The sequence below is a fragment of the Mesorhizobium sp. M0408 genome (genome assembly GCF_040321495.1).
Lineage (GTDB): Bacteria > Pseudomonadota > Alphaproteobacteria > Rhizobiales > Rhizobiaceae > Mesorhizobium.
In genome coordinates this window covers 1-57671 of the sequence record NZ_JAMYRO010000020.1, presented here as the reverse complement: position 1 = coordinate 57671, position 57671 = coordinate 1, and the positions used below count along the sequence as shown (strand labels likewise).

Annotated in this window: 47 protein-coding genes and 6 pseudogenes; 28 read left to right on the top strand and 25 right to left on the bottom strand. The window is 59.8% G+C overall.

Going from position 1 to position 57671, the window contains the following annotated elements; translation table 11 throughout:
• Positions 1-116 precede the first annotated feature (116 nt).
• Both NKI67_RS22960 and NKI67_RS33895 read left to right on the top strand, forming a co-directional pair.
• Complete coding sequence (locus NKI67_RS22960; RefSeq protein WP_023678260.1) at positions 117-1148, top strand: LacI family DNA-binding transcriptional regulator; 1032 nt, start codon at positions 117-119, stop codon at positions 1146-1148.
• 440 nt (positions 1149-1588) lie between these two features.
• Positions 1589-1829: pseudogene (locus NKI67_RS33895) on the top strand (IS1634 family transposase); the annotation flags it as partial.
• A gap of 117 nt (positions 1830-1946) precedes the next feature.
• Here NKI67_RS33895 and NKI67_RS22955 read toward each other — a convergent pair.
• Positions 1947-2876: a LysR family transcriptional regulator gene (locus NKI67_RS22955; protein WP_352457033.1), complete on the bottom strand. Its 930-nt coding sequence runs from the start codon at positions 2874-2876 to the stop codon at positions 1947-1949.
• 268 nt (positions 2877-3144) lie between these two features.
• On the opposite strand from NKI67_RS22955, the gene NKI67_RS22950 reads away from it, so the two are divergent.
• The 9 genes and pseudogenes from NKI67_RS22950 to NKI67_RS22910 all read left to right on the top strand — a co-directional run.
• Positions 3145-3738 carry a NodA family N-acyltransferase gene (locus NKI67_RS22950; protein ID WP_352646912.1) on the top strand — a complete coding sequence of 198 codons (594 nt, stop codon included), beginning with the start codon at positions 3145-3147 and terminating at the stop codon, positions 3736-3738.
• A complete protein-coding gene (gene nodB / locus NKI67_RS22945; protein WP_352646418.1) occupies positions 3735-4394 on the top strand; it encodes a chitooligosaccharide deacetylase NodB in 660 nt (219 codons plus the stop codon). Before NKI67_RS22950 ends, nodB begins: the two co-directional genes overlap by 4 nt.
• Before the next feature lie 14 nt (positions 4395-4408).
• The gene (gene nodC / locus NKI67_RS22940; RefSeq protein WP_352646419.1) at positions 4409-5734 is read left to right on the top strand and encodes a chitooligosaccharide synthase NodC; all 1326 of its coding nucleotides are present in this window, start codon (positions 4409-4411) and stop codon (positions 5732-5734) included.
• 80 nt (positions 5735-5814) lie between these two features.
• Complete coding sequence (gene nodS / locus NKI67_RS22935) at positions 5815-6411, top strand: nodulation methyltransferase NodS (protein ID WP_352450799.1); 597 nt, start codon at positions 5815-5817, stop codon at positions 6409-6411.
• A gap of 35 nt (positions 6412-6446) precedes the next feature.
• Positions 6447-6692 (top strand): annotated as a pseudogene (locus NKI67_RS22930) (carbamoyltransferase N-terminal domain-containing protein); the annotation flags it as partial.
• Between the two features lie 43 nt (positions 6693-6735).
• Positions 6736-7647 (top strand): nodulation factor ABC transporter ATP-binding protein NodI, encoded by a 912-nt coding sequence (nodI, locus tag NKI67_RS22925; protein ID WP_023719311.1) that lies wholly within the window; start codon positions 6736-6738, stop codon positions 7645-7647.
• A 3-nt stretch (positions 7648-7650) separates the two neighbouring features.
• Entirely contained in the window at positions 7651-8439 is a 789-nt protein-coding gene (locus NKI67_RS22920) for an ABC transporter permease (RefSeq protein ID WP_352450738.1), read from the top strand.
• 67 nt (positions 8440-8506) lie between these two features.
• Positions 8507-9457, top strand: a complete 951-nt coding sequence (locus NKI67_RS22915; protein ID WP_352457039.1) for a LysR family transcriptional regulator — start codon at positions 8507-8509, stop codon at positions 9455-9457.
• 34 nt (positions 9458-9491) lie between these two features.
• Positions 9492-9755, top strand: a pseudogene (locus NKI67_RS22910) (IS21 family transposase); the annotation flags it as partial.
• 77 nt (positions 9756-9832) lie between these two features.
• Here the strand turns inward: NKI67_RS22910 and NKI67_RS22905 are convergent.
• Positions 9833-10213: pseudogene (locus NKI67_RS22905) on the bottom strand (transposase domain-containing protein); the annotation flags it as partial.
• A 434-nt stretch (positions 10214-10647) separates the two neighbouring features.
• On the opposite strand from NKI67_RS22905, the gene NKI67_RS22900 reads away from it, so the two are divergent.
• Positions 10648-11448 (top strand): calcium-binding protein, encoded by an 801-nt coding sequence (locus NKI67_RS22900; protein WP_352646909.1) that lies wholly within the window; start codon positions 10648-10650, stop codon positions 11446-11448.
• Here the strand turns inward: NKI67_RS22900 and NKI67_RS22895 are convergent.
• A complete protein-coding gene (locus tag NKI67_RS22895) occupies positions 11413-11706 on the bottom strand; it encodes a hypothetical protein (RefSeq protein WP_352646907.1) in 294 nt (97 codons plus the stop codon). The genes NKI67_RS22900 and NKI67_RS22895 overlap by 36 nt on opposite strands.
• Before the next feature lie 137 nt (positions 11707-11843).
• Here NKI67_RS22895 and NKI67_RS22890 point away from each other — a divergent pair, with 137 nt between their 5' ends.
• The 3 genes from NKI67_RS22890 (at position 11844) to NKI67_RS22880 (ending at position 16789) form a co-directional block, all read left to right on the top strand.
• Complete coding sequence (locus NKI67_RS22890; RefSeq protein ID WP_352646984.1) at positions 11844-13613, top strand: type I secretion system permease/ATPase; 1770 nt, start codon at positions 11844-11846, stop codon at positions 13611-13613.
• The gene (locus NKI67_RS22885; RefSeq protein WP_352646905.1) at positions 13588-14901 is read left to right on the top strand and encodes an HlyD family type I secretion periplasmic adaptor subunit; all 1314 of its coding nucleotides are present in this window, start codon (positions 13588-13590) and stop codon (positions 14899-14901) included. The genes NKI67_RS22890 and NKI67_RS22885 overlap by 26 nt, the downstream gene beginning before the upstream one ends.
• Positions 14902-15571: 670 nt before the next feature.
• Positions 15572-16789 carry a tyrosine-type recombinase/integrase gene (locus tag NKI67_RS22880; RefSeq protein ID WP_352646903.1) on the top strand — a complete coding sequence of 406 codons (1218 nt, stop codon included), beginning with the start codon at positions 15572-15574 and terminating at the stop codon, positions 16787-16789.
• A gap of 612 nt (positions 16790-17401) precedes the next feature.
• On the opposite strand, the gene NKI67_RS22875 is transcribed toward NKI67_RS22880, so the two are convergent.
• From NKI67_RS22875 to NKI67_RS22860, 4 genes are all read right to left on the bottom strand, one after another.
• On the bottom strand, positions 17402-19603 hold the full coding sequence (locus tag NKI67_RS22875) for a xanthine dehydrogenase family protein molybdopterin-binding subunit (RefSeq protein WP_352646900.1): 2202 nt from the start codon (positions 19601-19603) through the stop codon (positions 17402-17404).
• Positions 19604-19606: 3 nt separating this feature from the next.
• The gene (locus NKI67_RS22870; RefSeq protein ID WP_352467057.1) at positions 19607-20065 is read right to left on the bottom strand and encodes a (2Fe-2S)-binding protein; all 459 of its coding nucleotides are present in this window, start codon (positions 20063-20065) and stop codon (positions 19607-19609) included.
• Positions 20066-20302: 237 nt separating this feature from the next.
• Positions 20303-20668 carry a DUF4917 family protein gene (locus NKI67_RS22865; protein ID WP_352646898.1) on the bottom strand — a complete coding sequence of 122 codons (366 nt, stop codon included), beginning with the start codon at positions 20666-20668 and terminating at the stop codon, positions 20303-20305.
• Between the two features lie 602 nt (positions 20669-21270).
• Positions 21271-22686 carry a mannose-1-phosphate guanylyltransferase/mannose-6-phosphate isomerase gene (locus NKI67_RS22860; RefSeq protein WP_352646896.1) on the bottom strand — a complete coding sequence of 472 codons (1416 nt, stop codon included), beginning with the start codon at positions 22684-22686 and terminating at the stop codon, positions 21271-21273.
• A 136-nt stretch (positions 22687-22822) separates the two neighbouring features.
• Between NKI67_RS22860 and NKI67_RS22855 the strand changes: the two genes are divergently transcribed.
• Positions 22823-23050, top strand: coding sequence for a hypothetical protein (locus NKI67_RS22855; RefSeq protein WP_352646894.1), 228 nt, complete (start codon positions 22823-22825; stop codon positions 23048-23050).
• 5 nt (positions 23051-23055) lie between these two features.
• Here the strand turns inward: NKI67_RS22855 and NKI67_RS22850 are convergent, their stop codons facing one another.
• Together NKI67_RS22850 and NKI67_RS22845 are read right to left on the bottom strand one after the other, a co-directional pair.
• Positions 23056-24045: a nodulation protein NodZ gene (locus NKI67_RS22850; protein ID WP_352646892.1), complete on the bottom strand. Its 990-nt coding sequence runs from the start codon at positions 24043-24045 to the stop codon at positions 23056-23058.
• Between the two features lie 394 nt (positions 24046-24439).
• Entirely contained in the window at positions 24440-24595 is a 156-nt protein-coding gene (locus NKI67_RS22845) for a hypothetical protein (RefSeq protein WP_352646890.1), read from the bottom strand.
• A gap of 234 nt (positions 24596-24829) precedes the next feature.
• Between NKI67_RS22845 and NKI67_RS22840 the strand changes: the two genes are divergently transcribed.
• The 3 genes and pseudogenes from NKI67_RS22840 to gmd all read left to right on the top strand — a co-directional run bounded on the left by NKI67_RS22840 (position 24830) and on the right by gmd (position 27191).
• The gene (locus NKI67_RS22840) at positions 24830-25027 is read left to right on the top strand and encodes a hypothetical protein (protein WP_352646888.1); all 198 of its coding nucleotides are present in this window, start codon (positions 24830-24832) and stop codon (positions 25025-25027) included.
• 645 nt (positions 25028-25672) lie between these two features.
• Positions 25673-25989: pseudogene (locus tag NKI67_RS22835) on the top strand (nodulation factor ABC transporter ATP-binding protein NodI); the annotation flags it as partial.
• 131 nt (positions 25990-26120) lie between these two features.
• Positions 26121-27191, top strand: a complete 1071-nt coding sequence (gene gmd / locus NKI67_RS22830; protein WP_023718702.1) for a GDP-mannose 4,6-dehydratase — start codon at positions 26121-26123, stop codon at positions 27189-27191.
• Between the two features lie 122 nt (positions 27192-27313).
• Here gmd and NKI67_RS22825 read toward each other — a convergent pair.
• Positions 27314-27592, bottom strand: a pseudogene (locus tag NKI67_RS22825) (integrase core domain-containing protein); the annotation flags it as partial.
• Between the two features lie 919 nt (positions 27593-28511).
• Between NKI67_RS22825 and NKI67_RS22820 the strand changes: the two are divergent.
• The 8 genes from NKI67_RS22820 (at position 28512) to NKI67_RS22785 (ending at position 41300) form a co-directional block, all read left to right on the top strand.
• Positions 28512-28784, top strand: a complete 273-nt coding sequence (locus NKI67_RS22820; RefSeq protein WP_023680062.1) for a hypothetical protein — start codon at positions 28512-28514, stop codon at positions 28782-28784.
• Between the two features lie 96 nt (positions 28785-28880).
• Entirely contained in the window at positions 28881-29606 is a 726-nt protein-coding gene (locus NKI67_RS22815) for a thermonuclease family protein (RefSeq protein ID WP_352646886.1), read from the top strand.
• 254 nt (positions 29607-29860) lie between these two features.
• Positions 29861-31447: a hypothetical protein gene (locus NKI67_RS22810; RefSeq protein ID WP_352646884.1), complete on the top strand. Its 1587-nt coding sequence runs from the start codon at positions 29861-29863 to the stop codon at positions 31445-31447.
• Positions 31431-32633 carry a PAN domain-containing protein gene (locus NKI67_RS22805; RefSeq protein WP_352646882.1) on the top strand — a complete coding sequence of 401 codons (1203 nt, stop codon included), beginning with the start codon at positions 31431-31433 and terminating at the stop codon, positions 32631-32633. Before NKI67_RS22810 ends, NKI67_RS22805 begins: the two co-directional genes overlap by 17 nt.
• A gap of 774 nt (positions 32634-33407) precedes the next feature.
• On the top strand, positions 33408-35231 hold the full coding sequence (locus NKI67_RS22800) for a retron Ec67 family RNA-directed DNA polymerase/endonuclease (RefSeq protein ID WP_352646880.1): 1824 nt from the start codon (positions 33408-33410) through the stop codon (positions 35229-35231).
• A gap of 136 nt (positions 35232-35367) precedes the next feature.
• The gene (locus tag NKI67_RS22795) at positions 35368-37188 is read left to right on the top strand and encodes an SIR2 family protein (RefSeq protein ID WP_352646878.1); all 1821 of its coding nucleotides are present in this window, start codon (positions 35368-35370) and stop codon (positions 37186-37188) included.
• Positions 37185-38636 carry an argonaute/piwi family protein gene (locus NKI67_RS22790; protein WP_352646876.1) on the top strand — a complete coding sequence of 484 codons (1452 nt, stop codon included), beginning with the start codon at positions 37185-37187 and terminating at the stop codon, positions 38634-38636. Before NKI67_RS22795 ends, NKI67_RS22790 begins: the two co-directional genes overlap by 4 nt.
• A 435-nt stretch (positions 38637-39071) precedes the next feature.
• Positions 39072-41300: an adenylate/guanylate cyclase domain-containing protein gene (locus tag NKI67_RS22785; RefSeq protein WP_352646874.1), complete on the top strand. Its 2229-nt coding sequence runs from the start codon at positions 39072-39074 to the stop codon at positions 41298-41300.
• Between the two features lie 461 nt (positions 41301-41761).
• On the opposite strand, the gene NKI67_RS22780 is transcribed toward NKI67_RS22785, so the two are convergent.
• The 15 genes from NKI67_RS22780 to NKI67_RS22705 all read right to left on the bottom strand — a co-directional run bounded on the left by NKI67_RS22780 (position 41762) and on the right by NKI67_RS22705 (position 57233).
• On the bottom strand, positions 41762-42955 hold the full coding sequence (locus NKI67_RS22780) for an IS91 family transposase (protein ID WP_502909356.1): 1194 nt from the start codon (positions 42953-42955) through the stop codon (positions 41762-41764).
• 4 nt (positions 42956-42959) lie between these two features.
• Positions 42960-43865 (bottom strand): tyrosine-type recombinase/integrase, encoded by a 906-nt coding sequence (locus NKI67_RS22775; protein ID WP_352646872.1) that lies wholly within the window; start codon positions 43863-43865, stop codon positions 42960-42962.
• A 257-nt stretch (positions 43866-44122) separates the two neighbouring features.
• The gene (locus NKI67_RS22770) at positions 44123-44395 is read right to left on the bottom strand and encodes a DUF2274 domain-containing protein (RefSeq protein WP_352646870.1); all 273 of its coding nucleotides are present in this window, start codon (positions 44393-44395) and stop codon (positions 44123-44125) included.
• Positions 44396-44406: 11 nt separating this feature from the next.
• Positions 44407-45621: a TraB/TrbI/VirB10 family type IV secretion system protein gene (locus NKI67_RS22765; protein ID WP_352646868.1), complete on the bottom strand. Its 1215-nt coding sequence runs from the start codon at positions 45619-45621 to the stop codon at positions 44407-44409.
• Positions 45622-45631: 10 nt separating this feature from the next.
• Positions 45632-46660, bottom strand: coding sequence for a P-type conjugative transfer protein TrbG (gene trbG, locus NKI67_RS22760; protein ID WP_352646866.1), 1029 nt, complete (start codon positions 46658-46660; stop codon positions 45632-45634).
• On the bottom strand, positions 46650-47381 hold the full coding sequence (trbF, locus tag NKI67_RS22755) for a conjugal transfer protein TrbF (protein WP_352589295.1): 732 nt from the start codon (positions 47379-47381) through the stop codon (positions 46650-46652). The genes trbG and trbF overlap by 11 nt, the downstream gene beginning before the upstream one ends.
• Positions 47382-48704: a P-type conjugative transfer protein TrbL gene (gene trbL / locus NKI67_RS22750; protein WP_352646864.1), complete on the bottom strand. Its 1323-nt coding sequence runs from the start codon at positions 48702-48704 to the stop codon at positions 47382-47384.
• Between the two features lie 36 nt (positions 48705-48740).
• Entirely contained in the window at positions 48741-49466 is a 726-nt protein-coding gene (trbJ, locus tag NKI67_RS22745; protein WP_352646862.1) for a P-type conjugative transfer protein TrbJ, read from the bottom strand.
• Positions 49463-51913, bottom strand: a complete 2451-nt coding sequence (gene trbE, locus NKI67_RS22740; protein ID WP_352646860.1) for a conjugal transfer protein TrbE — start codon at positions 51911-51913, stop codon at positions 49463-49465. Before trbE ends, trbJ begins: the two co-directional genes overlap by 4 nt.
• A complete protein-coding gene (locus NKI67_RS22735) occupies positions 51907-52179 on the bottom strand; it encodes a VirB3 family type IV secretion system protein (protein WP_352571685.1) in 273 nt (90 codons plus the stop codon). The genes trbE and NKI67_RS22735 overlap by 7 nt, the downstream gene beginning before the upstream one ends.
• Positions 52179-52487 carry a TrbC/VirB2 family type IV secretion system protein gene (locus tag NKI67_RS22730; protein ID WP_352547795.1) on the bottom strand — a complete coding sequence of 103 codons (309 nt, stop codon included), beginning with the start codon at positions 52485-52487 and terminating at the stop codon, positions 52179-52181. The genes NKI67_RS22735 and NKI67_RS22730 overlap by 1 nt, the downstream gene beginning before the upstream one ends.
• Before the next feature lie 11 nt (positions 52488-52498).
• Positions 52499-53467: a P-type conjugative transfer ATPase TrbB gene (gene trbB, locus NKI67_RS22725; protein ID WP_352646858.1), complete on the bottom strand. Its 969-nt coding sequence runs from the start codon at positions 53465-53467 to the stop codon at positions 52499-52501.
• Complete coding sequence (locus tag NKI67_RS22720) at positions 53464-53877, bottom strand: CopG family transcriptional regulator (protein ID WP_352646856.1); 414 nt, start codon at positions 53875-53877, stop codon at positions 53464-53466. The genes trbB and NKI67_RS22720 overlap by 4 nt, the downstream gene beginning before the upstream one ends.
• Before the next feature lie 119 nt (positions 53878-53996).
• Positions 53997-56024: a conjugal transfer protein TraG gene (locus NKI67_RS22715; RefSeq protein WP_352646854.1), complete on the bottom strand. Its 2028-nt coding sequence runs from the start codon at positions 56022-56024 to the stop codon at positions 53997-53999.
• A gap of 975 nt (positions 56025-56999) precedes the next feature.
• A complete protein-coding gene (locus NKI67_RS22705) occupies positions 57000-57233 on the bottom strand; it encodes a hypothetical protein (protein ID WP_352467844.1) in 234 nt (77 codons plus the stop codon).
• A 107-nt stretch (positions 57234-57340) separates the two neighbouring features.
• Between NKI67_RS22705 and NKI67_RS22700 the strand changes: the two genes are divergently transcribed.
• A partial coding sequence (locus NKI67_RS22700) for a KTSC domain-containing protein (protein ID WP_352646978.1) occupies positions 57341-57671 on the top strand: 331 nt, incomplete at its 3' end.

The following is a 57671-nucleotide window of genomic DNA, read 5'->3' as shown; positions in this document are numbered from 1 at the left end:
ACGCTGTCGATCATTCAGTATGCGGGCGTCTTCACTTTGCCCACCCGAAACCATTGTCGAATCGCGCTAGGTGACAGAGAGCCAGCCTGCGTCAAAAACCAATCAGAATAGGACCCATGACCAAGCGCCCCACAATTGCCGATCTCGCCCGCGAAGCCCGAGTCAGCGTAGCAACGGTCGATCGGGTTCTGAACGCCCGCCATCCGGTGCGCGAGGAGACCGCGCGGCGGGTCCACGACGCCGCCCACGCGATCGGCTATCATGCTGCCGGGCTCATCAAGCAGCGCTTGCGGCGAGACCTACCGTGCTACCGTCTGGGCTTCATCTTGAGAAAACCGGCCCAGCATTTTTACCAAGACTTTGCGCGCGAGGTCGAAGCGTCGGTCAATTTGGCCCAGTCCTTCCACGGCATTCCGCTCATCCAATTCGCCCCGTCACATATGCCGAGCGACCTAATCGCACCGCTCAAGGATTTGGGCGCACGCTGCCATGCGATCGCGATGGTGGCACCGGACCACCCAAAAATTACAGCAGCGGTTGAGGACCTCAAGGCCAAAGGCATTCCGGTTTTCTCGCTGCTTTCCGACTTCGCCGCCGGCGTGCGACAGGGCTATATCGGCCTCAACAACCGCAAGGTGGGGCGCACGGCCGCTTGGATGGTGTCCAAGGTCGCAAAACGGCCCGGCAAGGTGGCGGTGTTTGTCGGTAGCCATCGTTTCCAGGGGCACGAGCTCCGTGACGTCGGCTTTCGCTCCTATTGCCGTGAGAACGCGCCGACGTTCGAGGTGCTCGATCCGCTTGTGAACCTGGAGAAACGGCAGGTCACCTACGAGGCAACGCTTGATCTCATGCAGCGGGAACCCGAGCTCGTCGGCTTCTATGTCGCCGGGGGCGGCATGGAGGGCGCCATCTCCGCGGTCCGGGAAGAGGGTAAAAGTCGCGATCTCGTCGCGATCGTGAATGAAATCACGCCGGAATCTCGGGCGGCACTCGCTGATAACATCATCACGATGGCGGTCGCCACGCCAATGCGCCGGCTTTCCCAGGAGCTGATAACGCTGATGACGCGGGCTATCGAGACCGGCACTGCTGAAACACCAGGACAGACATTTCTGCCGTTCGACATCCATCTGCCGGAAAATATATGAAACTGATGGCTTCTATCGTAAGCGGGGAGTTTCCTTTCATGAATGAGAGAAAGTTGATTGATTATCCCATCCACGCGGGGTAGCCGCACCCCACAGGCCTCAGCCGCGGCCCAGGATGAAGCGCCGATTGGGTAACGGATCGGCCGCGCGTTCAGCCCAAGCGCGAGGTAAATTGCCTACATCCGCAGCGTCGACCTCGACCGGCTTCATTGCCAACATCTCGACGTTGTCGGTGCAGGGCGGTGTCGTCAAGGATGCCTCACGCCAGTAGCCGAGCGAGGCCGGCACAGTCCATTGGTATCGACCTCGTCGACCGCCATCTCCTCGCCTGGCCGCGTGAAAAGCCGCGGCAAGGCCGGCGAAGTTGGCATTTGAGTGGGGCTAGACATCTTCTGGGACTTCGCACGCGAAATCGGAGGCGGCAGTCAACTCAGCACCAACCCGGGCATGTGTTCTGCTCGTTCCTGGCCCTCGTACTCAGCAAGGAACTGCGCCGCTCTGCCGAGCCAAAGGCCTGACGCCCGAATGGCAACCGCTCCTACGCGATCGCGACCGCCTCCAGGAAGCCACCATCGAAAAGGATGCTCGCGCCGTCACCACCACGTCACGGCCAAAGTGGGCAACGTCTTGAAGGCAGCTGGCATCGCTCTGCCACACAACCTCGACGAACAACTCGCCTGAGATCACCCTCAAAACGTAGTGGTAACACGCGCCGGACCGCGCCTAACATGCTGATTAATGACATATTCTTGCGGGCGGTGTTTAACCTGCAAGGTCGGATGGTCGTGCCCGAGACGCTCAATAGCTTTCAAGCAAAGGCGCCAAGCGAGATGCCTCCTGCAACATCATTTCCCGCATCCACAGGCTTGCCGGATCAGTATTGTGAAGCGCAGGCCATTGGACGGCCTCCGTGAATGCGGGATGAGGAAGTGGCGGCGGAAGTCCGACAATCCGCAGGGGTGTTGTTTTTGCGAAATGCTGCGCCAGCCGTAAGGGCATGGTCCCGATGCGGTTGGTGCCTGATAGGACGGGCGCGATCAGGCTAAAGCCCTGTACGACGACCTCGATACGTCTCTCGAAACCGTGCTCGAGCAAATACCATTCCTCCATGGTGGGCTGCCGGGTGTGCCTGAATTTGAGCACGACATGCCCCATCGACAAGTATCGCTCGAATGTAAGTGGCTCTGACAGCTGCTTGTTCGTGCCGCAGCCTACGCATACGAGCATATCTTCGAACAGGGCTGCGCGAGGATGTTTCGACATGAACACTTCCGGCATAATCAGAAAATCAACGTCGCCGCGCCGGAGAAGCTCCTCGGGGTCGTCGCAAATAGGCAGACATTCGAAGCGGACGGCGGGAGCTTCCCGCGCAGTACGCTCTACGATCCTCTTAAAAAGCACGAGCGTGAGGTAATCGGAAAGCATGATTCGGAAGAGACGATCCGATTGGGCTGGGTTAAAGGCGTCGGAGGAAATAATCGATAGCTGGATGTGCAGCAATGCGTCCCGGACTGCTGGGGCAAGCCCCTCCGCGCGCGGTGTCAAAATGAGCTCGCGGCCGTTCATCGTAAATAGCTCATTGCTGAAGTAGGCGCGTAACCGAGCGACGGCGGCGCTCATGGCCGGCTGGCTCAGGTTAATACTGTTGGCCGCGGCAGTGACTTTACGCTCCCTGATCAGAGCGTCCAGCACAACGAGGAGATTCAGATCCAGCCCCTTAAACCGCATATCCTGATCTATCCAGCGTGTGGATGGGCATCATCTAAACAATCAATTTTACGAATTTACGAACCATGCATTAGAGGAACGTAAATGACCGACGTCAAGCTCAAATCGACGGCGCCGCGACACGGGCGGGAACATCGAGAGAGCTCATTGGCGAGCCCCACCGGTTGGCTCACCGTCGCTAACGACAACGGTTGAGTGCAGCCAACAACGCCGCCGCTTTGGCCGGGTAATGCGGCCCGCAAGAAACTATTTTGAAGAGAGGTCCTGAATGCGCCCTCAGGTGCAGTGGAAATTGTGCTGGGAAAACGAGTTGCAGCTCTCGGAACACGTCGAGCTCGCCCAGTTCTTTCGTAATACCTACGGGCCGACTGGGGCGTCCAACGCAGAACCGTTCGAAGGTAGTCGAAGCTGGGCCGGAGCCAGGCCTGAACTCCGCGTAATCGCCTATGATTCGAGCGGTGTAGCGGCTCACATGGGCATACTGCGCCGTTTCATCAAGGTTGACGCGGTCGATCTGTTGGTGGCTGAGCTGGGCCTGTACGGGGTACGTCCGGATCTTGAGGGTCTCGGAATCGCCCATTCAATCCATGTCATGCTTCCAATACTGCAGGAGCTTGGCGTTCCATTCGCTTTCGGAACCGTCCGAGACGCGCTGCGGAATCATGTTGAGAGGTTCGGGCGGCGATACAGCCCTTTGGCCGTTTTGTCGGGAATTCGCGTGCGCTCCACCCGACCAGAGGCGCGCCTCGACCTGCCGCCCACACGCATCGATGACGCACTCACCATTGTTCTGCCAGTTGGACGGCCGATCAGCGAGTGGCCCACGGGCACGATGATCGATCGGAACGGACCAGAGCTATGAGCCGTCCCGATTGCTTGTACGAAGTGGGCCGTGAGTGCTCTGACGGCACCGGCCGTCGCAGCGTTTATCTGACGTTTGACGACGGTCCCAATCCACTTTTCACACCGGAGATTCTCGATGTGCTGGCAGAGCAGCGGGTGCCGGCGACTTTCTTCGTCATCGGCGCCTACGCCTTAGAGCACCCGGATCTAATCCAACGAATGTTTGCAGAAGGGCACGAGCTAGGCAACCACACGATGACTCATCCGGATCTGTACAAATGCGGCTTCGGCGAAGTGCAACGTGAGATCTTTGAAGCGAACGGCGCCATCATGAGGGCGTGCCCTCAGGCCTCGGTGCGCTATATTCGCGCGCCCTACGGCGCCTGGAGCGAAGAAGTCTTCACAGCGTCACAGATCGCCGGGCTGACGGCCCTCCATTGGTCCGTCGACCCTCGAGATTGGTCTCGCCCTGGGGTCGACGCGATTATCGATACCGTGCTCGCCTCTGTCCGGCCGGGCGCAATCGTACTCTTGCACGACGGATGCCCTCCCGGCGAGTTGAGCCAGGGCGCTCACGCCGGTCTGCGCGACCAGACGGTCACGGCGCTGTCCCGTCTGATTCCAGCACTTCATGAGCGCGGATTTGTAATCCGCTCACTTCCTCAACATCACTGAACAAACGAGATCCCATGACTCTTCTTGGTACAACCAGCACTGTGGCCATTTCGCTTTATGCACTGCTCTCGACTGCTTATAAGAGCATGCAGGGGATTTATGCTCTGCCGACAAACGACTCATCGGCGTTGAAGGATCTCGTCGGCTCCGATCAACTGCCCAGCGTGGATGTCATCGTCCCCTGCTTCAACGAGGATCCGCGCACGCTTTCAGAGTGCCTGGCTTCCATTGCAGACCAAGAATACGCCGGAAGACTTCGGGTCTATGTGGTTGATGACGGTTCTGGAAATCGCGAAGCCGTAGGAACTGTCCACGAAACCTACGCGCGCGACCCTAGGTTCGACATCATTTTGCTTCCCGAGAATGTTGGAAAGCGCAAGGCGCAGATCGCCGCGATACGCCGCTCATCCGGGGATTTGGTGCTTAACGTTGATTCAGACACGATACTCGCGTCCGACGTCATCACCAAGCTTGTACCGAAGATGCGAGATCCAGCGGTCGGCGCAGTCATGGGTCAGTTGATTGCCAGTAACCGGAGCGAGAGCTGGCTGACAAGGCTGATAGACATGGAGTACTGGCTGGCTTGCAACGAGGAGCGCGCGGCACAGGCTCGCTTCGGTGCCGTTATGTGCTGTTGCGGCCCATGTGCCATGTACCGCCGGTCTGCGCTCCTTTTGTTACTGGACCAGTACGAGTCGCAATTTTTTCGGGGCAAGCCAAGCGACTTCGGGGAGGATCGCCATCTCACTATCCTCATGCTGAAAGCAGGCTTTCGAACCGAGTACGTTCCGGGCGCCATCGCGGCCACAGTCGTTCCGAACAGACTCGGACCGTATCTGCGCCAACAACTCCGTTGGGCACGAAGCACATTCCGGGACACGCTGCTTGGGCTGCGCTTGCTGCCCGGCCTCAATAGCTATCTCACGTTGGACGTGGTCGGACAGAATCTCGGGCCGCTACTCCTCGCCCTATCGGTACTAACGGGCCTCGCACATTTCGCACTGACAGGCACTGTGCCTTGGTGGACAGGACTGATGATTTTGTCCATGACCATGCTCCGATGCAGCGTGGTAGCATTTCGTGCTCGACAGTTTCGATTTCTGGGCTTTTCCCTGCACACGTTCATCAACATCTTTCTCTTACTTCCCTTGAAGGCCTACGCGCTGTGTACATTGAGCAATAGCGATTGGCTGTCGCGAAGCTCTGCTGTCGCTACATCGAACACTGGGGGAAAACAGGCCCCCACCCAAACTCCGATCACTGGATCAAGCAGGGCAGAATTCTCACCGCATGCGGCTCCGCTTCGCAGGCTCAATCTTGCGCGGATTCTTCGGGATTAGCGCTGTCGAGCAACATCTGCGGCGACGAGTGATCGCTAATTACCTAGGTGGACGAGAGGTGGACGAGTTTGACCCAGAACATGAATCATCAGTTGCTCGATCGGGAATTGGCCGCAGACGATCCGTGGCGCCTCGACGGCAATCCGTTCGAGCGGGAGCGCCACACGCAAATGCTCCAGCTGGCGCTTGCCCAAGGCTCCATTACAAATGCCCTCGAAGTCGGGTGCGCTGCCGGCGCATTCACGGAAAAACTAGCTCCCTACTGCCAAGGGCTCACCGTCATCGATGTCGTGGCGCAAGCGATTGCTCGAGCACGTCAACGGATAAAGGAGCCGTCGCGCATCAACTGGATAGTCTCCGATGTTCAACAGTTTTCGACCGACGAGTTGTTTGACCTGATCGTTGTGGCGGAGGTCCTATACTACCTCGAAGACATAGCCGAGATGCGCGCGGCCGTCAAAAACCTGGTGCGGGTGCTTGCGCCAGGCGGGCATCTGATCTTCGGATCGGCAAGGGATGCTAATTGCCGTCGCTGGGGTCACGCCGCTGGTGCTGAGCCGGTCATCGCCATGCTGAACGAAACGTTGATCGAGGTAGAGCGTCTTGAGTGTCGGGGCGAGTCGGTCAACGAAGACTGCTTGCTCGTCCGTTTCCGAAACCCGCTTTCCGCTTCCTGATGAATCGAATCTATCGCCGTTAACGTGGAGACACTATGCGCATCTGTGGTACCAAGCTGACCCATGATGGGGCGATCGCCCTTGTCGAGGATGGACGGCTCGTCTTCTGCGTTGAGCAGGAAAAGCGGCACAACAATCCGCGTTATCAAACCATCGATAATCTCGACGCAATTGTCGCCGCTTTGGCGGAACACGGGCTAAATCCTTGTGATGTCGATCAGTTCGTTATCGACGGCTGGGATGGCGAAGACGAGTCACAGTTTCAGGTCCGGCAGGCAACCAAGCAACCGCCAGTCTTGGCGTCCCTCTCGGTAAAATGAACCCATGTCCATGGTAGCGATCGATCTTACTGACGTAAGCAAAACTTATGACAAGCTCGTTGTCGACAGACTGTCGTTCCGCGTTGCGGCGGGGGAATGCTTCGGGCTCTTGGGACCGAACGGTGCGGGCAAAAGCACGATTGCGCGTATGGTCCTCGGCATGACATCGCCTGATGCGGGGAAGATTACTGTGCTCGGCGCTCCAGTGCCGGCGCGCGCGCGTTTGGCACGTATGCGCATCGGCGTGGTCCCGCAGTTCGACAATCTTGATACCGCGTTCACTGTACGCGAGAACCTGTTGGTGTTCGGGCGCTACTTCCGGATGAGCAGACGCCAGATCGAAGCGGTCATACCGTCGCTGCTTGAGTTCGCCCGCCTCGAGAACAAAGCGGATGCGCGCGTCGCCGAACTGTCCGGCGGCATGAAGCGGCGCCTGACGCTCGCGCGTGCGCTGATCAATGACCCGCACTTGCTGGTGATGGACGAGCCGACCACCGGCCTCGATCCGCAGGCCCGCCACCTGATCTGGGAACGGCTGCGATCGCTGCTGGCGCGGGGCAAGACTATTCTTTTGACTACCCATTTCATGGAAGAGGCCGAGCGGCTGTGCGATCGGCTGTGCGTTATGGAGGAGGGGCGCAAGATCGCCGAAGGCCGCCCGTCCGCACTCATTGACGAGCAGATCGGCTGTGACGTGGTCGAGGTCTACGGCGGCAATCCGCATGAACTGGGTGCGCTGATCCGGCCGTACGCACAGCGCATCGAGGTGAGCGGTGAGACGCTTTTTTGCTATGCACCCGATCCGGAGCAGGTGCTGGTGCAGCTACGCGGGCGCGCGGGTCTGCGCCTTCTGCAGCGTCCCCCCAATCTCGAGGATGTGTTCTTGCGGCTAACCGGGCGCGAGATGGAGGACTGAACAATGGGCGAACGTTATGCGGCGGCCATGCCCGCCAATGCGTGGAATTGGGTCGCGGTTTGGCGCCGCAACTATCTTGGATGGAAGAAAATCGGGCTTGCATCGGTTCTCGGCAACCTCGCCGATCCGATGATCTATCTGTTCGGTCTCGGCTTTGGCATCGGAACAATGATAGGTCCTGTTGAGGGCACTTCGTACATTGCGTTTCTCGCGGCTGGCATGGTTGCCACAAGCGCGATGGCATCGGCGACTGCTGAAACGGTTTACGGGAGTTTCGGCCGCATGGACAACCAGCGCACCTGGGAAGGAATGCTATGCACTCAGCTGACGCTCGGCGATATCTTACTCGGCGAATTGGCGTGGGCAGCCACCAAGGCCCTGATGGCGGGCACAGCAATCACTATTGTTGCCACCACGCTCGGCTACACATCGTGGCCATCCATCCTCTGCTTGCTGCCAGTCATCGCTCTCAGTGGCCTCGCCTTCGCGAGTCTAGCGATGGTCGTCACGGCGCTTGCGCCCAGTTATGAATATTTCATATTTTATAATACGCTTGTTATAACACCCATGCTGTTCCTTTGCGGCGCGATGTTTCCGGTCAACCAATTGCCCGGCGCTTTTCAGGACGTCGCCTCCTTGTTGCCGCTCGCACATGCAATTGACCTCATTCGTCCGGCGATGCTTGGCCGTCCGGCCGGCAGCATGGGCCTGCATATCGGCGCGCTTTGCATATACACGGTTTTGCCGTTCTTCCTATCGGTTGCTCTATTTCGTCGTCGGCTGATGCGTTGACGCTACTCACCATTCGTAAAATTGATTCTTTGGGCGATACCCATCCACGCGTCGGATAGGTCAATTCATGCGTTTTAAGGGACTCGATCTAAATCTCCTGGTTGTGCTGGACGCTTTGATCAGGGAGCGTAAAGTCACCGCCGCGGCCCGCAGTATTAACCTGAGTCAGCCGGCCATGAGCGCCGCCGTCGGTCGGTTACGCGCCTATTTCAGCGATGAGCTATTTACGATGAACGGCCGCGAACTCATTTTGACACCACGCGCGGAGGGGCTCGCCACAGCAGTCCGGGAGGCATTGCTGCACATCCAGCTGTCGATTATTTCCTGGGACGCCTTTAACCCGGCCCGATCGGATCGTCGCTTCCGCATCATCCTTTCCGATTACCTCACGCTCGTATTTTTTAAGAAGATCGTAAAGCGTGCTGCGCGGGAAGCTCCCGCCGTCCGCTTCGAATGTCTGCTTATTTCCGACGACCCCGAGGAGCTTCTCCGGCGCGGCGACGTTGATTTTCTGATTATGCCGGAAGTGTTCATGTCGAAACATCCTCGCGCAGCCCTGTTCGAAGATATGCTCGTATGCGTAGGCTGCGGCACGAACAAGCAGCTGTCAGAGCCACTTACATTCGACCGATACTTGTCGATGGGGCAGGTTGTGCTTAAATTCGGGGACACCCGGCAGCCCTCCATCGAGGAATGGTATTTGCTCGAGAACGGTTTCGAGAGACGTATCGAGGTCGTCGTACAGGGCTTTAGCATGATCCCGCCCCTTCTATCAGGCACCAACCGCATCGGGACAATGCCCTTACGGCTGGCGCAGCATTTCGCAAAATTAACACCCCTGCGGATTGTCGAACTTCCGCCGCCACTTCCTGCCGCATTCACGGAGGCCGTCCAATGGCCTGCGCTTCACAATAATGATCCGGCAAGCCTGTGGATGCGGGAAATGATGTTGCAGGAGGCATCTCGTATGATTACCCCGCCTAAGAGCACCGGACGTCTCAGTTGTCGGCCGAATTGAGAAACTGACCCCTCGGTTATGAGAGGAGGCATGGATGGCGATTGGGGATTGGGCGATTCCTGCATTGTCGAGAACGATGCAGGGAGAGCAGATCCTTCAGCATGAAGAGGTGGCAGCGATGCTGCGGCTGCATGAGCTTGGCTGGGGAATGAACCGACGGGCGAAAGAATTCGGGTGCGCGCGCAACACGGTGCCTCGGTATCTAAGCGAGGGCGGGACTGTTCCGTTTCGCAAGCCTGTGCGGCCGACCGCGTTTGACGGACTGGACGATTGGCTGCGGGAGCGCTTCTTCCCCCATGGCTCGGGCTGGATGACGATCTCGACCCGCTCCAGATGCGCCGGGAACGCCTTGCGCGGTCGCGCAGCACGTCGCGGCTCGCCTGTCGGTCTTGCGGCCTCGAGCTCGGACTCAATCGCGCCGAGCCCGGTCTGGATTTCGTCGAAGGCGAAGGCCTGCTGGTCACGTTCGAGCTTCTCGGAGCTGCGACCGAAGCGGCGCGCTCCAGCTGCTTGACGATCCCATGAAGGTCGGCGATCCGCTCCTGGGCAGGCTCGTTGAGTGTCGCCATCCGGACGATCTCGGCCTTGAGTGTTTCGCTCCGGAGTTGTTGGAGTTCGGCCTTCTCCGCCGCCATGGCGACGAACATCGCCTTGAGCATATCGATTTCGTGGGGACGGGCCGAAGCGCTTCTCGTCATGACGCCGACAGAAGCTTATTGTGCACGGCCTGAAGCCCGCCTTTTGCGCCTGAGTCACTTCGCCACCGCCTTCCGGCCGGACGCCGTCGCCGTTCGGCTCGAACGCGTGTCCAGTCCATGCCTTCGACGAGCGCCATCAGTTTCGGCGCGGCAAGCCGATCACGCCGTTCTCCGCCAGCGGAACTTGTCCTCGTCCAGCGCTCACGGTGCGGGTATGCCGGCGTCGAGCAAACAGAGAGAAGTTTGGGGCCCAACCAGGACGGCCCCGTTACGAAGTTCGTCCTAGTCCCGGTTTGAGTGTCGAATCTTCATCGATTGCATCGGCGACCAGCGTCTCCGCCGCCTGCGAGCCCGCAACTGCTCAGCAGAAGGAAGTGAACGTGAGTGCATCCATTTCGTAAATGTGTGTCTATCCAAGCAATCGATTTCTCTAATTATCCGATGAGCAATATGAACGCGTCAGGCAGGGTGCATCATTAGGAGTATTTTTCGATGGCAAACATTATCGAGGGTGGCCCGGGTGCCGAAACACTCATCGGCACCGAGCGTGAAGATTGGATGGAGGGTTTCCAGGGCGGTGACTGGATTGACGGTCGTGCCGGCAACGACGAGATCTCGGCTGGCCAGGGCAGTGACCGAGCCCTTGGCGGCGAGGGTAACGACCGCATCTTCGGCGGAGATGGCTGGGACGATCTCTCCGGCGACAACGGCCGCTTCAACGCGCGCATCTCCGGTGACGACAATGACAGGCTCAGCGGCGGTCCCGGCCAGGATGTCCTCTACGTGGGTGACGGCCAGGATACGTTGACCGGGGGCACCGACAATGACACGTTCGTGTTCCAGTTCCACAATCCGGTGCCTGGGGTCGTCCCGAGTGTCGGGTCGAAGCCGGACATTACCACTATCACCGATTTCAACCCGGCGGAGGACAAGTTCGCCTTCGATGCGGTGGGCCTCTACAACGACGGTTTTGGCGCGAACTTCGTCAACAACGCCAGCATACAGTCCGGCTACCCGGTGAGCAGCTTCTACAGTGGTGCGGCCTCGGGTGCGAACGGCGAACACGTCGTGGTAATCACTGGCGAATCTTTCAACTCTGCTTCTGAAGCCGCGAGTGCGATCTCCGGCGAGCACGCCGGCGACATCATTGTCTACCAAAGCAGCTACACCGACAGAGTCGCAACTCTGGCCTATGTCACCGCCGACAACAGCGCGCATGAGTTCGCCCACCTGGGCGGTGTGGTCACCGTGGCCGACCTAGGCCTGACCGCGTCGGACTTCACCTTCGTTTGATCCAGAAAACCCATACGGAACAGCGCCCCGCCCCCCCGGGGCGGGCGCTTTCCGTTTCCGCCACTTGCGATGGGCCGGGGCGCCCGGGAGCAGTCGCAGCGTGTACAGCTTGACGAAGCCCTGCACGTCGCGCTGGTCGTACACCGAAATCTCCCTGAAGGCGTGGGCGGTAAGCGTGTTCGGGCCCTTGCGGCCGGCCACGATGACGTTGCCCTTCCAAACCTTCAGCCGGACGGTGTTGTTGTTGACCCGCTCCATTAGATGCCAAACCAAACATATTCGGCGGGAGCACTGATCCTGAATCAGCGAGCGGATGCAGTCGGTCGCCGCTCGGGGAGCAATATAGGGAGCTGGGTCGCCAGATCCTCACGGAGACCTACGTGAGTAACCATTCCTTGAAGGATTCAGCTTTGAGACCTTTCCCTCTGACTTCCGCTATTTGGGGAATTCTGTTGATCAGCGGCGTGGTGAACGTGCTTGCGCTGATCTCGCCGCTGTTCATGCTTCAGGTCTACGACCGCGTTCTGGCAAGTGGCAGCGTATCGACGCTAGTGGGGCTCGTCGTGCTTGCTACAGGGCTTTATGCGTTCCAGTGCCTGCTCGACATTTTGCGCGCGCGCGTGCTGCTGCGGATTGGCGAGCGTTTCGATGAACAGTTTTCCGGACGCGTTCACGATGCGATCGTTCGCCTTCCGCTTTTAACGCGCATGCCGGGCGACGGCTTGCAGCCGCTTCGCGATCTCGACAATATTCGCGGATTCTTAGGTGGAAACGGTCCGACAGCGTTCTTCGATCTGCCATGGATGCTGCTTTATCTTGGCATTTGCTTCCTCTTTCATTTCTGGATCGGCATGACGGCACTTATCGGGGCGATCGGTCTCACATCTCTGACACTCCTTACCAACACTCTCTCGCAAGGGCCGATACGCGATACCATTGACCACAACATGGTACGCAATGGTCTACTGGAAGCAGCGCGCCGCAATGCCGAGGTCGTGCAAGCTCTCGGTCTCGGAAAGCGGATCGCTGCCCGATGGCACAAGGCCAATGCCAAGTATCTGGCCGCCAACCGGAAAGTCGGGGACGTGGCAGGTGGGCTGGGTGGCATTTCAAAGTCGCTGCGCGTGCTGCTGCAATCGGCCATTCTTGCCGTCGGCGCGTACCTTGTCATCAGGCAGGAGACTACGGCCGGGGTCATGATTGCCAGTTCGATCACGATGGGGCGTGCGCTGGCTCCGGTCGATCTGGCCATTTCAAGCTGGAAACCCTTCCTCATGGCGCGCCAGGGTTGGGCGCGGCTGGAGGACCTCCTGGGAAAGGTTCCTGAAACCGCTCCTGTTATGCCAATGCCTGCACCTGAACGCGAACTCCGCCTCGAAGGCGTGACAATCGTTCCGCCCGGCGAAAGGAAGCCGACCGTGACCGGCCTTGCGTTTGCCGTTCAGGCGGGAAGCGCACTCGGGATCATCGGTGCATCGGGTTCGGGCAAGTCGACACTCTCGCGCGCCATCGTCGGCGCATGGGCGCCGGTCGCCGGAAAGGTTCGCATCGACAGCGCAAGCCTCGATCAATGGGACCGGGAAGCGCTAGGCCGTCATATCGGCTATTTGCCGCAAGGTGTTGAACTGTTCGACGGCACCATTGCCGAAAACATCGCTCGTTTTGAAGACGATCCTGACCCTGAGGCTATTGTCGCCGCGGCGAAGGCAGCGGGCACGCACGAACTGATCCTCCGATTTGAGCACGGCTACGAAACTCCGATTGGTGAGGCCGGATCGGCACTTTCCGCCGGGCAGCGCCAGCGTATCGGTCTTGCCCGTGCTCTTTATCGAGACCCTTTCCTTGTTGTGCTGGATGAACCCAATGCCAATCTCGATGCGGAAGGCGAGGCTGCGGTCGTTAAGGCGATCGCCTCCGTGCGCGAGCGCAAGGGCATTGCGGTTGTCGTTGCCCATCGGCCGAGCGCCATCCGCGCCGTGGATTTGGTGTTGGTGATGGAAGGTGGACGGCAGCGAGCATTCGGTGCGCGTGATGAAGCGCTTTCCAAAGTCCTTAAGGGGGCAGCGATGGCATCAGGCGCTGGGGTCAAGGCCATCGAGTCTACACAGGATAACGAGCGCGCTGACATGGAGGATCCCGGTGTCCGGCATTCATCAGAACAATGACGTTTCCAGGTCCATTCGCCGGCACCTGGTGGCGGGCCTGCTGGCGAGCGTGATCTTTGTGGGAGGAGCCGGAGCCTGGGCGGCCTTCACGAATCTCTCCGGCGCGGTTGTCGCGTCCGGACACTTTGTCGTCGATTCCTATGTGAAGACGGTGCAGCACCCGACCGGCGGGGTGGTGGGAGAAATCCTGGTGAGCGAAGGTGATAAAGTAAAAGCCGGCGACATCCTCATGCGGCTCGACGCCACCCAGACGCGCGCCACTCTCGCTGTAGTCACCAAGCGGCTCGATGAGCTGGCCGCCAACCTGGCACGACTCGAAGCTGAGCGTGACGATCTGGCGGAGATCGCCTTCCCGGACTGGCTGCTCGCCCGCAGAGATGTTCCGGACGTAGCTTCGGCAGTACATGGCGAGACGCGGCTGTTCGAATTCCGCAGACAATCCCGCGACGGAAGGCAGGCGCAGCTAGCGGAACGCATCACTCAATATGAGCACGAGATCGAGGGGCTCAAGGCGCAGGAAATCGCTTGTGAGAAAAGCACCGAGATTCTCCAAAAGGAAATTGCTGCCTTGAGTGGGCTGCGCGACCAAGGCATTGTCTCGGACCAACGCTTGAACAGCCTGAAGACGCAGGTTGCCACTTTCGGCGGCGAACGCGGTGAGAAGATTGCACATCAGGCACAGACGGCAGCCCGCATAGCCGAAACGCGCCTGCAGATCCTGCAGATCGATCCGGATTTCAAGACGGAAGTCGGCCAGGAGCTCAGAGAGGTTCAGGCGCAGGTTGGGGAGTATGTTGAGCGCAAGGTGGCGGCTGAACAGGAACTGCGACGGATCGATATTGTCGCGCCGCAGTCAGGCGCCATTCAACAACTCGCAGTTCATACGGTCGGAGGAGTGATCACGCCCGCCGATCCGATTATGCTAATCGTTCCGGAAGGCGACGATCTTGCGCTTGAAGCACGAATCACCCCGAAGGACATCGACCAAATCCAGCTTGGTCACAAGGCCGTGCTGCGGATGTCAGCCTTCAATCTGAGGACCACGCCGGTATTGAACGGATATGTCAGCCGGATCGCAGCCGATCTGGCGACGGACGAAAAAAACGGCGTTTCGTATTACCTGGTGCGTCTGTCGGTTCCGCATGCGGAACTGACGAAGCTCAAGGACCTGACGCTCCTGCCCGGCATGCCGGCCGAAGCGATGATCCAGACGGGCGAGCGTACGGCGCTTTCTTATTTTGTGAAGCCGCTGTCGGACCAAATCAGTCGCGCATTCCATGAGGAATGAAAGTGATCCACAGAAATATTTTGTTGGTATTCTTGTTGGTTGTTACGCATGCATGAGAGTCATAACCGTCTGAAAACACAACCATGCGTTCCTCAGTTGGATTGCGCCTCTGACTCAGATACGTGGTTCCGCGGTCATTTTGCCCTTGCAAGTCGCCGCCCATTCAGTTCTTGGCCTCGAGCGCATTAAGATACTCATCATCGTACACAAAGGCTGGAAAAGAGTCCGGTGTCTTGAGCGATCCTAGGTCTGGAGACCTAGGGTGAGCCTGCAAGCACAGGGCCAGGACATGATTGAGCGTCTGCAATATTCGGACAGGTGCATAGAAAGACAGGCAGGCGCCAAAGACGCGCTTTCAACGCACTAAACCGATGCTGCGCACCCCGAGCGTCTTGCCGCCCTCGCTCCCGCCGGTAGGAATCAATCGCGAGCAGGCTGCGACGTTCATCGGCGTAAGCTCAACGACCTTTGATGAAATGGTCCAGGACGGCCGGATGCCGCAGCCACGAATGCCGAGCAAGGGGCGCATTGTTTGGGACGTCGAGGAACTTGTATTGGCGTTTCGAAAGCTCCCTCACCGCCAAATCGGAGGAGCACCAAAGCTTGACGAAGATTCGCCGCCACTAGACAATCCTTGGGATCGAAAACCACGAACATGACGGATGAGCCCGTGAAGGTCGATCTTAAGGGCGTAGTGAAGGACACTGATCGCCACGGCAATGATCGGTACTATTTTCGCGCACCGGGTCGGAAGAAGGTCCGGCTCCGTGAACCGACCGGCAGCGACGAGTTCCTCGAGGAACTGCGGTGCGCGCGCGCCGAGGTCACTTATGTTCGGCCCGGCACTCTTCCCGAGATTTGCCGGCGCCTCCCCAAGCCTTCCGAGCCAGCGAAGAAAGGAACGTTGCTGTGGCTTTGCCAGGAGTATTACCGTCGGGGCGGCACGGAAATCACCCAAGACACTATGGCGCGCCGACGAGCAATTCTGGAGCGCGTATGCGAATTACCTCATCCCCTCGAAGGTGACCCGGATCCTCAGTATCCCACCAAGGGATCTCTGCCATTCGCCGGTATGAAACGGTCTCATGTTAAGGAGATCAGGGACACCAGGCTCGACGCCCTTGGCGCGGCAAACAATATCGTAAAAGCCATCAGCGCGATGTTTGAGTGGGCAAAGGACACAGAGATTCCGGGCGTCGACTCCAATCCCGCCCGCGGCATCAGACGGCTAAAGAGCGGCGACGGCTGGCACCCATGGGACGTGTCGGAGATCGTTCAATATGAGAAGCGGCATCCGCTGGGTACCGCAGCCAGACGTGCGCTCTCGATCTTCATGTTTACTGGCCTGCGGTTGTCCGACGTCGCGATCTTCGGTCGACAGCACATCACGCTCGTCTACAACGAGGAGACCGAGCAGTGGGAGAAGTGGATCAGAATTAAGCCTGGGAAGACCAGTCGTAACAAGGATGCGGTGTTGGTGGAGCTCCCGCTTCTGCCCGAACTAGAGGCGGAACTTGAGCACACGCCCTCCGACCAGATGACTTTCCTGGTCAATGAGTATGGTCGCCCGTTCTCGGAGAACGGTCTGGGCAACAAGATGCGCCAGTGGTGTGATCAAGCTGAGCTGCCGCACTGCAGTGCTCATGGAATTCGCAAGGCCGGCGCGACGATCGCCGCTGAGAACGGCGCGACGCACGAGCAGCTGAAGGCGATATATGGGTGGACTACGTACCAGCAGCCCGACCACTACATTAAGAAAGCGCGTCGCCGGAAGGTAGCGAGAGCGGCGAAATACCTGCTGGTTATCGATCGAAAAGAGAACAAAATTGTCCCACTTTCTGAGAGGGTTGAAAGAGGTGGGACAAAAATGGCCAAAAAATCCAATTAAATCAACGGCCACAAAAGCCAATGGTGGGCCCGGAGGGTATTCAGAAAGCCATAAAAATCAATTGGTAAGAGATCAGTGGGACTTCAGAGCATTCAAATCTTTTCCAATGTTTTCAATGTTGTTGTCCCACTCAGAAGTGCCTCAGTCCACCAAGCCGACGCACTGAACGCCGCACTCGGAAGAGAGGTTTGCGCAAGGCGAAAGGAAGATCGCGTCGGTGTGCAGCCTTCCTGAGAAGGTCGCGGTAGCGCCAACTGCTGACGCTCAGCGCGAAGACATCAATGTCCTGTTATGGGGCCGTCAGAGGACCGGCCGCTTCTCGCGCCCAGAAAGCGATAGCAGACATGCAACTAGGTGGTACAAAGTTTCTAGCGTGACCCTTTCGAGACATTTGCGTGCGGAATTTGCGTCTCGAAAGCGGTTCTTTAGTGCTACCAGCACCAACGACCGTCTGCGGTCGTTCAGAACACGGGTTACCGTCTTTAAACCGGATATTGGACCGGGCAGCCGCCGGAAATTGATCGAATGGAAGTGATCGCCTGTCAGGAGGCGTTCAAAAACGACCTACGACCGCGATCTTCATCGCGGCCGTTTTCATGGTGTCATTCCCGGCTATGCTGACAAGTTCTTTATGATCGGCAGCTTGCGGATCGTCTTGCCCGTCGCCGCCCGTAGCGCGTTGGCGACGGCCGGGCCGATCGGCGGCACACCCGGCTCGCCAACGCCCGTGGGCGGCTCGTCGGAGGGCACAATGTGCACCTCGACGCGCGGCATCTGCTCGATCCTGAGCGGCATATAGGTGTCGTAGTTCTCTTGGTCTACGACACCGCCCGTCAGGGTCAGCTCCTCCTGGAGGATCGCGCCTAGCCCGAAGCCGATACCGCCCTCCATCTGAGCGCGGATCTGGTCAGGATTTATCGCGGTGCCGCAATCTACCGCGCAGACGACGCGGTCGACTTTGAAATCATTTCCATCGTTGAAGGTGATCTCCACCACCTCGGCGACATAGGTCGAGAGGCTTTCATGCAGGGCCGCACCGCGGAAACGGCCTTCCGGCAGAGGCTTGTCCCAGCCTGCCTTCTCAGCAGCCAATTTCAGCACGCCGGCATGCCGTAGATGGTGACCGAGCATCGACAAGCGGAAGTCGACCGGATCACGGTTCGCAGCGGCGGCGAGCTCATCGATCAGGGTTTCCATTGCGTAAGCGGTGTGGGTGGAGCCTACCGAACGCCACCACAGCACTGGGATGTTCACGTCCGTGGTGGTCAGCTCGACCTTCAGGTTCGGGATCGCATAGGGCAGGTTGGTGGCGCCCTCCACGGAGGTCGGATCGATGCCGTTCTCGATCATCGCCGCAAAGGGCGAACCGCCCGCGATCGATTGGCCCACGATGTGGTCATGGAGAGCGACGACATTGCCTTCCTTGTCGAGCCCCGCCTTGACTGCGTGCACATAGGCCGGCCGGTACCGCCCACCCCGCATGTCGTTCTCGCGGGTCCACTGCACCTTCACTGGCTTGCCGGGTCCCAGTGCACGCGCTGTGGAAACAGCTTCGATAATGAGATCTGCGTCCGAGACCGCTCGGCGGCCGAAGCTGCCGCCGGTCTTCATCACGTGCAGCCTCACCTTGTCCGGCGTGGTGCCGCCTACTTGAGCGGCAGCCGCCTGATAAAGGTCGGGCATCTGGTGTCCGCCCCAGACGTCGATGGTGCCGTCTTCGTTGATTCGGGCGGCCGCGTTGAGTGGCTCGATCGAAGCATGGACAAGATAGGGGAATTCGTAGTGCCCTTGGATGACTTTCTCAGCACTGGCCAACGCTGCGGGAGTGTTACCGTCGTCGCGCGCGGTGGCCGCGCCCGGATCGTCTGCTGTCTTAGTGTATTCGGCCATGATCTCGGCCGTGCCGCGCCTTTCGGCCTTCTCTTCGTTCCAGGTCACCTCCACGAGATCGCGGCCCTTGAGCGCCGTCCACATGTCCCTGCCGACCACGGCAATGCCGCGCGGCGTCTGGACGACATCGACAATGCCGTCGAGTGCCTTGGCCTTGGAGGCGTCGAAGCTCTCGATCTCAGCGCCGAACTTCGGCGGATGGATCATAACGGCCGTATTGAGTCCATCCATCTTGAGGTCGATCGTGTAGGTCTGCGCGCCATTGGTCTTGCCGGCGGAATCGTAGCGCTTGAGGCTGTCCGATCCGATCTGGGCCCACTTGTCGCGCGGCTTTAGCGGCACGTCGTCGGGAACCGGTATTCCCGCTGCGGCTTCAGCCAGGTCACCGAAGCGCGCCTGCATCCCTGAGGCGTGCGACACGACCCCGGAAGCGACTGTGATCTCGCCGGCTGGCACGTCCCACCGCTGCGCCGCGGCCGCCACCAGCATGGCCCGTGCGGCAGCACCCGCCTTGCGGTAGCGCTCCCACGACGAGCTCATCGACGTGGAGCCACCGGTTCCCTGCGCGGCCCCGCCCCAGGCGAGATTGCCGTAGAGCGCGGTATTGCCATATCCGCCGACCACGTGGACCTGCGCCCAGGCGCCGTCGAGCTCTTCCATAACCAGGGTGGCGATGCCGAAATAGGAGCCTTGTCCCATCTCGAACTGCGACGAGTGGATGACGATTCGGTTCTCCGGTGTGATCTCGACATAGGTCTGGAAGGGGTTCGCCTGGACCGCTGCAGGCGTCGTTTGTGCGTTGGCGGGCGCGGCCATCATTAGCCGGTAGCCCACGGCGAGGCCCGCGGTGGTGACGGCCGTGCCGAGGAGGAACTGGCGGCGCGTGGGCCCCACGGCATTATGCTTCGGGAGAAACTGCAACATGCCTCAAGTCTCCAGCCGGTTGGCGGTCTCGTGGATGGCCGCGCGGATGCGATGATACGTGGCGCAGCGGCAGAGATTGCCGCTCATCGCCGAATCAATATCATCGTCCGTCGGCTTCGGCGTCTCTGTCAGGAGGGCCACGGCCGACATGATCTGGCCAGACTGGCAATAGCCGCATTGAGGTACGTCGAACTCGGCCCACACGGCCTGGACCGTTTCGCCGATCTTGCCCGACACGCCCTCAATGGTGGTGATCGAGGCCCCTTCGATGTCGCCGACTGCGGTCTGGCACGAGCGCGTCGGCATGCCGTTAACGTGAACCGTGCAAGCGCCGCACTGGGCAAGGCCGCAACCGAATTTCGTTCCTGTGAGTCCGATGCCGTCACGGATCGCCCAGAGCAGCGGCATCTCTGGATCGACGTCGAGTGTTCGCGCCTCGCCATTGAGGGTAAAAGCGACCATGGCTTGCTCTCCTTGTCCTGAGCTGGCTATCTCGTTGCGCCTCCGCCCGGCTAGGAACCGGACTCTTCTTGCTGAGGCATAGCGACCACAGACTAGGATCGCGCAGCTCGAGCAACAAGCCGCTAGCTGGCAATCGCGAGATCGTGAAGTGGCTCGTGTCGAAAGGCTGGAGGCAACTGAATGTCATTTTTGGGCCGACCGGCCGGTCAGTTTCCGGCTCGATGACCTGGTTGGCAGTCATTCCGCTTCTAAGCCTAAACCCCAGACATGAACTGTAGCAGCATCATAAAAGACGACATCAAGCGGCAATTTTTTGTTGCGCTGCACCGCTAGCTCGTTCGCGTGGTTCATGATCCGCTGGTTATCCGTGGATGCTGGTTCACCATAGATGCCAACACAGAGCTTGCGAAACTTGCCACGCGCTATGCGGTTAAGGATGTGGTCGTCATTCGTAGCGAGCGAATGGCCGAAAATGAAGAAGCAATGGCTGGCGGTCTTCACATTCGCGGTGAACTGCTTGAAGCCTTGTACAGGTAGGCATTGTGACGGATCTTCGCCTTCTTCTGGGCGCTGGTGGGCTGATGAAGGGCGGCTTAGGGTCATGATTTCCGGTTCATCGCGCTGCAATGACCGATGAGTCACAGACGCTGCATTTCGCGCTAGACCGCAGCTGCGGTATTCTCGATCATACGCTCAGCCCTCCTATTCGCAACTCGTTGCCGCCGTTCGCCGCACCTATCGATCGGAGGCCTTCCAGCCTCGCGATAGCCGCGCTATGTGGCTGCACACAACCTGACGAGGAACAGGAGCAAGATTGGACATAGAAGCCAGCACAAGATCGCCCTCCCCCTGTCCTTGCTCGTTTTCATGCGAAAACAGTCAAACTAAGTGCTGCGGGGATAGCGAGGTCGATTTGGCCCACTTCAGAGCGAAGCCGGCCATAAGCCGATATAATTTTGGTGGGCCCTGAGGGTGCTTGGAAAGTCAGAAATATCAAAGGCTATTCGACAGTGGGACTGTGTTGCGTTACTATGCTCTCCGGTCCTTTCCGGCTGATTTGTCCCACCCTGATGCCGATTGCGGTCATTCGCCGCTGCCGTGGTCTATTCCCGATTCCACAAGCATCCGGTCCTGAGTGGGCAGACGGCCTTCCTACTGGTAATTAGTCAGCGACACGTTGACCGTTCTCGTCATGCGGGTGAAATCTACGTTCGACCATATACGTCGTTGAAGCGAACGATATCATCCTCGCCGAGATAATCGCCGCTCTGCACTTCAATGATCACCAGGTCAATTCTGCCTGGGTTCTCCAGCCGATGCTTATGGCCGCAGGGGATGTAGGCTGATTCGTTTGTCGCCAGGAACAACTCCTGCTCGCCATTGACGATTTTCGCGGAGCCGCTGACCACGACCCAGTGCTCCGAACGATGATAGTGCATCTGCAGGCTCAGCCGCCGACCGGGCTTCACCTCGATGCGTTTGATCTTGAAGCGCTCGCCTTCCTCAAGAACCGTGTAGGTACCCCACGGCCGGTGTACCGTGCTATGGACCAGGTGAGCTTCATGTCCTGAAGCCTTGAGGCCCTCGAACAGCTTCTTGACGTCCTGAACGCGGTCGCGGGATGCGACAAGCAAAGCGTCCGGGGAATCGACGATCACCAGATCGCTGACACCGACCGTGCCGATGACGCGCTTGTCGGAGCTCACATAGCTGCCGGTCGTGTCGACCATATGCACATCGCCGCGTATCCTGTTCCCGCTTTCGTCGGGGGCGATCAAATCGGCCATTGCGTTCCAGGATCCGATGTCGTTCCAATCCATGTCGCAGGCAACCACGGCAAGTTTGTTCGTCTTCTCCATGACAGCGTGGTCGAGCGAGATTCGCGGGGCGGAGCCGAAATGCTCAGGCGCGAGTTCGATTTTGGCAAAGCCTTCGCCTTGACTGAAGCGGCCGTTCTGGTAGCTGTCGGAGACGGCCTGGATCACCGCGGGGCAATGCGATGCCATCTCGTCGAGCATGGTTTGTGCGCTAAAGCAGAAAATGCCGGCGTTCCAGAAGAAGCGCTTGGACGCGACATAGGCTTTGGCTGTGTCCAGATCCGGTTTTTCAACGAAACGGACGACTTTCTCACCATCCGCTTCGATATAGCCGAATGCCGTGTCCGGTCTGGTTGGGGTGATGCCCAATGTGGCGATCCGCCCGAGCTTCGCATGTTCGATGGCCCGGCACATGACGTCTAAAAATGCAGGCAGGTTGCCAACCATGTGATCGGCTGGGAAGACGCATAGAATCGCGTCAGGGCCTTGCGTTGCCTTGGCATGGATGGCGGCTGCCGCAACGGCTGCGGCCGTATCCCGGCCTTCAGGCTCGAGCAGAAAGGTGCGTGGCAGGACCACGGAATCTAGTTCGTCGAACTCGTCCTTGGTAAGGAAGAGGTGTTCCCCAGATGTCACGGCGACGAGTTCCACTACGCCCTTTATCGAACCGACGCGCAGCACAGTGTGCTGAATGAGAGAATGTCCATCTGCTACTTTAAGGAAAGGTTTGGGGTGCGATTGCCTCGAAGCGGGCCATAGCCGCGATCCGGCTCCACCGCTGATGATGACGGGAACCACTTTCATTAAACAACCTCGATTTCGTCTCTGGACGTCATTGCCCGCGCCCTTAGCGTCAGCGTCACGACCGCCGTCGCTCTAGGATGGTCTTGCGGCGCTCCGAGTAACAGCGAAGTTCTGGCGCGTTGCCGGACGGCCGCAGATGAATGATCTCGTCATTCTGTATTCGTGCCCTAAGGCCGTTGGTTTCATCGACGTCGGCAACAGTCCCGAATGGAGCCAAGAACTGCTGCAGTGTGTCCGGATCCTCAAGCGTGCGGATCAAGCTGAGCAGCTGCGGGACATTGAACGTATGCCATGGCCCGCCTCTCGTGGATTGCGGTCGATGTCTCTATGCCTGTTCGTTCCATTTGCCGAATTGCCCAGGTAGCGGTCTTAATCAAGATGAGAGATTCTTTGGCTGCCTTCTATCAAAATCAAACGACTTGGGTCCTTCAGATCGAACTCAATTACCCGCGGTACGAAAAGGCGTGCATATCGTGTAAAGGCGCTCGTCGGAGGAAACCGAATTACAGTATCGCAGCGCCCGAGAAGATACATCTCAACGAGGGCGGAAATTGCGCCGTCCATCCCAAGTGCTGCAGTGTGTAAGGGGCCGTCTTGATCGGATCGGAAATGCTTGGGGACGGTGAGAAGATCGGGAAACCTGGCCGACAGATGCTCCAGGATTTGCGCGCTGTCCGTGCACAAGAACAGCCGCACAGGCTTGGGGTGCGGTAACGCTTTAGCCTTATCAACCGCAGTGCACACTTGTCGAACGGCGAACTCCGGATCGGCCCAGTAGGGCGCATGGTCCATGATGTCTTCACCGTTACCATGTCGAACATGAACCCCGATGATGCTGTGCCCCTCAAAACATTCTTGGTAAATGGCATCTATGCGTGTTTGAATTTCAGACCGAGGCTTGACACTCTGGAAGACCTGCCGCTCGGCATCCTCATCGCAGCGCCACATCAAGCAAGCGTCACACACTACTGTGTTCGCTTCGACATCGTGTTCGGCCTGAAAGAGCTCGCCCAACTCGTCGCGCTCTTGGAAAATCTGCTCATCTGGGCGGTAAAGGCAGTCGATCGCTGGCCTATTCCACCACTCCGGGAAGAATGGACCCGGGAAGGAAAAGTCGTTGATCCGGTCGTCGCAAATAGCCGGTACGCCAGCGATGTCATTGATCGGTTGGAAGAACACCGGAAAGGCATTTGTGAAGGGTTGGTCGAGATAGCAGGACCCGCGCCAGTCGACGGCTAGCGTTCGTCCCGACCGCTGAGCGTAGCGCCAAGCGGCCGCCAGCGACCACAGACAATCACCGAACCCCGTACGCCTCTGAGAGACGACGAACCTGCGCTTTACCAATCCACTGACCTGCATTTTCGGAAATCTCGTTTCAGAGACGAGGTTGCATCTGGCTTGGGATCTCTTAATCGATACTAGTCGACCGTTACGCCGGGCGATTTGGTAGAGGCTGCGCGTGGGGCAGAAGAGCTCCCTCAGCACTGCCTATCCTTATCTCTGTGACGCTCGCAAATCTTGACGCCGGGTACACTCGCTTCCGGTTTAAATTCAGCGTTCTCTAATGCGCCAGGCGACATGTGTAAAATTGATTGCGTGAATGTGGCCCATCCATGTGATGGATACTAAGCCGTTCCTTGACCATGAGCCTCTGCTGACGTGGGGCCGCGCTTTGCTAAGCGAAACAGCCGGTCGAGGCAGTCCACAAAGTCCCTTTTTCAAGTCCAATTCTTAACTGCCTCAACGTAACATGTCATTTGCGGGCGTTTCCTGAAGGACCGATGTGCAGGACCCGCCAGCCGTCGAATGTCAGGCGCAGGCCATCCACGTCATTTATGGCCATCATGGCGTCCGGTCCCATCGAAAGATGCGACACGGCGCTCTCTGACGCTTTCAAGTGCGCCAACATGGCGCAACTCCTGCCGGATAGCTTTCGAGCCGGCTGGACTGAGCGACTGGCACGCGATGGCCGGGAGAGGAATTTTGGCGTCTGCAGCCATGTGGAGGATCGTTCCGACGGTTCTGCGGGTTCTCGGTGTCAGAGCCGACACCTGTGCGAACCCGCTCTCGTCCGTTTTCGACAGGCCCTTGAGGTTCATGACCCTGTTGTTCGCCGAGATCACCCGCCAGTTCAGCGATCCAGGTGAAGATCGGCACGCCTGTCGATGCGGCGATCATCGCCTCGGCCAGCGAAGATGATGAAGAGGGCCATTGGGTCAAGTACAAGCGCCGACCAGCGTTTCATTGCTTCAAAGCCCATTTCGGTGCCTACGCCGATACGGCCCTTGTCGAGGAGATCGCCGTCACGGCGCCCACACCGAGGACGGCACGCCGTTCCTGATGCTCTGCCCGACAATCCCGGCGAAGTGTTTGCCGACAGCGCCTACCGAGGCAATCATCTCGGCGACGCGGTGCGCGCCAAGGGTGGAAGGCCGCGCATCGTCGCAACCGCTATGTGGGGGCGCGACGAGGCCGAAAGCTCGACGCCTGGAACCAACCGATCCACAGAATTTGTACTCGGATCGAGAAGATCTTCGGCACCTGTAGCCGGATGCGATGGCGAGGGCTGGCAAAGGCGGCCGTTCAAATTCGCCGCACTGCGATCGCCTACAATATGAAACACAGTTTGATGGTCGCCTCGTCCCGCCCATCGTTGAAGCCCAGCCACCGTTTTCGAGCTAGCGCGCCCGAAATTCCTTGGAGGTCAATACGTAATGCCCTACCCGGCTTTTCGCCGCCGTCTCAGATGTGCGGTTCGCCCAAAGCCCCGACTGCCACGAACTTTGTCTTCGCGCGGAGCGAAACCTCGCGCCCACGACTTTGTGCCGCCGATGTGCCGCGCTGCCCTGTCAAACAATCCATTTTATGGATGCACCTCATCCAAACAATCGATTTCACTGATCAAAACAATTTCCATTAGAAGACGCTGAAGCAGGCAAAGATTACTTGGTCAGCGCAAAAGAGGGATGGTGGAGAGTTCTAGTGTGGCTTGGACCCACATGCTCGCCATTTTATCTGGGAACGGCTACGTGCCCTGCTGGCGCAGGGCAATACGATTCTACTGGCCACCAACTTCGTGGAAGAAGCGGAGCGGCTATGCAACCGACTGTGCGTGCTTGAGAACGGATATAGAATCCCAGAAGGGCGTCCTAACTCGCTGATTGATGAGCAAATCGGGTGCGACGTGATTGAAATCTATGTCGCTCACCCCGTGAGCTGAGTTCGGCACTCAGGCCGCATGTGCGACTTAGGCAGGTTAGCGGCGAGACTCTGTTTTGCTATGCCTCCAAGCAGGAGCAGGTGTGCTCGCTGGCTGACACTGTCAATGACGAGCTCCGCGCCGCATCTGTCGAAATCCTACCATAGGGTATGAGGCCTGCCGCCGGTGTGGCGAGCCAGATTCGAAACTTCAACTACCATAGAGCAGGAAGAAAATGGGCGAGAACAGGAAAGTTGCTCTGGTTACGGGCATAACGGGACAGGATGGTGCCTATCTCACGCGTCTTCTGCTGGAAAAAGGCTACGTCGTTCATGGGATTAAGCGACGTTCCTCTTCCTTCAACACGGGTCGCATCGAAGACATCTACCAAGACCCGCACGATCCCGATCCGCGCCTAATTTTGCATTACGGTGACCTCACTGATGCGACTAATCTCATCCGAGTAGTTCAGGAATCCCAGCCAGACGAGATTTACAACTTGGCCGCTCAGAGCCATGTCCAGGTGTCGTTCGAAACGCCGGAATACACAGCAAACGCCGACGGTATCGGAACATTGCGACTTCTTGAGGCGATCCGCCTCCTCGGTCTGAAGGACAAGACCCGCTTCTATCAGGCCTCGACTTCAGAGCTCTACGGCCTCGTGCAATCCGTACCGCAGAACGAAACAACGCCCTTTTATCCGCGCAGCCCTTACGCCGCCGCCAAGCTCTACGCCTACTGGATCGTGGTCAACTATCGCGAGGCCTATGGTATCCATGCTTCCAACGGCATTCTCTTCAATCATGAAAGCCCACTGCGCGGCGAAACTTTTGTGACGCGCAAGATCACCCGCGCCGCCGCTGCTATCTACCTCGGCAAGCAGGACAAGCTTTATCTCGGCAATCTCGATGCTCAACGCGATTGGGGCCATGCGCGTGAGTACGTGCGTGGTATGTGGATGATGATGCAGCAGGATCAACCGGATGATTACGTGCTGGCGACGGGCAAGACGACCCCTGTCCGCCAATTCGTCGAATGGGTTTTCGAAGATGTCGGCGTTGAGCTCGAATGGCGTGGTGAGGGAGTCGACGAAAAGGGCTATGATGTCGAGACCGGCAGATGCCTAGTCCAGGTAGACCCACGCTACTTCCGCCCCACGGAAGTCGATCTTCTCCTGGGCGATGCCACCAAGGCGAAGGAGAAGCTCGGCTGGGTGCATGAGACATCCGTGCGCGAGCTCGCCGCGGAAATGGTGCGGGAAGACCTCAAGGTCATGCAGACATCGGTAATCATGAAGGAAGCATAATGTACTCTGAAGGGAAAAGCCGTGTGGGTCGCGGGCCACAAGCATGGTGGGCAGCGCTGTTGTAGGCCGCCTCGCGTCTGAAGACTGCAAAGTTATGGCCGCCCTGACGTTTCCCCCAAATTTTATCCAGTCGTGAGTTCGTTTCCGGGGGTGGATTTGCCCTGATGGCCGGTGGACGCGACGGGTGCTGGCGCGGAGCGTTTCACGTTGCGCAGCGCGAGCGACCGTCGCGGGTTGAAGGTCGATGCACATTCGTTGGGTGTCTGCCATCCGCTGTGCGAGTGCGGACGCGCGCCGTTGTAATCGGCGCGCCATACATTGAGCCTCGCGCGGGCCTGGGCCAGGGACGTGAACCGCGTCTCGTTGAGGAGTTCATCGCGAAGGGGGCCGTTGAAGCTATCGCGTTAGGGTCCTAGCCAACCTCCGACTGTGAACTCGCGGAAGCGATTTACGGCAAGCGCACACAGCAGCTCGTCCACGGCGTTCGTACATGAAGTTTGAAACTTATAATACTGGTACACACCTCCATGGGGAACATTATCTCCAATATCTCAGCGATTACCGGATAGCTATCTGCCTTCACCTACCTCGGCCTAGTGCAGAATCTTGGCCGAAGAACTCGGCGCTCTTGCTGCACACCAATGGTCCGTCCCGCGCGAAGTGCGATCATACCGCGGCAGCTTACCTTCAAATCCGGCACTGGCGAGGATCTAGATCCAAGCCGACGGCGCCGGGCATCAAATAAAAAGCCGCCGACCGAAGCCAGCGGGCTTGATTGGGATGGCCCGCGCGGACGGTCAAGGCTGCGCCGGCCGACCATGGCGGAGGGATCACCTTGGTCAACGGCACGGCCCGATGACGGCGTGCCGATGTACCACAACATGCGGCGAGATAGAGCCTTCCGGCGTCGCGGAAAAAAAGCCCGCCGGTTTTGAGCCAGCGGGCAAGTTCTGGAGTGGCTGAGATCAACCCAGCATCAGTCAACGACCGGCGGAAGGGTTGGTTGCAGTGGATGCCAGCTAGCCGCAGCATGCTGTGAATCGTAGCAAAGTGAAAAACAAAACTCTGGACTTCTAGGTCGGACTCGCCCCAATATTTGTTTGGGGGATTCACATGAAAATTGGAGCACTCATCGCAAGTGCAGCCCTGTGCGTCAGCGGCTGCTCTACGAGCGCTGTCGTGTCGGACAGCGATCTCACGGCAATGAATACCGTTGCGCTATGTCACGTTCTCGCCAGCAGCACGGACGAACAGTATCGTAGCAGGGTAGCGGCCCTTCTAGTGCGCAGGGGCGCAACAGCAGAGAAGTGCACCCGGCTTGTGCAAACCGACAATGCTGTCGCGACAGGCATAGCGATCGCGGCTGTCGGCGGCGCAGCTGTGGGTGTCGCTGCCAACAACGGCTATGGAGGCGGAACATATTACCGGCCACCGCCACCACAAACCTATGGCGTCGCGTGGGACCAATTCTATGGCCAGAACTACAGCGTTATCTGGCGCTGCCGCGACCGGTCCACCGGGCGGTTCCTTGACGATTACTATTGCGCCGGCCTGCCCATGGTCGACAGCGCATGGCCGGGCTGGTCGGCGTAGCGGATGAGTAGGCCATACCGCAAATATCGATCCAATCGGTGGCAGAAACCCACCGGTGCCAAGCTGTGGCGGCGCCAACTTGCGAGCGTGCCGGCAATGCTCGGTCTTACGGCAGCGGCGGCGGTGGCCGCCTTCCTGGCGCCGTCGGGCGCGCAACGTAGCGACGATGCATCAAAGGCCAGCCCACGAAGGGCGGCGCCCGCCTCGCTTACCGGTGTCGCTTCCGTCATTGACGGCGATACGATCGAAATCCACGGCCAGCGCGTCCGCTTCAACGGCATCGACGCGCCAGAGAGCCGGCAGCTGTGCCGCGATGCGAATGGCGCCGAGTATCCTTGCGGCCGGCGATCGGCCGAAGCGCTGGACACTTTCCTGGCCGCGTCGAGGCCGCTCGAATGCACATTCGTGACGTGGGACCGCTACCACCGCTTTGTCGGCGATTGTAGGCGCGCCGACGGCGCGGGCGTGGCCGCCTGGATGGTCAAGCACGGCCAGGCGCTGGATTGGCCTCACTACAGCCAGGGCGCTTATGCGGGGCAGCAGGCGCAAGCCCAAGCCTCAAAGATCGGCCTGTGGGCCGGGACGTTTCAGGCACCCTGGGAATGGCGCGCTGCGCACGCCGACGGCGCGGCGCCGTCGAGTCGCCCGCTGGGCATCATCAGCCGTAAGCTGGTCGCGCAGAGCGGCTATTCTTGCGAGCCGCGGAGAACGTGCAAGCAGATCGGTTCCTGCGACGAAGCCAACTGGTACCTGCAAAACTGCTCATGGGGCGGAAAACTCGATCGCGACAAGGATGGGATCCCATGCGAAACACTCTGCTAGCTGAAATGTAACGGAGTAAGCGCGCTACTGCCTGTTCGGCTTTCCGCTTACACCGATCCAACGAAGACCATGCATGGGCGACGCGGTCTGCTAACCCCATTTTTTGACGAGGTATTCTATATCTGAAGGGCAGAAAAAGTTATTGTGACAATGACAATAGAGAGAAGACGCCTTAACTAAGACTTTCAAAACCGTTAAGTGTATGCTGGCAGGCGATCAAGGCGTGATGTTGCCCTGTCGGGGGGGCGAGTAAAATGCAGACTGTGATGAGTCAAAAGCTGGCAAGCTATGGCCAGTGGACCTACCGTGGTGCCTGGGCCCTAGAGATTGCGGCCGCAGCGATTGGTCTTACGACAGGTGTAGCATTAGGCGTACAAGCGTTTTCTGCAAGCGAGTCTGTCACTGCAATGGATTTGACGCTCGCCAGTGCACCCTTTCTCATGGTGGCAATCGCGGAGCTCACCAAGATACCGATAGCTACACTGCTTTTCAGCGCGTCTTGGCTCTGGAAGCCCATAATCTTGGTCTTCCTCCTGGTTCTTGCAGGCATCACTTTCGAAACTGTCTTTATGGGGATGGAGAGGGCAGGCGCATTGCGTCAGCTGCGTTATGAGGAGCTCGTAAACAAGATTGATGCCCTTGAGCAGGAAGCGACAAAGCTCGCCTCTGCTGACGAACTTGGTCGAAGAGCCGATCAGGTCGATCAAGCCCGTTCCGAAATTGAGCAGCTGACCTCTCTTGCAGAAAAATCGCGTGCGACCTCTCAGTCGCAAATTGCCGAGGCCAATGCGGAATTGGAGGGAACGACAGCCCTTACTCCAGAGGCCTCGGGTGTTCGCGATCAAGTGGATGAGATAAATGCCGTTCGATCGGCGCTGATTCAACAGCGTGATCGCGAAGTTAAAGACGCTGTCGATCAGTTTGAGCGCCAACGCGACAGCTTTGTTGAACGTATCAAGATGGCGCGCGATTCAGGCGACAGCGACTCGGCATGCAGGCTAGAATCGGAAGTGGCTAAACTTGCCAACCCCCGCACGAAAATTATCACCAAGTTCGACACTCGGATTGAGCCGCTCGATCAAGAGATTGCTGCGCTGCGCGAAAATTTCGATCGTTTGCGGGCAAATAGCCCTCCTATGACTACTGACCAGAGGCAGAAGCTTGTCGATAGGCGTTCGTCTCTGGAGCAAACGCGCGATAGTGATGCCGCGGCTTGGCAGCGTCGATTGGATGAAGCGGGCAAACGGCTCGCAGATGCCCAGACGGCAGAAGCCAACAAGGCAAACACCTCGGCGCAAAACCAGGTCAGACAGGACCAGATTGCCAAAGCCCTCAGCGCCTTTGCCAAGGAGCGGATCCCAATGGCGCGGACAGATCAGGTCCGCCGTATTGCCTCACGGTGGTACGGCAGCAAACCTGAACTGGTGACTGAGGCACAGGCCGGAATAATCTCTGTGATTTGGTTCGGCTCGCTCGCGCTCATCGCCGCGCTCGCGGGACCAATTACGGCAATGGTCGCTCTAGCGCTCCAGCGCATTGCCGCCCGAGAAGAGGACAATTCAGAGAGCAAGACTTCCAGGCTGCTCCGCAGAATGCTTTTGAGTTGGCGCTGGCGGCGGGTTCGAACGGTCGAGGTACCGGTCGAAGTTACGGTAGAGAAAGAGATTGAGAAGCGGGTAGAGGTGCCTGTCGAAAAAATCGTCAAAGAGATCCTCTACGTTCCGCTCTTCACCGACGACCCCGAAGTTCTTCGCAAGGCCCTCGACCAGGATTTGCCGCCTGAGGTCTCAGACCTCGTGACGGTATCAATGAAGGATCGCAAAAGTGCTCGTCCGGCATAACACCACCCTGCTTGAGCAAGCCGTCGATCTCGCCGTCAAAAGGTCAGCGATTCCAACCTTGCAGGCTCAAGCCGCGGCCCAAGAGAAGACAGCCCGAGCGACCGCCTTTCGCCGAATGGCGACTGGCGGAGCCATTGCAGTGGCGGCGGTCGGGATTGGGCTAGGCATCAATCTTGGTCTAGGGGACAAAACCTTGCCGGAGCCGGCAGCTTTGCCGACCATAGAGCAGCCAAGCGATCTCACCTCCCCAAAAGATGAGCCGCCTATTCCTGTTCCAACTCCAAAGCCAATTCAGGAGCAGGCGCCCCAGGCTGACGTCCCTACCAGGCCTGACGTGGTGACCGTCGACTTCAACAAGTTCGCCACCAAGAACGTCGAGTTCCAAGGCACCACTTGGGAGTTAATCACAGGTCACCACTTCAAGGATGAGAACGACGAAACCTGGGACCGAGCGTGGTGTTACTCTCGGCGGAGTGTGAACGGCGTAGACGTAAATGTATCATTGGCAGCTCGTTCTGCCCCGACAGCGCCACCAGCCGGGCCTGGCGCTGCTGCTCAGACGCTTCAGTTGGTCGGCCTTAATGATTCATCCGCCGTCGATCTCGCAACAAGATGCGCGTGGCTGGATGGTCGCACATTTGCGTCTTCAGACATCATTCCTGACCAGTCACGAGAGCAGGCCGCAACTGTCCGCGTAGAAACTCCTGCGACAGAGGTCGATGCAGATAGTGGATTTGTTGTCGTGTCAGGGTGGGACGCGATCGGAAACGACCTGCCGGATATGCCAACTAGGAACGTGAGTTCTGAGCAGTGTCAAACCGCCTGCGATACCGACTTCAGGTGTCTAGCGGTTACTTATAACACAAAATTTCGAGCTTGTTTCATGAAAGGGGACGCATCGCTACTGGTCAAAAGCGAAGAGTCGATCATGGCCGCAAAAAAAGTGGTCGAGAGCAATTTGCGCTACTCGAATTTGGTGTTCGCCACAAAAACGGAAATTTCTGGCAATGCCTATTGGACCTCTCCGCTCCGATATCCCGACTGCATACTGCAATGTGCAAACGACAAATCCTGCTTAGGGTTTAATTTCCGCAAAAAAGAAAGTGCGTGTGTCCTTTTCAACAGCATCACCCAATCCGCTGATAACGCAGCGGTCGCATCTGGCATCAAGAGCGTCGCCAACTAAAGTTGAAGCAAAGCACCTATCCTCACGGAGCGATTGAAGCCAAGCCACTTGCCAAAGAAAGTGGCTAGCAAAATTCCACGATCATCTTTGGGTTAGCGGTAGGAATGTTCTTCGACGAAGCTCTAACAGAATGCAAAGTGGAGCCAACTGAGGCATGTCAGAGAAAGAATTGTCGTCGGCGCATTGCGGGACCGTCTGACTGAATGTCAAAAATTGGGCCGAGTCCCGACGGTCCGGTTCTGGGGAGCGCTCGGCGGTAAGCTGCCATTCTGGTCCCCCTCTAAGGGCAAAATTTGCCTTGTCAGCTTTTTCGACCCCCGTCTCGGGCGCCGCTAGCCTGTTTGTGGTTTTGCGAAAGCAGACGCAAAAGTCAAGGTTTCGGCAACAGAAGTCCACGGCAATTTGGTCGCTAGGCAGACATTGCCTTTGCCCAAGAAGCTGACGCTGAGATGAGCCACACTTGCTATCGGCTTACCGCCGCATTCCGACTGTTCTCCGAGCTACTAAGAAATAGCGCTTTCGATGCTTTAGCCGTGCCTCACAGTCGCGTTCTCGCCGGAGATTCTTAACTACTTGTGGACTGGGGTCGCACCCCCTTGCGTCACCATTTCCGATCTGATCTTTGAACGACGGCTTGCGGATAGATTTTTCTGTGGGGGTTCCTCACAGGTGAAAGCAAGACGGCTCTAGTGCTTCCCGGAGAATGCGACGAGGGCGATACGTTATGGTCCATTATGCTACATCGCATAGGAGTATCCGCAAGCCGCCCCTCCTATGACAATCGTTTCGCTTAAACTGGAGCAGTACAAAAAAGCGGACACTCTGACCGATGTTGCGCGAATTCTCGACCTCAAACCGGCGCACATCTCCTATGCCCTGTATAAACTCAGCGATGTTTCCAAATACGATGAGTTTACCGTCCCCAAAAAATCGGGCGGCGACCGGATCATTCGTGCCCCGCACAAGACCTTGAAGGCTGTTCAAAAGCGTCTTGCTAAGGATTTGCTGCTGATCGAACAGGAGCTAGAGGCGAGCCGGGTCAAGAAACGCAATTGCATTCTCGCCCATGGATTCAAGAAAAAGCTCTCCATCATCACCAACGGCGAAAATCACCGGGATCAGCGATACGTCTTTAACGTCGATCTCAAGGACTTCTTTCCAGCGATCAATTTTGGGCGGGTCTTCGGCTTTTTCACTAAGCACAAGGACTTTGCGCTCAAGCGCAAGGTCGCGGCCGTCCTAACGCAGATTGCATCTATCGACAACCAGCTGCCCCAGGGGAGCCCGTGCTCGCCTGTCATCTCCAATTTGATCGCCAGCGTCATGGACATTCGCCTTAACGAGCTGGCGAGGCAAAACCACTGCACCTACACGCGCTATGCGGACGACATTACGTTCTCGACCAGCGAACAGCTCTTCCCGTCAGCAATCGGACGCCGTGTGAATGGCAGCATCAACCTCTGGGAGGCCGGCCCCAAGCTTGTGAAGATGATAGCTCGGGCCGGATTCGAGCTAAATCACGCCAAAACGCGTATGCAGTGCTATTACTCGCGGCAGGATGTGACCGGGGTTGTCGTCAACCAGAAGGTCAACATCGCTTCGGACTATTATGCGACCGTCGCGGCTATGTGCCATCACCTGTTTATGGAGGGCTCATGCCACGTGAAGGTCAATGGGACCAAACGGCCTTTCTCGCTTGCCAAGCTCCGTGGACGACTGGCCTTTATCCACCAAGTCCGCGGGCGAGGACCGAAGGTACGTCAGGTTCCCGACGAAAAGGACGAGCAGACCAAGGCGCCTCCACAGAAGGTGTGGGCGAGTTTCAAGCTCTTTGAGCGCTTCCTGAATTATGCCGACCTATACGGCGCTGAACGACCTGTCGTTCTCTGTGAAGGCGTCACGGACAATATCTACATCAAGTCCGCGCTTCACAATCTCGCAGCCAAGTATCCAGCCCTCACCAGTCCAGCGGGCGAACTGAAAATCAAACTCTTCAAATACACCCGTAGCTCGGCTGCTGTTCAGCAGTTGGGCGGAGGCTGCGGCGATCTTACTAAACTGGCAAGGATGTATTCGGCCCGCATTAAGGGCTTCAAGAGTGGCGGCAAACATCCTGTCATCATGGTGGTCGATTCGGACGAAGGCTCGAAAGACCTATTTAAGCACGTACAGCACGTCACGAAAAAGAAAGTCGATGGATCGGACAGTTGGTACTTCTTGGAGTCCAACCTCTACGTGATACCCATTCCGAAGATTCGAGGGGCCGATACCCCCTTTGAGAAACTCTTCGAACAAGCCCTGCTGGACAAGCCCTACGAGGGTAAGAAATTCGATATAAAGCTGAAAGAAACGGACGGGGCGACTCACATCTCCAAAAAGACTTTCGCGAGCAAGGTGGTGGCCGTGAACAAGGCCACCATCAACTTCGGCGGATTTGAACCGGTGCTGAACGCTGTTGTCGAGGTGATTGAGGACTATAAGAAGAGGGTCGGATCGGTTATCCCGTCTGCACCGACCGCAGGCAGAGCTGGGGCCGTTTCCAGACTGTCCGTTGCTGGGCGCAAAGTAGCAATTAACAGCAATCTAATCGCCGACTGATCTTGGCGGCGGCTGCCAAACTCCTGTCAAATCGAGTAGCATAACTCCCACACCGTCGAAGGAGCACCCAATCAGTTCTGTCCCAACCATGTCCCTCGCTCAGTTCGCGACAGCCTTCGCCCTACGACCGAATACGGTGGCATGGTTTCTCGGCGCCGGCGCGTCGGCGGCATCCGGGATTCCTACCGGCTATGCGATGATCCGTGACTTCAAGGCCCGAATCTTCTGTCGCGAGACAAACCTTTCAAAACGGGAAATCGATACGGCCGACCCCATCTGGATTGAGCGGATCGATAATTTCTTTCGCCGGACGTCGCGGCTGCCGCCGGACGGAGATCCCATGGAATATGCCGCCGCTTTCGAGGCGGTCTATCCCCAGCCTCGCCACCGTCGACAGTATATTGCGGATGCGATCGCTAAGGGTGTGCCATGCTTCGGGCATAAGGTGCTTGCCAGCCTCATGGCGGCGGGCAAGACCGACTGCATCTTCACGACCAATTTTGACCCGCTTGCGGAAGACGCGGCACTCACCGCGAACGCAATCCTGCCGACCGCCGACCAGAGACGGCCCACTGTGGCGGCGATCGATTCTGCCGACCGTGCGACGCGTTGCCTCGACGAATCCGACTGGCCGCTAATCGCGAAACTTCATGGGGACTACCAGTCGATCGCGATCAAGAACACCGGATCAGAGCTGGAGCAGCAGGACGCCCGCATGCGACACGTGCTGGTGGAGGCTGGAAAGCGGTTCGGAATGCTGTTCGTCGGTTACAGCGGGCGCGACACCTCGATCCTAGAGGCGCTGAACGACGTCTTGGCTGCACCCTCTCCGTTCCCGAACGGACTCTATTGGGTTGCCTCATCAGCGAGCCGCCTGCTCCCAGCCGTCACCGAATTTCTGGATCGCGCGCAGACGGCAGGGGTCGACGTTTCGGTTATCGAATGCACGACGTTCGACGAGTTGGTCGCCGAGATTGTCAAGATAACGGATCTGCCGCAGGCGCTCTACGATCACGTGATGGAAGGGCGACCTACGCCGCGCCTCGTACCCGTCCAGATTCCGAATGCCAAGGCCCGGGCATTCCCGGTACTGCGCTATTCGGCAATTCTGCTCCAATCGATGCCGACGGCGGCGAGGCGCATCATGCTGACCCGCGCAACCACGTCGGCAGAGGTGCGAGAAATCTTCAAGGCGAAAGGTTATCGAGCGACGGCGGCCGCGTTGGGGAGGGAGTTGGCGGTGTTTGGGCGGGATCAGGAGCTCGTGGACGCCTTGGCTCCGCTCGGCCCATCGCTCGCTGGAACGATCGACCTCGATCCGGCCGCCGATAGCTGGGCCATGGGCTTGCTGTACGACACACTCGTGCGATCTCTGGCCCGACAGCGCCCGCTAATCCCGCGCTACAGGCGTTCAGGTCATTCGCTCGTCGTCGCCACACCGCGCGACGGCGACGATCCTGAGCGAACGCGGCGCCAGCAACAAACCCTATCGCGGTTGCGCGACGCGTACGGCACTAATCTCGTCGGCGCAGTGCCCGGGCTTGGTTTCCCCTTTCGGGAGGGTGTCCACCTCAAACTGGAACAGGTGGACGGCAGGTGGTGGTGCGGCTTCGAGCCCTACACGTTCGTCCAGCTACCCCGTCAGGACACTCCCCAATCGGTTGGCTCCGAGGATTTCTCCGCCAACCAGGCCCCGGCTGAAGTAGGTATACAGGTCGAACTCCGGGGTGATCCCGCCGGAGACTGGCGTCGCGAACGCTGGGCTCCGCGCTTTAACAAGAGCTGGGCCAGCATTATTGGAGCCTGGGCGCAGCTTCTTACCGAAACAGGAGGGACGGCGCGAAGCGCCTTCGGGCTCGAAGACGGCACGGGCATTGATGCCGCGTTCAAGGTGTCACCCATTACAGGGTACAGCCGGCCGTCGCACCACCACACCTACTTCGACAGGAGCAAATGATGGCGAACTCAGCCCTGACCGAGCTGCCGCCATTCACGCTGTTGGACGAGCCGGATCTGTCCTTTTCGCCATCCGAACCCACTCAAGTCGATGTCCACCCGCTGCGGGGACTCGTGAATTATGGGCCATATTCGAAGGGCTCCTTCAGCGGCTATACCTCTCGTGTGCGCATCGCAACAGTCGGCCCGGGGGGTGCTTTCCATCGTCGCGGCGACCTAATGAAGCTTTTGCGCGACGTGCATCGGGCTACCGACCGAACGGAATATGTGCCGGAATATCCAGGTTTCGAGCGCCTGTTCCGCGTGGCTCTTGAGGCCGCGCCCGCAAGCGCGCACATCAAGTGGCCTGAACGCCTAGACCAGTTGCCGGGCGACGGCGACGCACAGCATCGCCTCTACCTTGCCATGGATGCCGCGCTCCGCCGCCTCGACGCCGTTCGCAATGAGTTCGAAGTTGTGCTGGTCCACTTTCCCGACAGCTGGGACACGGCGACACGCGGAAAATTCTTTGACGCACACGACGTGCTGAAGGCCTTAGGCGCCAAGTATAATATTCCGACTCAGGTCCTGAACGACCGCGTCTTCACCTTCAGCTACAAGGCATCGCTGGCGTGGCGTCTTTCGACCGCACTGTACGTTAAGGCTGCGGGCACGCCGTGGAAGCTGGCGCCGCTAAAAGGCGTACCGGCCGACACCGCCTACATCGGGTTGGCCTATGCCCTACGCGGCGATCAGCAAGACGCACATTATGTGACGTGCTGTTCGCAGGTCTTCGACATGGACGGCGGCGGCATGCAGTTCGTTGCGTTCGAGGCGCGAGACCCGGTGGCCGACGTCACCGAAGCCCGCAGAAACCCCTTTCTCAGCCGCGACGACATGCGCGCCGTCCTCGCCCGCAGCCTGGAGCTCTATCAAGGGCGCAACGGCGGCAACCTGCCAAGACGCATGGTTATTCATAAGACGACCGCGTTCAAGGAAGGCGAGATCGAAGGCGCATTTGACGCGCTCGCCGGTGTGGCGGAAGTAGAGTGTATCGAGGTCAGTTCGGCATCGTGCTGGCGCGGCGTCTGGCTGATCAAGTCGGGCGCGGAGAAGCCTCCGTCAAAGCCGTCGGGATTTCCCGTGCCGCGCGGGACAATGGTGGTCCGCACGGGCAATTCCGCCTTGGTATGGGTGGCGGGAAATGCTCCCGATGTTTCGACCAAGGGCGATTACTATCAGGGCAAGAAGAGCATTCCCCGGCCACTGCAGCTGATCCGTCATGCCGGGAGTGGACCGCTTGAACTCATAGCCCACGAGGCGTTGGCCCTTACGAAGATGGATTGGAACAACGACGCGCTCTACGACCCTGTGCCGGTAAGCATTCGCTATTCGCAGAAACTGGCCCGCACGATAGCGAACGTCCCTGACCTGCCGCGAAATGTCTATCCGTATCGCCTGTTCATGTAACCGCGCCGTGATATGCGCCTATCCAGGAACCGGCGCGAGCGTATCGGCCTCGGATGGGCTTCTGCTAACCGTCAGAACTCTAGACTACCGGCTGCTTTTGGGAGCACGCAAACAAACTCCTGAACGTCCGATTATGGGCGCGATCCGGCCTGTCGCGAACGCGAACTTTTGACCCCAAAGCCCCCATTTGGCGAACCCATAGACGGCCGCTTCTGGCGCTAGTTGCCCGTTCCGGCGGCCGGCTCAACGGCAAGCCCTGACCCAAACGAGCCATTCCGGCAGGCAAGCTCTAATGTCTCGAATGTGGTGACTACGACATTGGTTACACCTCGCCGTATCAGCGGTCCATCAAACGTGCGGGAGAAGGGATTTGCTGGTAAGGTCGGTTTCCTTTCAGAACAACCAATACTATGATCCGCTGGGGCCAGGCCACCGATGGACCGCAAGCTTGCCGCGATTCTAGCCGCAGATGTAGTAGGCTATTCGACTCTGATGGAGCGCGACGAGGCCGGTACATTTGAGCGACTACGTGCCGGACGCAAGGAACTGTTCGAGCCCGAAATTGCCCGCCACCACGGCCATATCTTCAAGCTGATGGGCGATGGGATGCTGGCCGAATTCGGTAGTGTCGTCGATGCCGTCGAATGTGCAGTGTCGTTGCAGCGGGGACTGTCCGAGCGCAACGCCTCGCTTCCCGCAGTGGAACAGATCGTGGTGCGGATCGGCATCAACCTCGGCGAGGTGATCGTCGACGGCGACGACCGGTATGGCGATGGGGTCAACATCGCGGCCAGACTTCAGCAGTTGGCGGAATCGGGCGGCATCTGCATCTCGGGAAAAGTGGCCAAGGAGGTTGATAGGAAGCTGGCGTTCGCCTTTGAGCCAATGGGCGAACAGAGGGTCAAAAACATAGCCGAACCCGTTCAGGCGTATCGCGTGTTGCTTGATTCCGCGGCAGCGGGCAAGACCCTCCATTTTCGCCACCAGCCGCGCGCCTGGCGTTTTCCGGCCGCGGCGGGAATTCTCGTCCTGGCTCTCGGCCTTGCAGTAGCATGGTGGCAACCGTGGGAGAGGCCTGCACCGCTTGCCGTTCCGACCGTCAGCGAGGCAGCCGACACCCGGCCCTCGCTAGTCGTCCTGCCCTTCGACAATCTCAGCGACGACAAGGAACAAGAATATCTCGCCAACGGCTTCACCGAGGATCTGACGACCGCACTGGCGCGTGTGCCGGGTCTTTTCGTCTTCTCCCCCAACGCGGCCTCCGCTTACAAGGACAAGGACCCGAAGGAGATTGCGGCGGCATTGGGCGTCCGGTACCTGCTGAAAGGCTCGATTCGCCGCGTCGGCGACGACATGCGCATCAATGCGCAGCTGATCGATGGCTCGACTTCCAGACATCTCTGGGCGGAGCGTTTCGACGGCCGGTGGGCAGACGTATTCGCGCTGCAGGACAGCGTTGTCAGCAGCATCGCGGGTGCGCTCCAGCTCCGCCTGGTGAGCGGCGCGCCGGCTACCCGGGCCGGAGGCACCAGTAATCCCGAGGCCTATGAGGCCTATCTCAAGGGGATGGACATCTACAACCGTATCAACACGCCCGAGGAGTTTGCGCAGGCTGTGAAGTATTTCCAGCAAGCCGTGCAACTCGACCCCGATTTCGGCGCGGCGTACGCCCAGCTCGCCTGGGCCTACTGGGACGCGGATGTCGGTCGGGTCGTAGTAATGGGGCTTACGACCGACGTGGCCCAGGGCAAGATCTATGAAACCCTGGAAGCGGCGGCCAGGGATCCTTCGCCGGGCTACTATCAGCTCGTCGCCGAGTTGATGGTCCGCGAGCACGACTCGGACGACGCAGTTACCGTTCTTCTGAAGTCGGTGGCGCTCGATCCCAGCGATACTTGGAATTATCTCTCGCTGGCCAATGCTCTGAATTTCAACGGCAGGCCGAAGGAAGTGCTTAGCTATCTCGATGCGGCTGCGCGCGTCGACCCAAACTCGTGGATGGACTACAGGCGCTACCAAGCCGGACTGGCCGAGTTCGGCCAGGAGAAGTTTGAGGACGCGGTTCGCTCTATCGAGAAGATGGACCTTATATCGGCCGATCCACGGGCGAAATTTTATGCCCTGCAGGTCCTTATTTCGGCTTATGGGCATCTTGGGCGCACAGACCAGGCCGCGGCGGCTTTGGAAACGCTTAGGAAGGTTGTTGGGCGGGTGGACAGGGGGCCAAGCCAGTTGATGACCCAGGATTACATGGTGTTCAAGAATACGGCCGATATCGAACGCCTTTTGGCCGGGCTGACCAAGGCAGGTGTGCCAGAGCTGTCGGCATTGGCAAAGGCAGGCATGAATCCGAAGGACCGGCTCACAGGGGCGGAAATAAAGTCTCTCATGTTCGGGCACGAAACGCGCGGAAAATTGGTAATGCCCACGTTCCTGCCGATGCAGCGCACAACCTCGGTCGACGGCGCCGTCAGCGAGACCGTTGGCCAGAGGAGCCGCGTAGGAACCTCGTGGGTGCAAGGCGATTTCTTGTGCAACGCCTTTCCCATAGAACTGACAAGCTGTGGGGCGATTTTTCGCAATGTGTTCAGGACGCCGGGGCGCGACGACGAATACAAGGCCGTTTACCGCGGGGACCAGTTCGAGTTTTCGGTCGTCAAGTGAAACTCCCAAATGCCGCAAGGCCGTAAGTCTGCTTGCCGAGTAGACGCGACGTTGTTGGCATAACTGCAAACGTCGACAATTGGCGCTATCAAGACGTCCGGCCCTGTCGCTGACCACGTCTGCTTTCAGGCAGCGGCTAAGCCAATCTCTACGGCCGACATGCTGAAGGGTTTCGGGTGCCGTCAGGCGTACGAAAGCCTCTCATGCAGGAACCCGCGGACCGCACGCGGTGGGCTATGGGGATTTGTGTTTCGGAGTGTGCCAGCGCCTGTCGCGAACTTCCGCATGGGGTGTTGTGGGCTGGTCGAGGAAGCGGCTTCCGGGCCAGGTCGGGGGGCCTGTCGCGGTGATTCCGACGGGGTTCGCGTGCCTGACGACTGGCGCGACAGCGACGCGCACATACGTTCCCGTTAACCGGTGCCGGCGTGGCGCGGTCGTGTGGGCAAACGGGCCATGCCGGGTCATGGGGCGTTCTCCCGGTTCGTCGCCGTTGTGTCCGGCGGTCCACGCGGCTGCCTCCACCGTTCGAACGTCTCGATGACGACCATGCGTCCGCCGCAGCACGGGCATGGCGGGCGGACGTCAGCCGGTTCTTCCGGGGTGTCGTCATCGGGAGGCGGAGCGACGTTCAGCAGGTTACGGGAGAGTGCGAGGCTGGCCTTGCGAGCGGAGCTGGCGAGCAGCCCATAGTGACGGATGCGGTGGAAGCCACGCGGCAGGACATGGAGCAGGAAGCGGCGGATGAACTCATCGGCCGAGAGCGTCATGACGCGCTGGCGCTCGACACCGTCGCGGCGATAGTCCTTGTAGCGGAAGGTGACCCCCTTCTCGTCGAAGGCGATCAGGCGGCGGTTCGAGATGGCGACCCGGTGAGTGTAGCGCGACAGGTAGGCGAGCACCGCTTGGGGCCCGGTGAAGGGCGGCTTGGCATAGACCACCCAGCGCTTGCTGCGAACAGGCTTCAGATGACGCAGGAAGGCGCGACGGTCGGCCAGGTGTGCCGCCGATCCGAAGAAGGCGAGCCGACCGGCGTCGTGCAGCGCGACGAGCCGGGTCAGGAACAGACGGCGGAACAGCTTGCCCAGTACTTTGACTGGGAGAAGGAAGGCCGGCCGCGACGATATCCAGCGTGACCCGTCCGGCGCGATGCCGCCGCCCGGCACGATCATGTGGACATGGGGATGGTGGGTCATTGCCGAGCCCCATGTGTGGAGCACGGCGGTGATGCCGATGCGCGCGCCGAGGTGCTTGGGATCCGCCGCGATCGTCAGCATCGTCTCCGATGCCGCCTTGAACAGCAGATCATAGACCAGCGCCTTGTTGTGGAACGCGATGACGGCGACCTCGGCGGGCAGCGTGAACACGACGTGGAAGTAGCCGACTGGCAGCAGGTCGGCTTCGCGCTCGGCGAGCCATGTACGGGCGGCCGCGCCCTGGCACCTGGGACAGTGCCGGTTGCGGCAGCTGTTGTAAGCGATCCGCCATTGGCCGCAGTCCGCACAGGCTTCGACATGACCACCCAATGCAGCGGTGCGGCAGTGTTCGATCGCCGACATGACCTTGAGCTGCTGCAGGCTCAGATGCCCTGCATGGGCGACCCGGTATCCGGGGCCGGCAGCACGGAAGATATCGGCGACCTCCAGGTCCGCCCGCACCGGTTCAGTCGGGAGGGGTCTTGCCTTCCATCAGCGCCATCAGCCGGTCGAGCGGCCCCGCGACCGCGTGGATCGTCCGGGTCGAGACCTTGGTGTAGAGCGCGGTGGTATCGAGCTTGCTGTGCCCGAGCAGCACCTGGATGACGCGGATGTCGACATCCTGCTCAAGCAAGTGGGTGGCGAAGCTGTGACGCAGCGTGTGCGGACTGACGCGCTTGCGGATGCCGGCGACTTCGGCTGCTTCCTGGACCGCGCGATGCAGCTGCCGCGACGAGATCGGCGCTGTGCAGCCGCGCCCCGGGAACAGCCAGCCATGGGGGAGCATCACCCCGCGCCGCTTGCCTTCGCGCCACCACAGCCGCAGCAGTTCCAGCAGTTGCGGCGAGAGCATGGCGTTGCGGTCCCTGCGTCCCTTGCCCTGTTCGACGCGGATCAGCATGCGTGTCGAATCGATGTCGTCGACCTTCAGATGCGCGACCTCGGATACGCGCAGGCCCGCGCCATAGGCGACACCGAGCGCGGCCTTGTACTTGATGCCTGGCGCCGCTTCGAGCAGCCGCGCCGCTTCCTCAACGCTCAGCACATCGGGCAGCTTGCGCGCATATCGCGTGACCACCAGCGCGCGCGCCAGATCGCGCCGCCTCAGCGTCACCGTGAACAGGAATCGCAACGCCGAGACCGCACCGTTGATCGTCGCCGGGCCCAGGCCGTTCTCATGCTGGCGCAACTGGAAGCGCCGGATGTCCCCGGTCGTCGCGGTGTCGGGAGCGCGACCAAGGAACGCGGCAAAGCGCCGGACATGACGTACGTAGTCCTGCTGCGTATGCGGTCCCAGGCCTCGCATCAGCATGTCCTGCTGCATGCGCCGGCGAAGCGGCGTGATCGGAGCATCGGTCGACAAGGTAGCCATGGCGAGTTCCTCTCGTTGAAGGGAACTCCATGGTCGGATCGCAGTCTCTACCCGCTCAAGGCCTTTGAATGTCGCGCCATCTCAGAACCAGGCGACCCTCCCGCGAAGCGGGTTCGTGCATGGGGCGCAGAGCCGGCATTGGTTCGGGGCAGATCAGCTCGTCTATTGTGCCCTATGTTTCGGTTTCGCCGGCAAATTGCTTCAATGCATTTGCCCGCCTAAAAAGGTGCCCCCTCGGACTCACTGGTCGCTGTCACTTATTCGGACCCCGAAATTGGCTGCCGCCGCGATTTCTCTGACTTGTCGACGACAGGGAGCCCTTCCTTTCTGGCCTTGGCAAACGCTCGATCGCTCTCCAGGAACTCCGCCAACATGAACGGGATCAGTTCCGCTACCAATTCGGACTCGCCGTAGGTCTGACGATAAAGCGCCGCATAGTCCTTCAGTGCTTGGTTCAGGTCTGCACTTACGCTTATGGTGATCTTCGAAGGTGTCCGATCCGGAAGTTTGCCGAGTTTCAGATTGGTCATGATGACTCCAGTCAATTCGGGTACGGCCGCAGCACAAGATCCTTGTGCACGATGACGCGCAGTGGCCAACCGGGCCGGACAGTGATGGTGGGTTGGATATTGAGGTTCTTCTCGGTGATGCGCTGGCCAGCTTGACTGACGTTCTGCTGAGCGGATTCGCGGATTGCTTTGACCAGGTCGCTTTCGTCTTCTCCGAGGCTCAGCTCGGTGCCGACCCCTAGCAACGTGGCCAGCGCAACGCCTTTGATCAGCTGCCAGGTGTGAAAATCCACCTTGTCCTCAAGCCCGGCATAGCCGGCGGTGTCCGTCGCCGGCAGGTTGTCGATTTCGATCGAAGAGCCGTCGGGCAGCAGTATCCGTTGCCAGACCAGCAGCGCGCGCCTTTGTCCAAAGGCCACGACGCTGTCATAGGTGCCAATCAGGCGAGAGCCTTGCGGAATGAGCAAGGTACTGCCGGTGACTGTGTCGTGCACATTCTCGGTGACCTGTGCGACGACGAGGCCGGGCAAGTTGGAATTGATGCCAGTGATCAGGCTCGCTGCGATGACGCTGCCGGCCATCAGCTGATACGGCGAAGCCGGCGTCTGCAGTGCATGCAGATTGTAGATTCCATTTGTATTCCGCTGGCTGACAAAATCGAGCTTGCGCTGTTGATTGTTTTGGTCGCCCTCGGCCGGTGCTACGGAAGCTGAATCGCGTGCGGCATCGGATTGTGGAGCCGTTGCCTCAAAGGGTGGACGCCCGCCCTGCCCGTTGCCGGCGGCATCTGCTTGCCGGGGTCGATTTTCGATCCGGAAGAAGACTTGCGATTCGCGCGCCTCGATCGCCTGCTGTGCAAGGCGCTGCTCCTCCGCCGAGACCTCCTGGCCCGGCGCGATGCCCAGCTGGCGTTGGTGCTCAAGGATGGGGCGGCCGAGGTCGCCGGGCAGCGGTGGTCCAAGCACCGGAGGCGGCTTGATCCCGGAATAGTCCTTAGGCAGCCTTTCAAGAGCCTCTGCGGTTGGCTTCCGCTCAGTATTGTAAAGCTCTTCAGCCTGCTCTTTGATGCGCAGCGCCGGTCCCTGCAGCGCCATCATGGTGACGCCTAGAACGGTCCCGGAACCAACAGCAGCAATGGCGACAATAATGCTGCGCTTGAAGCGCACAGCGCGGCGAGGCGAGGCCCGCAGCTGCAGCTGTTCTGGATCGAGTTTCGGTGGAGCATCGGAGCGGGAAGTATCCGTCATGGGCCGTCCCTCACCTGCTGGAACGCGAAAAGAGCAATATCCGCCTCGGCGCTTGCCTGCCGTCGGTCCTCGTGATGCGCACCACCTGCTGCTGCTTGGCGCCGAGGCGCAGTTCGGCTGCGGCGAAGAGGCGATCGACGATGTAATAGTTGCCCCGTATGCGGTAGTTGACGAGCTGGTTGTCCCCGTCAGCACCGACGATGAAGAGCGGCGGAGCCTCGCCCTGATCGATGCGGCGCGGAAACTCGATATAGACCTTGCTGCCATCATCGAAGGCGCGCGTCGGCCTCCAGGGCGGCATGTCGCCCGTAATCGAATAGCGGAAGCGAATATTTTCGAGAGCCACATTCGACGCCACTGGGATAGCAGCCTCGGCCTGCGCATTGCGCCGGCGTAGCGCGATGATCTGGTCCTCGCTGTAGGTCCAGGAGATCGCCGCCATGGCGGTCTTATCCGTGCTTTGAAGCTGCAGGTGATAGCTTCGCCGGTCCGTGGTGATCACCAGATTGGTGGCAAGTCCTGGTGCGAAGGGCTTCACCAGCACATGGGTGCGCTGGTCATCGCCGGAGCCACTGACGGTGTCGCCAATTACCCAGCGCACTGTATCGCCGGCCGACACGGATTGGAGTTTCTCGCCTGACTGCAGAGCGATATCGCTGACGCGCTCCGGTGCGGCATAGAGCTGGTAGAGCGCGCCTTCGGCAAAGGGGTAAACCTGCACCGCATTCACATAGCCATATTTGGTGGGTTGCTGCGTCGCCGCCTTGTTGGCATCGGCGACACGTTCTTCAGGCGAGCGCTTGTCTTCAGCAACCTTGCCCGGCTCGGGCTGCAACTGGCCGGGCAGCGGCAGCGGTTTCGGCACTTCCACGACCTTGACGGGCTTCTCCGGCGCCTTCTCGATTGCCGCCGGTTGGAACTTGGCAGCATCATAGGAAATCTGAGGTGGCGGCACCGGCTTCGAGGCACAGGCGGAAATGACCGCAGCCGACGCAGACAGGATCAGCGCAGTGCGGAGCGACGAGAGTCTATTTATCATTGGCGGGCTCCTTTGGGGGAACGGAAGTTTGCGCGGCACTGTCGAGCTCGCGCGACCAGTCGATGGCGTTGATGAAGACGCCGAGCGGGTTTTTGCGCAGCTGATCGGCATTGTTCGGCGGCCGGATCACAATGGTGAGGATCCCGGTCCAACGCGTTGTGCTGGCGAGGCTGCCGCGCTCAAAGACCTGCTCGGTCCATTTGACTTGATAGGAGCTGTCGGACGCTCGAACCACGCTCGTCACCTGCACCGAGACGCTGCGCGTGCCGATCTTGCCGAACGGGTCGTTGGCCTTAGCGTACTCGTTGAGAAAGAGGGCTCCACGGTCGGTGGCGAAGTCGTAGGCCGAGAGCCAATTCTGCCGCACCAGCACCGCATCGGTGGAAACAGAGCGGACATTCTGGATGAAGCGGCCGAGATGCCAGGCGATCTGGGCATCGGTGGGCTCGTAGTCCCGGATTGCTGGAGCGACGGCGCGCGCCTCGCCGAAACGATCTACCTCGACGACATAGGGCACGACGCGGCCCTGCATCGACTGCCACAAGAGTCCACCAGAGAGCCCGGTGGCCAGAGCGAGGCAGCCGAAGGCCATCAGGCGCCAGTTCCTTGCCTGCACGCGCGCTGTGCCGATGCGCTCGTCCCAAAGTTGGGCGGCCTTCTGGTATGGCGTGACGGGGTGGGGCGTCTTCCCGTAGCGTTGAACAGGTCGCTTGAAGAGCATCTAGTCTTCCTTGTCATTGAGAGAGGGGTTGGCGCCGCTTCCACCCCGATCGCCATCACGGACGGCCTGCGTGGCGGCATGGCGATGGGCGCGCGCGGTCTGTTCGGAACGCAAGCGCCTCGCCCACGCCGGCGCGGCATTGGCACCTGACGCGGCAGGGTTTCCGGTCATTGATGCGGTCGGCGTGCCGCCCGTCGAGGTCCAGGCGGCATCGCGGCCGGCATCGGCGTTGCGCCGGAATGGTTCTGTTGCAGATCGCATTCCCCGCATCGCGGCGCCGCCAGCTGCACCGGCAACGCCCTTCAGTCCAGCAGCTACGCCGGAGAGGCCGGACTCGGGCGATGTTGCACGCCCCATCTGCCAAGCTGTGGAAGCAGCCGATCCCATGGCCGTTCCGGCTCGAACGGCGGCGAGACCGCCGCCGGTTGCCATGCGCGCGCCGGCAAGCGTCGCACCTCCGGCAACGAGCGTTGATCCGGCGGCCGCCGCGGTAGTTCCGAGTGCGGCGCCGGCGCCCAGCTGCGGCGCGCCGGAAACAAGACCCGAGGCGATCCCTGGCCCGAAAATGCCGAGCCCAAGCAGCGCCAACGCGCCCAGTACCTGTGACATGGCCGCGGCCAAGTCCGGCTCCTTGCCTTGCAGCGCGGAAGCGAACTCGCCGAAGAGCGTAGAGCCGATGCCGACGATGACAGCAAGCACCATCACCTTAATGCCCGACGAGATCACATTACCGAGCACGCGCTCGGCCACAAACGCCGAGCGGTTCCAGAGCGCGAAGGGCACCAGAACAAAACCGGCCAATGTGGTGAGTTTGAACTCCAGGATGGTGATGAAGAGCTGAATTGAAAGAATGAAGAAGGCGATGAGGACCAGAAACCAGGCGAGAAGCAGCACGAAGATGGTCAGCGCGTTGCCAAAGATCTCGGGGAAGCCGACTAGCTGGCTCGCTTGATTGAGCAGCGGCCAGGCGCCCTCGAAGCCGGCCGCGGCAATGCGGCCTGGCCGCAGGAGACTGTCGGCGGACAGATTGCCGGCCGATGCGTTGATGCCGAGCCCGGCAAAGGAATGGTAGATGATGTCGGCGAGGTTCTTAAAATTGTTCAGGATGAAGGCGAAGGCGCCGACATAGAGCACTTTTCGGACAAGCCGGCCAAGAACATTGGGCTCGCCGCCGAACGCCCAGACCAGGCCTGCCAGCGTGATGTCGATGCCGATCAGGATGGTGGTGAGAAAGGCGACGTCGCCCGAAAGCAGACCGAACCCGCTATCAATATAGCGGGTAAAAGTCTCCATGAAGCGATCAATGACGCCGAGGTCATTCATGTCGCCGCCTTCCTCGTTGTCTTGAAGAACTGCTGATCAGTTGCCGGGATAGGCCGTACCGGTGCCCAGGAAACGCTTCGTCGTCTCGCGGGCGGCTTCCTCGGACTGCGCCTTGCGGGCAGCATCTTCGGCTTCAGCCCGGAACTGGGTCGCGAGCAGCGTCTGGATCTGGATCTGCTGCTTGGTCGAAAGCGCGATCAGCTGATTGGTGGCCTGGCTTGCCTCAAGGGCACCTGCCGCGCCCTGACTGCGGTTGACGAGATCGGTAAGCAGGTCGCCGTCGGCCCGCACGTTCTCCACGATCTGCGACTGCGCGCTCATGGTTTGGCGGAACGCCTGCATGGCGTTTTGCCAGCGCTCGCGCGCGGCGCTCGCCACATCGCTGACCTTGATTGTGGCGTCGTAGCTTTCCGGATATTGCACACGCCACTGGTTCTGAAGCTTGTCGAGATCGAAGCTCAGGCCGCTGGCCTGGGTCATCAGGCCGTCGATCCGTTGGAGCGAACCTGTGAGCTGGCCGACGGAAGAAAAATCCAAGCGCTGAAGATTCCGCGCCATGTTCTGCAGCATCGTCGCCTGGTTCTGAAGCGACTGGATCTGGTTGTTTATCTGCTCCAGGGAACGTGCCGCTGTCAGCATGTTCTGCGTATAATTCGACGGATCGAACACGATCAGGGCGTGGGCTGGCTGGACGTAGTCGGCCATCGGTTTTGCGATTAGGGAAACGGTGATCAGGCTCGTGAGAAGGCGGCGCCGCATCATGACGATTGCTCCTTGTCTGGTTGAGGGAATTGCTGGAGAAGCTCGGCAGCCCAATCGAGGCCGCGCGCACTCAGGAACCGGAAGGCAAAGCTGTCCTGCCCGTGCTCTGACAGGACGTTGTCGATCAAAGCTTGCGTGGCCGGATCAGAGGCGCCGCAGAGCGCAAGAGCGATCGGGCCGAGCCCGAGCTCGAAGAGGCGGTTGCCGCGGCGCGACTGCACATAATACTGGCGCTTCGGTGTGGCACGGGCGACCAATTCGATCTGCCGCTCGTTCAGACCAAATCGCTCATAAGCCACCCGCGCCTGCGGTTCCACGGCACGGTCATTGGGGAGAAAAATGCGCTGTGGGCAGCTCTCGATGATCGCCGGCGCGATGGAAGAGCCCGCGATGTCGGCAAGCGACTGCGTGGCAAAGATCACCGACACGTTCTTCTTTCGCAGCACCTTCAGCCATTCACGGATGCGGGCGGCAAAGAGAGGGTTGTCGAGATAGACCCACGCCTCGTCGAGCATCAGCAGCGTCGGCCGTCCGTCGAACCGCTCCTCGAGACGATGGAACAGATAGGTGAGCACCGGGAGCACAGCGCCTTGGCTGTGCATCAGCTCTTCGGTCTCGAAACACTGCACATCCGACAAAGCCAGCCGATCTTCATCGGCATCGAGCAGCCGGCCGAAGGGACCGTCGAGCGTGTAGGGCATCAACGCGGCCTTGAGCCCATTGGACTGAAGCAGAACCGATAGGCCCGTCAGCGTGCGTTCCTGCACCGGCGCAGTGGCAAGGCTGATGAGTGCCGACCAGATCGCCTCCTTTACCTCCGGCGTAACGCTGACATTCTCATGGGCAACGAGGCCGGCGATCCATTCCGCCGCCCAGCTGCGAGTAGCCTGGTCGCCGATATTGCTCAGTGGCTGGAAGGCAAGCGCACCATCCGCGCCCAGCGCGTGGTGTTCTCCGCCCATGGCCAGTGTTGCCGCACGAGCCGAATTGCCCTTGTCGAAGACATAGACCTGCGCCCCGGCATAGCGTCGAAACTGCAGAGCGACTAGCGCAAGCAGAACCGACTTGCCGGCACCCGTCGGCCCAACGACCAGCATGTGGCCGACATCGCCAACGTGGGTGGAAAGCCGAAACGGTGTCGACCCGTTGGTCTCTGCGAAGAGAAGCGGCGGGGATTCGGTCCCAGTCACGTTGGTGAGATGCTCGTTATCCACCGGACCGGCCCACGCCGACGACAGCGGCATGACATGGGCAAGATTCAGCGTGTGAACGAGCGGCTGGCGAACGTTAGCGTAGACATGACCGGGCAACGAGCCGAGCCACGCCTCGACCGCATTGATGCTTTCACGGATCGTGGTGAAGCCGAGCCCATTGACTATGCGCTCAACCGCTCGGAGCTTTTCCGCGGCGGCCTGTCGGTCCTGGTCCCATACCGTCACCGTTGTGGTGAGATAGCCGAAGCCGACGTGATCGCCGCCCAATGCCTGAAGGGCGACATCCGCATCGAGCGCCTTGTTGTCGGCGTCACTATCGACGAGAGGGACGGGTTCGTTGGTCACGACCTCGCGCAGGATGGCTGCGACCGATTTGCGCTTGGCAAACCACTGACGGCGCAACCGGGTCAGTGTCTTTGTGGCTTCCGTCTTGTCGAGCGGGATGAAGCGCGTCATCCAGCGGTAGGCGAAATCCTGATGGTTGAGCGCGTCGAGGATCCCTGGCCGGGTGACGTTCGGGAAACCAAGGATGGTGAGGGTGCACAGATGCTGCTCACCCAGCATCGGCTCCAGGCCGCCGGTAAGCGGCGCGTCAACCAGAACACCGTCGAGATACATTGGCGTTTCCGGCATGGCGACCGGATGGCGGTAGGTCGAGATTGTGCCGTGCAGATAGGTTAGCGTCTCGGCATCATCGAGGGCGCGCACTTCCGGGATGAACCCGGACAGCAAATCCAGGACGCGGTCGGTCTCGTCGCGAAACCACGCCAGCTCCTGGCGCCAGTCTCTAACCCCTCCCGAGTGATGCGAGTCGACCAGTGCGCTTTCCGCCCGCGCCTGGCCATCTGGCGCCGGCATGAAGACCAAGGTCAGATGATAGCGACTCTCGAAGTGCGCGACCTTGCCCTCGAAGGCCGCGCGCCTTTCCTCATCGACCAGCCATGAGGCAACATCGGGAAAAGCCGAGCTCGGATAGCCCAGCGCTTCAACGCGCTCGGCCTCGAAAAACAACCCCCATCCGGAGCCCAACCTTCGTAGCGCATTGTTGGCTCGTGCGCAGATGCCGACCAACTCGGCTTCGGTCGCGCTTTCAAGGTCGGGGCCACGGAACCGGAAGGTTCGCTGGAAGCTACTGTCTTTATTGAGCACGATGCCGGGCGCGACCAAAGCGGCCCAGGGCAGATGGTCGGCAAGCCGATCGGCTTTGCCGCGATACTCCGAAAGGTTCAGCATGCAAGCCACCCCTTCAGGCGAAGATGACGGACAAGCACGCTGGCGAAGTCCGGATCGCGGCGAGCGGCAAAGACCGCGAGGGTGTGGCCGGCGATCCAGAGCGCCAGTCCGGCGATCCACTGCTGCAGGCCAAGGCCTATTGCCGCGGCCACCGTGCCGTTGAGGATCGCCACCGCTCGCGGCGCGCCGCCCAGCAGGATCGGCTCAGTCAATGCCCTGTGAACGGGGACTTCGAAACCCTCGACATGCTGCTCTCCGGTGGCCATCAGACGAGTGCCCCGCCGCCGAAGGAGAAGAAGGAGAGAAAGAAGCTCGATGCCGCGAAGGCGATCGACAGGCCGAAGACAATCTGGATCAGCCGGCGAAAACCGCCTGCCGTGTCACCGAAAGCAAGGGTCAGGCCGGTGGTGATGATGATGATCACCGCGACGATCTTGGCGACCGGTCCCTGCACCGACTCAAGGATCTGCTGCAGCGGCTGTTCCCAAGGCATGCCGGAGCCCGCTGCGTGGGCCGGGAGGGTGAGAAGAAACGCGAGCGCGGTGGACGAAAGGAAGCGAAGCTTCTTGAGCATGAGGTGACCTTTCAAAACTGCTGGAGTTGCGGAAGCGTGAGCGGGGTGACGGCGTAATCACCGCTGCTGTCGAGACCGGTGACCTCAGCGATCGCGTCAATGCGGCGCGAGGATCCGCGCCCAGCGATGAAGACGATCAGATCTACCGCATCAGCGATGAGGCGGCGGGGAACGGTGACGACGGCTTCCTGGGCGAGCTGCTCGATACGGTAGAGAGCGGAGCGCGCCGAATTGGCGTGAACCGTCGCGATGCCGCCGGGATGCCCGGTGTTCCATGCCTTCAGCATGTCCAGGGCTTCCGCGCCCCTGACTTCGCCCACGATGATGCGGTCGGGTCTGAGCCGCAGGGTCGAGCGCACGAGATCGGCGAGCGTGACCGACCCCCGCCTCGTCCTCAAGGCAACGCAATCCTTCGCCGCGCATTGCAGTTCGCGCGTGTCCTCGATCAGGATCACCCGCTCGTCGCAATCGGCGGCTTGTGCCAGCAGCGCATTGGCAAGTGTTGTCTTGCCCGACGACGTGCCGCCGGCGACCAGGATGTTGCGCCGCTCGCGGACCGCCTTCTGCAGCGCATCGGCCTGCAGCGGCAGCATGACCCGGTCGGCGACATAGTCGGCCAACGTGTAGAGTTTCGCCGCAGGCTTTCGGATGGCGAAGCAAGGCCCCAGCACGACAGGCGGCAGCAGACCCTCGAAGCGCTCGCCCGATGGCAATTCGGCGCTGACAATCGGATTGTCAGCATGCGCCTCGGCGCGCACGTGGGAGGCGACCAGGCGGATGATGCGTTCGGCCTCAGAAGGATGCATGTGCACGCCGGTGTCGACCCGGCCTTCACCCAACCGGTCGAGCCGCAGCGCACCGTCGGGATTGACCATCACCTCAATGACGATCGGATCGGCAAGGGCTTCGGTGATCGCCGGACCCATGGCGGTGCGCAGCATGACGCGGCGGCGATGGTCGGCTTCCGGATGAGAACTCATCCTTCCCCTCCCCTGCGATCGTCGGTGCCAAGTGACCGTTTCCCGGAAGCGATTTGGCGGCCGACCTGTTCGACGAATTTGTCGAAGCGCTCCTGGGCAATCGCTTGCGTGGCCCTGTCCGGCACCGGCGTGTGAGCATGAAGCGTGATCGAAAAGCGGATGAAGAGCGCCAGGCTCTCCAGAATCATCTCGACATCGCGCCTGACATGTCCGAGGTCGTGGGAAAGACGGTCGAGCCTCTTGCCGTAGCGCTGGTCGAGTTCATTCTCCCCACGCCGCTCGATAAAGGTCTCGACCGCGTGCGCCACAATGGCCGATTTGGTGGTCGATGGATTGCGGCTGAGGTTCTCCAGCTTCTCGCTCAACTCGGGTTCAAGCAAAAACTGGTGACGAATGCGGTGGGGCTTCATGCTGCTCGTTCCCTCTGACCGGCGCTGATGCACCGGCGACGGGAACGAGCATCGTCGAGATCCTCGAAATCGCTTACGGCCGTTATCTACGCTGGGATGCGCCCGCGTAGGCGCGCCGTTCAGAAGCCGGGCACGATGTCCTTGTCGTCGCCCATTCCCTCGTTGAGGCCGTACGCACGTGCGGCGGTGGAAATCCGATCCATGACGCGTTTGTCGGCGAGCGTCTCGCAGTCATCGTCTGCGGGCGTGAACAGATCGCCCTGATCAGGCTCCTGGACGACGAGGGTCCGTTCTTCGCGCAGGCCCGGATGGCGCTGCTGCTGGACACCTCCGTCTTCGATTGCCGCGCCGGCACTGTCGTCATCGCCAGCAAGACGCCGATCCACGCCGCGCACCTGTCCGCTCCAATCGTCCGGGCGCGACGTGGGCCGATCCGCGTAGGCACCGTCGCGCAGCACCGGCGAAGGCAGCACTCGCTCCGTGAAATTCGGATCCTGGTAATAACGCAACTTCTTGGCGCGAATCGGCGGCAATCCCGAAACCAGGATTAGTTCGTCAGCCTGCGGCAACTGCATCACCTCACCCGGCGTCAGCAGGGGGCGAGCGGTCTCTTGGCGGCTTACCATGACGTGGGACAACCAGGGCGCCAACCGATGGCCGGCATAGTTGCGCATCGATCTGAGTTCGGTCGCGGTACCGAGCGCGTCCGAGATGCGTTTGGCCGTGCGCTCGTCATTTGAGGAAAAGGCAATCCGCACATGGCAATTGTCGAGAATGGCGTTGTTCTCGCCATAGGCCTTGGAGATTTGGTTCAACGATTGCGCTATCAGATAAGCGCGGATGCCGTAGCCTGCCATGAAGGCGAGCGCAGTCTCGAAGAAGTCGAGCCGACCGAGCGCCGGAAATTCATCCAGCATCATCAGGAGCTGATGCTTGCGGCTCTTCTTTGGATCGCCCTCCAGGCGCTCGGTCAGCCGCCGGCCGATTTGATTGAGCACCAATCGCACCAGGGGCTTAGTGCGCGAGATATCCGACGGCGGCACGACCAGATACAGCGACATCGGTCGCTCGGCATCCACAAGGTCGGCAATGCGCCAGTCGCAGGCCGATGTTGCCGCGGCCACCGTTGGATCACGATAGAGCCCGAGAAACGACATGGCGGTCGAGAGAACGCCTGAGCGCTCGTTCTCTGACTTGTTCAGCACCTCACGAGCCGCCGAGGCCACGACCGGATGGACCTGGGGCTTGTCCACCGTGCCGAGGTGGTTTGTGGTCATCATCCGCTGCAGTGTCGCAGCGAATGAGCGTTGCGGGTCCGACAGGAAGGTGGCGACACGGGCGAGTGTCTTTTCCTCTTCGGCGTAGAGCACGTGCAAGATGGCGCCAACTAGGAGTGAATGACTGGTCTTCTCCCAATGGTTCCGCCGCTCCAGCGCGCCTTCCGGATCAACGAGAATGTCGGCGATGTTCTGAACGTCGCGGACCTCATCTGGACCTTTGCGCACTTCCAGCAGCGGGTTGTACCGCGCCGATCTCGGATCGGTCGGATTGAACAAGAGACAGTGCGAGAACTTCGACCTCCAGCCAGAGGTCAGCTGCCAGTTCTCGCCTTTGATGTCGTGAATGACGGCCGAGCCGGTCCAGGAAAGAAGGGTTGGAACAACCAGTCCGACGCCCTTGCCCGAACGTGTCGGCGCAAAGGCCATGACGTGTTCTGGTCCGTCATGGCGCAGATAGCGACAATTCAGTCCGCCAAGGAAAACGCCGGCCGGCTGAAACAGCCCCGCCTTCTCGATTTCCAGCTTCATGGCCCATCGTGAGGACCCATAGGTGGTGACCAACCCCCGCTGCCGTGCGCGCCAGAGGGACCCAGCTATCGCGGCGGCACAGCCCAGGAACCCGCTGGCTCCGGCAAGTATGCCAGCCTTGTCGAAGACTTCAGGCGCATAGGCGTCAAATTGGAACCACCATTCGAACAGTTTCCACGGCTGGTAGATCGGCCAGCCGACTGTCACAAACCATGGCGCGCCGAGTGGCGGCTGATAGGAGAGCATGTGGGCGCACCATTGGGTTGCAGTCCACACGCCAAGAATGACAATTGCGAATACGACAGCGATCTGCCCAATCAGCAACTTCGTGGGTGTCAATAGCTTGCTCCGCTCTTGTGGCCAGACGGACCAAACATCGCGCCGAGCGATGAGAATTCGAACGGCCGCTACGTGCGACTAGGTGCGATGACAAGGTTGATAGGCATTGTTCAGCTGCGAACAGCGAAAATCCGCCGCAGCAACCGATCGGCGGTGCCAGGTACGCGGTTGGTCGCAGAAGATGTTGGGGCTTCAGGCGCGGGCACATTGAAGATGTGCTGACAGACAAACCTTTGGAGCCGACGCGTTTGTGCGAGTAGCGAGCTGAAAGGCTCGGCGAGAAGTCGTCGTTCTCAATCGGGCGACGGGGGATACATCGGCGAAGACGGCATAAGGCGGGATGGGCCAGACCGAGCCGACGGAAAGGTCGTAGCCAAGGCCTTGGAGCGCATAGCGCCTGGCCGGGAGGCCGCCGCCAGTCAGGCTTACGCGGCGCGTCGTTGAGCGAGGTGAAGACCCGCACGGGCTCGACGAGGGTCCACGGCGGTCACAATGTTGTGGTGGTGATCGCAGTAGACGCGATCCGGCGAAGTTGGCCCAGCACAAAAACGATAACCGCCAGGTACAGAAGCGTCTTCGCTCACCGGGAAGCGGCACTGATAGAGGCCTAGCTGAATGAGGGGGACGTCTCGCGAAGTTAGTCTGATATTTTCAGGCATCATGATGGTTTCCTAGTTCGTAGCAATTACCAGCTGACGGCCGCAGTGCGACCCGTCGGGACGAGCTTCTCTCGTTTTGGAGGGCTATGGGTCACCATATGGTGTTGGTAGCACCATCAATGAAGCCCTACGCCCTGCTTCTGAAGCCAATAGTTTGCGACTTAAGGCCACACGCGCGAACGCATTAGCAATCTACCATCGTGTCCCCGAGGCACTCGCCCGCCGCGGTTTGCCGGCGGCGGGGTCGCACTGGCTTGTGGGGCCCTAGGCCCACTCGCGGCGCTCGCACTCGATCTCGGTGCGGGTTTCCCGTGTCTCATCGCCCTGTCAGCGCCTTGCAAATGAGCGAAACCAAGCTGTCGCGCGCTCGCTCGTGGAGTGCGCCTTTCGGCCGCCATGCAAGGAAATCATCAACGCTCATCCAATCAGCCGGGTTTGTGTCGGCGTCTGGCTGGCTGAATTCCACATATAGATGCAGTTCGTCCGGCACGAAGACGACCCTCCATAATCCTTTGATGTCATTGGCAAGGTTGTAGGCGAGGACGGTCATGGCGGGGCACTCCTTTCGCCGTGGAGCGTGCCTATCTCACGGGAAAATTCCATCACCAGAAGTTAGTATTGACGCTCGCGCTTTCTCAGAAATCCAACGTCCGCGTGATGCCGAAAGGTGCAGCCAGCTTTTTGTGTATCTCGATTGGGAACACGGGACCGCCGCGAAAGTTCGGTGCACGCAGCGAATCCTCCCCTCCAGGTATTGCTGCAGATCGGTATCCCGATCGGCCCGCGCTCCCCGCAAGGCGCGGGCCTCGGCCTGTGGTGCTCATGCCATCTACTTCGATCCGCAAGATGGAATATGATCTGGATAGAAGGACCCTCTCGGTGTGGTTCGTCGCCAGCGGCAAGCGGTACGAGTTTGAGGGGGTACCGCCGGAAACCTTTGCCGCGTTCCGGGCCGCGTTCGCCAAGGGCCGCTATTTCAACGACCACA

Excerpts from the sequence above, each read along its gene's own strand:
- NKI67_RS22785 (WP_352646874.1), top strand. The coding sequence starts at position 39,072 with ATGGACCGCAAGCTTGCCGCGATTCTAGCCGCAGATGTAGTAGGCTAT.
- NKI67_RS22855 (WP_352646894.1), top strand. The coding sequence starts at position 22,823 with ATGAATGATCTCGTCATTCTGTATTCGTGCCCTAAGGCCGTTGGTTTC.
- NKI67_RS22870 (WP_352467057.1), bottom strand. The coding sequence starts at position 20,065 with ATGGTCGCTTTTACCCTCAATGGCGAGGCGCGAACACTCGACGTCGAT.
- NKI67_RS22920 (WP_352450738.1), top strand. The coding sequence starts at position 7,651 with ATGGGCGAACGTTATGCGGCGGCCATGCCCGCCAATGCGTGGAATTGG.
- NKI67_RS22875 (WP_352646900.1), bottom strand. The coding sequence starts at position 19,603 with ATGTTGCAGTTTCTCCCGAAGCATAATGCCGTGGGGCCCACGCGCCGC.
- NKI67_RS22775 (WP_352646872.1), bottom strand. The coding sequence starts at position 43,865 with ATGGCTACCTTGTCGACCGATGCTCCGATCACGCCGCTTCGCCGGCGC.
- trbE (WP_352646860.1), bottom strand. The coding sequence starts at position 51,913 with ATGCTGAACCTTTCGGAGTATCGCGGCAAAGCCGATCGGCTTGCCGAC.
- NKI67_RS22770 (WP_352646870.1), bottom strand. The coding sequence starts at position 44,395 with ATGACCAATCTGAAACTCGGCAAACTTCCGGATCGGACACCTTCGAAG.
- NKI67_RS22810 (WP_352646884.1), top strand. The coding sequence starts at position 29,861 with ATGCAGACTGTGATGAGTCAAAAGCTGGCAAGCTATGGCCAGTGGACC.
- NKI67_RS22730 (WP_352547795.1), bottom strand. The coding sequence starts at position 52,487 with ATGCTCAAGAAGCTTCGCTTCCTTTCGTCCACCGCGCTCGCGTTTCTT.
- trbG (WP_352646866.1), bottom strand. The coding sequence starts at position 46,660 with ATGATAAATAGACTCTCGTCGCTCCGCACTGCGCTGATCCTGTCTGCG.
- trbB (WP_352646858.1), bottom strand. The coding sequence starts at position 53,467 with ATGAGTTCTCATCCGGAAGCCGACCATCGCCGCCGCGTCATGCTGCGC.
- nodI (WP_023719311.1), top strand. The coding sequence starts at position 6,736 with ATGTCCATGGTAGCGATCGATCTTACTGACGTAAGCAAAACTTATGAC.
- nodB (WP_352646418.1), top strand. The coding sequence starts at position 3,735 with ATGAGCCGTCCCGATTGCTTGTACGAAGTGGGCCGTGAGTGCTCTGAC.
- NKI67_RS22895 (WP_352646907.1), bottom strand. The coding sequence starts at position 11,706 with ATGGAGCGGGTCAACAACAACACCGTCCGGCTGAAGGTTTGGAAGGGC.
- NKI67_RS22950 (WP_352646912.1), top strand. The coding sequence starts at position 3,145 with ATGCGCCCTCAGGTGCAGTGGAAATTGTGCTGGGAAAACGAGTTGCAG.
- trbL (WP_352646864.1), bottom strand. The coding sequence starts at position 48,704 with ATGAATGACCTCGGCGTCATTGATCGCTTCATGGAGACTTTTACCCGC.
- NKI67_RS22815 (WP_352646886.1), top strand. The coding sequence starts at position 28,881 with ATGCTCGGTCTTACGGCAGCGGCGGCGGTGGCCGCCTTCCTGGCGCCG.
- NKI67_RS22900 (WP_352646909.1), top strand. The coding sequence starts at position 10,648 with ATGGCAAACATTATCGAGGGTGGCCCGGGTGCCGAAACACTCATCGGC.
- NKI67_RS22705 (WP_352467844.1), bottom strand. The coding sequence starts at position 57,233 with ATGACCGTCCTCGCCTACAACCTTGCCAATGACATCAAAGGATTATGG.
- NKI67_RS22860 (WP_352646896.1), bottom strand. The coding sequence starts at position 22,686 with ATGAAAGTGGTTCCCGTCATCATCAGCGGTGGAGCCGGATCGCGGCTA.
- NKI67_RS22800 (WP_352646880.1), top strand. The coding sequence starts at position 33,408 with ATGACAATCGTTTCGCTTAAACTGGAGCAGTACAAAAAAGCGGACACT.
- NKI67_RS22845 (WP_352646890.1), bottom strand. The coding sequence starts at position 24,595 with ATGTTGGCGCACTTGAAAGCGTCAGAGAGCGCCGTGTCGCATCTTTCG.
- gmd (WP_023718702.1), top strand. The coding sequence starts at position 26,121 with ATGGGCGAGAACAGGAAAGTTGCTCTGGTTACGGGCATAACGGGACAG.
- nodC (WP_352646419.1), top strand. The coding sequence starts at position 4,409 with ATGACTCTTCTTGGTACAACCAGCACTGTGGCCATTTCGCTTTATGCA.
- NKI67_RS22735 (WP_352571685.1), bottom strand. The coding sequence starts at position 52,179 with ATGGCCACCGGAGAGCAGCATGTCGAGGGTTTCGAAGTCCCCGTTCAC.
- trbJ (WP_352646862.1), bottom strand. The coding sequence starts at position 49,466 with ATGATGCGGCGCCGCCTTCTCACGAGCCTGATCACCGTTTCCCTAATC.
- NKI67_RS22865 (WP_352646898.1), bottom strand. The coding sequence starts at position 20,668 with ATGACCCTAAGCCGCCCTTCATCAGCCCACCAGCGCCCAGAAGAAGGC.
- NKI67_RS22850 (WP_352646892.1), bottom strand. The coding sequence starts at position 24,045 with ATGCAGGTCAGTGGATTGGTAAAGCGCAGGTTCGTCGTCTCTCAGAGG.
- NKI67_RS22790 (WP_352646876.1), top strand. The coding sequence starts at position 37,185 with ATGATGGCGAACTCAGCCCTGACCGAGCTGCCGCCATTCACGCTGTTG.
- NKI67_RS22960 (WP_023678260.1), top strand. The coding sequence starts at position 117 with ATGACCAAGCGCCCCACAATTGCCGATCTCGCCCGCGAAGCCCGAGTC.
- NKI67_RS22915 (WP_352457039.1), top strand. The coding sequence starts at position 8,507 with ATGCGTTTTAAGGGACTCGATCTAAATCTCCTGGTTGTGCTGGACGCT.
- NKI67_RS22720 (WP_352646856.1), bottom strand. The coding sequence starts at position 53,877 with ATGAAGCCCCACCGCATTCGTCACCAGTTTTTGCTTGAACCCGAGTTG.
- nodS (WP_352450799.1), top strand. The coding sequence starts at position 5,815 with ATGAATCATCAGTTGCTCGATCGGGAATTGGCCGCAGACGATCCGTGG.
- NKI67_RS22955 (WP_352457033.1), bottom strand. The coding sequence starts at position 2,876 with ATGCGGTTTAAGGGGCTGGATCTGAATCTCCTCGTTGTGCTGGACGCT.
- trbF (WP_352589295.1), bottom strand. The coding sequence starts at position 47,381 with ATGCTCTTCAAGCGACCTGTTCAACGCTACGGGAAGACGCCCCACCCC.
- NKI67_RS22765 (WP_352646868.1), bottom strand. The coding sequence starts at position 45,621 with ATGACGGATACTTCCCGCTCCGATGCTCCACCGAAACTCGATCCAGAA.